The organism is Rahnella sp. EDr1-12 (assembly GCF_049206505.1).
GTDB classification, from domain to species: Bacteria; Pseudomonadota; Gammaproteobacteria; order Enterobacterales; family Enterobacteriaceae; genus Rahnella; species Rahnella rivi.
Window position 1 is genome coordinate 172,798 of the sequence record NZ_JBLZNY010000004.1, and the last position, 57,671, is coordinate 230,468.

At 54.5% G+C, this 57,671-nt stretch carries 44 protein-coding genes and 1 pseudogene (2 of these 45 only partly in view); 24 read left to right on the plus strand and 21 right to left on the minus strand.

Going from position 1 to position 57,671, the window contains the following annotated elements; genetic code table 11:
- Positions 1-1,197, plus strand: the 3' portion of a protein-coding gene (locus ACO0U8_RS17495; RefSeq protein WP_421671334.1) for an MFS transporter. It extends 18 nt beyond the left edge of the window; the window shows 1,197 of its 1,215 coding nt (coding positions 19-1,215); the start codon falls outside the window, past its left edge; it ends in the stop codon at positions 1,195-1,197.
- On the opposite strand, the gene ACO0U8_RS17500 is transcribed toward ACO0U8_RS17495, so the two are convergent.
- The 3 genes from ACO0U8_RS17500 to dcp form a co-directional block, all read right to left on the minus strand.
- Complete coding sequence (locus ACO0U8_RS17500; RefSeq protein ID WP_421671335.1) at positions 1,169-1,921, minus strand: isocitrate lyase/PEP mutase family protein; 753 nt, start codon at positions 1,919-1,921, stop codon at positions 1,169-1,171. The genes ACO0U8_RS17495 and ACO0U8_RS17500 overlap by 29 nt on opposite strands.
- 14 nt (positions 1,922-1,935) lie before the next feature.
- A complete protein-coding gene (locus tag ACO0U8_RS17505) occupies positions 1,936-2,994 on the minus strand; it encodes a bifunctional transcriptional activator/DNA repair enzyme AdaA (protein ID WP_421671336.1) in 1,059 nt (352 codons plus the stop codon).
- 135 nt (positions 2,995-3,129) lie between these two features.
- Entirely contained in the window at positions 3,130-5,283 is a 2,154-nt protein-coding gene (gene dcp, locus ACO0U8_RS17510) for a peptidyl-dipeptidase Dcp (RefSeq protein WP_183849808.1), read from the minus strand.
- A gap of 186 nt (positions 5,284-5,469) precedes the next feature.
- On the opposite strand from dcp, the gene ACO0U8_RS17515 reads away from it, so the two are divergent.
- Complete coding sequence (locus ACO0U8_RS17515) at positions 5,470-6,126, plus strand: Qnr family pentapeptide repeat protein (RefSeq protein ID WP_056777150.1); 657 nt, start codon at positions 5,470-5,472, stop codon at positions 6,124-6,126.
- A gap of 18 nt (positions 6,127-6,144) precedes the next feature.
- On the opposite strand, the pseudogene rhuM reads toward ACO0U8_RS17515, so the two are convergent.
- Positions 6,145-6,928, minus strand: a pseudogene (rhuM, locus tag ACO0U8_RS17520) (RhuM family protein).
- A 200-nt stretch (positions 6,929-7,128) separates the two neighbouring features.
- On the opposite strand from rhuM, the gene cytX reads away from it, so the two are divergent.
- Positions 7,129-8,382, plus strand: coding sequence for a putative hydroxymethylpyrimidine transporter CytX (cytX, locus tag ACO0U8_RS17525; RefSeq protein WP_421671337.1), 1,254 nt, complete (start codon positions 7,129-7,131; stop codon positions 8,380-8,382).
- Between the two features lie 524 nt (positions 8,383-8,906).
- On the opposite strand, the gene ygjK is transcribed toward cytX, so the two are convergent.
- Positions 8,907-11,288, minus strand: coding sequence for an alpha-glucosidase (ygjK, locus tag ACO0U8_RS17530; RefSeq protein WP_421671338.1), 2,382 nt, complete (start codon positions 11,286-11,288; stop codon positions 8,907-8,909).
- Positions 11,288-12,316 carry a protein YgjJ gene (ygjJ, locus tag ACO0U8_RS17535; RefSeq protein WP_421671339.1) on the minus strand — a complete coding sequence of 343 codons (1,029 nt, stop codon included), beginning with the start codon at positions 12,314-12,316 and terminating at the stop codon, positions 11,288-11,290. The genes ygjK and ygjJ overlap by 1 nt, the downstream gene beginning before the upstream one ends.
- A gap of 272 nt (positions 12,317-12,588) precedes the next feature.
- Between ygjJ and ebgR the strand changes: the two genes are divergently transcribed.
- The 4 genes from ebgR (at position 12,589) to ACO0U8_RS17555 (ending at position 18,845) form a co-directional block, all read left to right on the plus strand.
- On the plus strand, positions 12,589-13,569 hold the full coding sequence (gene ebgR, locus ACO0U8_RS17540) for a transcriptional regulator EbgR (RefSeq protein WP_421671340.1): 981 nt from the start codon (positions 12,589-12,591) through the stop codon (positions 13,567-13,569).
- Between the two features lie 216 nt (positions 13,570-13,785).
- A complete protein-coding gene (ebgA, locus tag ACO0U8_RS17545) occupies positions 13,786-16,842 on the plus strand; it encodes a beta-galactosidase subunit alpha (RefSeq protein WP_421671341.1) in 3,057 nt (1,018 codons plus the stop codon).
- A complete protein-coding gene (locus ACO0U8_RS17550; protein ID WP_217204241.1) occupies positions 16,842-17,294 on the plus strand; it encodes a beta-galactosidase subunit beta in 453 nt (150 codons plus the stop codon). The genes ebgA and ACO0U8_RS17550 overlap by 1 nt, the downstream gene beginning before the upstream one ends.
- A gap of 51 nt (positions 17,295-17,345) precedes the next feature.
- Positions 17,346-18,845 carry an amino acid permease gene (locus ACO0U8_RS17555; RefSeq protein ID WP_421671342.1) on the plus strand — a complete coding sequence of 500 codons (1,500 nt, stop codon included), beginning with the start codon at positions 17,346-17,348 and terminating at the stop codon, positions 18,843-18,845.
- A 65-nt stretch (positions 18,846-18,910) separates the two neighbouring features.
- Here the strand turns inward: ACO0U8_RS17555 and mqo (ACO0U8_RS17560) are convergent, their stop codons facing one another.
- The gene (gene mqo, locus ACO0U8_RS17560) at positions 18,911-20,563 is read right to left on the minus strand and encodes a malate dehydrogenase (quinone) (protein ID WP_136375761.1); all 1,653 of its coding nucleotides are present in this window, start codon (positions 20,561-20,563) and stop codon (positions 18,911-18,913) included.
- A gap of 59 nt (positions 20,564-20,622) precedes the next feature.
- On the opposite strand from mqo (ACO0U8_RS17560), the gene ACO0U8_RS17565 reads away from it, so the two are divergent.
- Positions 20,623-20,841: a hypothetical protein gene (locus ACO0U8_RS17565; protein ID WP_421671343.1), complete on the plus strand. Its 219-nt coding sequence runs from the start codon at positions 20,623-20,625 to the stop codon at positions 20,839-20,841.
- Positions 20,842-20,959: 118 nt separating this feature from the next.
- Here ACO0U8_RS17565 and mqo (ACO0U8_RS17570) read toward each other — a convergent pair whose 3' ends face one another.
- The 5 genes from mqo (ACO0U8_RS17570) to ACO0U8_RS17590 form a co-directional block, all read right to left on the minus strand.
- On the minus strand, positions 20,960-22,609 hold the full coding sequence (gene mqo, locus ACO0U8_RS17570) for a malate dehydrogenase (quinone) (protein ID WP_421671344.1): 1,650 nt from the start codon (positions 22,607-22,609) through the stop codon (positions 20,960-20,962).
- Positions 22,610-22,923: 314 nt separating this feature from the next.
- Positions 22,924-23,700, minus strand: a complete 777-nt coding sequence (locus ACO0U8_RS17575) for an anti-sigma factor family protein (RefSeq protein ID WP_421671345.1) — start codon at positions 23,698-23,700, stop codon at positions 22,924-22,926.
- Entirely contained in the window at positions 23,697-24,146 is a 450-nt protein-coding gene (locus tag ACO0U8_RS17580; RefSeq protein WP_421671346.1) for an RNA polymerase sigma factor, read from the minus strand. The genes ACO0U8_RS17575 and ACO0U8_RS17580 overlap by 4 nt, the downstream gene beginning before the upstream one ends.
- Before the next feature lie 80 nt (positions 24,147-24,226).
- A complete protein-coding gene (locus tag ACO0U8_RS17585; RefSeq protein WP_056775682.1) occupies positions 24,227-24,769 on the minus strand; it encodes a tetratricopeptide repeat protein in 543 nt (180 codons plus the stop codon).
- 31 nt (positions 24,770-24,800) lie between these two features.
- Positions 24,801-25,379, minus strand: coding sequence for a cytochrome b (locus ACO0U8_RS17590; RefSeq protein WP_122097223.1), 579 nt, complete (start codon positions 25,377-25,379; stop codon positions 24,801-24,803).
- Between the two features lie 364 nt (positions 25,380-25,743).
- On the opposite strand from ACO0U8_RS17590, the gene ACO0U8_RS17595 reads away from it, so the two are divergent.
- A complete protein-coding gene (locus ACO0U8_RS17595) occupies positions 25,744-26,490 on the plus strand; it encodes a flagellar brake protein (protein WP_056777153.1) in 747 nt (248 codons plus the stop codon).
- Between the two features lie 21 nt (positions 26,491-26,511).
- Here the strand turns inward: ACO0U8_RS17595 and ACO0U8_RS17600 are convergent, their stop codons facing one another.
- On the minus strand, positions 26,512-27,270 hold the full coding sequence (locus ACO0U8_RS17600) for an SDR family NAD(P)-dependent oxidoreductase (RefSeq protein ID WP_122097222.1): 759 nt from the start codon (positions 27,268-27,270) through the stop codon (positions 26,512-26,514).
- Between the two features lie 126 nt (positions 27,271-27,396).
- Here ACO0U8_RS17600 and ACO0U8_RS17605 point away from each other — a divergent pair, with 126 nt between their 5' ends.
- From ACO0U8_RS17605 to ACO0U8_RS17620, 4 genes are all read left to right on the plus strand, one after another.
- Positions 27,397-28,296, plus strand: a complete 900-nt coding sequence (locus ACO0U8_RS17605) for a LysR family transcriptional regulator (RefSeq protein ID WP_390973613.1) — start codon at positions 27,397-27,399, stop codon at positions 28,294-28,296.
- An 84-nt stretch (positions 28,297-28,380) separates the two neighbouring features.
- On the plus strand, positions 28,381-29,520 hold the full coding sequence (gene yhjD / locus ACO0U8_RS17610; protein ID WP_421671347.1) for an inner membrane protein YhjD: 1,140 nt from the start codon (positions 28,381-28,383) through the stop codon (positions 29,518-29,520).
- 287 nt (positions 29,521-29,807) lie between these two features.
- Positions 29,808-31,130 (plus strand): MFS transporter, encoded by a 1,323-nt coding sequence (locus tag ACO0U8_RS17615; protein WP_056775693.1) that lies wholly within the window; start codon positions 29,808-29,810, stop codon positions 31,128-31,130.
- Positions 31,131-31,189: 59 nt separating this feature from the next.
- A complete protein-coding gene (locus tag ACO0U8_RS17620) occupies positions 31,190-31,957 on the plus strand; it encodes a CDP-diacylglycerol diphosphatase (RefSeq protein ID WP_056775696.1) in 768 nt (255 codons plus the stop codon).
- A 120-nt stretch (positions 31,958-32,077) separates the two neighbouring features.
- Here the strand turns inward: ACO0U8_RS17620 and ACO0U8_RS17625 are convergent, their stop codons facing one another.
- The gene (locus tag ACO0U8_RS17625; RefSeq protein WP_421671348.1) at positions 32,078-34,132 is read right to left on the minus strand and encodes an AsmA family protein; all 2,055 of its coding nucleotides are present in this window, start codon (positions 34,130-34,132) and stop codon (positions 32,078-32,080) included.
- Positions 34,133-34,344: 212 nt separating this feature from the next.
- Positions 34,345-35,121 carry a cyclic-guanylate-specific phosphodiesterase gene (gene pdeH / locus ACO0U8_RS17630; RefSeq protein WP_056775700.1) on the minus strand — a complete coding sequence of 259 codons (777 nt, stop codon included), beginning with the start codon at positions 35,119-35,121 and terminating at the stop codon, positions 34,345-34,347.
- 252 nt (positions 35,122-35,373) lie between these two features.
- On the opposite strand from pdeH, the gene ACO0U8_RS17635 reads away from it, so the two are divergent.
- Complete coding sequence (locus ACO0U8_RS17635; RefSeq protein WP_305775608.1) at positions 35,374-35,610, plus strand: 4-oxalocrotonate tautomerase family protein; 237 nt, start codon at positions 35,374-35,376, stop codon at positions 35,608-35,610.
- Between the two features lie 204 nt (positions 35,611-35,814).
- Positions 35,815-36,753 (plus strand): sugar kinase, encoded by a 939-nt coding sequence (locus ACO0U8_RS17640; RefSeq protein ID WP_136375766.1) that lies wholly within the window; start codon positions 35,815-35,817, stop codon positions 36,751-36,753.
- Positions 36,754-36,986: 233 nt separating this feature from the next.
- Here ACO0U8_RS17640 and ACO0U8_RS17645 read toward each other — a convergent pair whose 3' ends face one another.
- The 3 genes from ACO0U8_RS17645 to hmsP form a co-directional block, all read right to left on the minus strand.
- Entirely contained in the window at positions 36,987-38,492 is a 1,506-nt protein-coding gene (locus ACO0U8_RS17645; RefSeq protein WP_122097216.1) for a M16 family metallopeptidase, read from the minus strand.
- Positions 38,493-38,819: 327 nt separating this feature from the next.
- Entirely contained in the window at positions 38,820-40,112 is a 1,293-nt protein-coding gene (locus ACO0U8_RS17650) for a dicarboxylate/amino acid:cation symporter (protein WP_136375768.1), read from the minus strand.
- Between the two features lie 224 nt (positions 40,113-40,336).
- Positions 40,337-42,319, minus strand: a complete 1,983-nt coding sequence (gene hmsP, locus ACO0U8_RS17655; RefSeq protein WP_056775711.1) for a biofilm formation regulator HmsP — start codon at positions 42,317-42,319, stop codon at positions 40,337-40,339.
- A gap of 581 nt (positions 42,320-42,900) precedes the next feature.
- On the opposite strand from hmsP, the gene ACO0U8_RS17660 reads away from it, so the two are divergent.
- From ACO0U8_RS17660 to ACO0U8_RS17700, 9 genes are all read left to right on the plus strand, one after another.
- On the plus strand, positions 42,901-43,683 hold the full coding sequence (locus ACO0U8_RS17660; RefSeq protein ID WP_421671349.1) for a hypothetical protein: 783 nt from the start codon (positions 42,901-42,903) through the stop codon (positions 43,681-43,683).
- Complete coding sequence (bcsQ, locus tag ACO0U8_RS17665) at positions 43,674-44,477, plus strand: cellulose biosynthesis protein BcsQ (protein WP_056775717.1); 804 nt, start codon at positions 43,674-43,676, stop codon at positions 44,475-44,477. The genes ACO0U8_RS17660 and bcsQ overlap by 10 nt, the downstream gene beginning before the upstream one ends.
- Positions 44,478-44,506: 29 nt before the next feature.
- Entirely contained in the window at positions 44,507-46,606 is a 2,100-nt protein-coding gene (gene bcsA, locus ACO0U8_RS17670) for a UDP-forming cellulose synthase catalytic subunit (RefSeq protein WP_421671350.1), read from the plus strand.
- A complete protein-coding gene (gene bcsB / locus ACO0U8_RS17675; protein WP_056775722.1) occupies positions 46,603-49,113 on the plus strand; it encodes a cellulose biosynthesis cyclic di-GMP-binding regulatory protein BcsB in 2,511 nt (836 codons plus the stop codon). The genes bcsA and bcsB overlap by 4 nt, the downstream gene beginning before the upstream one ends.
- 79 nt (positions 49,114-49,192) lie before the next feature.
- Positions 49,193-53,143: a cellulose synthase subunit BcsC-related outer membrane protein gene (locus tag ACO0U8_RS17680; protein ID WP_421671351.1), complete on the plus strand. Its 3,951-nt coding sequence runs from the start codon at positions 49,193-49,195 to the stop codon at positions 53,141-53,143.
- A gap of 17 nt (positions 53,144-53,160) precedes the next feature.
- Positions 53,161-53,640, plus strand: a complete 480-nt coding sequence (gene bcsD / locus ACO0U8_RS17685) for a cellulose biosynthesis protein BcsD (protein ID WP_056775726.1) — start codon at positions 53,161-53,163, stop codon at positions 53,638-53,640.
- A 9-nt stretch (positions 53,641-53,649) separates the two neighbouring features.
- Positions 53,650-54,663, plus strand: coding sequence for a glycosyl hydrolase family 8 (locus ACO0U8_RS17690; protein WP_183849851.1), 1,014 nt, complete (start codon positions 53,650-53,652; stop codon positions 54,661-54,663).
- 190 nt (positions 54,664-54,853) lie between these two features.
- The gene (locus tag ACO0U8_RS17695; protein WP_421671352.1) at positions 54,854-55,318 is read left to right on the plus strand and encodes a mobile mystery protein A; all 465 of its coding nucleotides are present in this window, start codon (positions 54,854-54,856) and stop codon (positions 55,316-55,318) included.
- The gene (locus ACO0U8_RS17700; RefSeq protein WP_056775734.1) at positions 55,318-55,926 is read left to right on the plus strand and encodes a mobile mystery protein B; all 609 of its coding nucleotides are present in this window, start codon (positions 55,318-55,320) and stop codon (positions 55,924-55,926) included. The genes ACO0U8_RS17695 and ACO0U8_RS17700 overlap by 1 nt, the downstream gene beginning before the upstream one ends.
- 58 nt (positions 55,927-55,984) lie before the next feature.
- Here ACO0U8_RS17700 and ACO0U8_RS17705 read toward each other — a convergent pair whose 3' ends face one another.
- The 3 genes from ACO0U8_RS17705 to dppF form a co-directional block, all read right to left on the minus strand.
- Positions 55,985-56,419 (minus strand): hypothetical protein, encoded by a 435-nt coding sequence (locus ACO0U8_RS17705; protein ID WP_217204230.1) that lies wholly within the window; start codon positions 56,417-56,419, stop codon positions 55,985-55,987.
- Complete coding sequence (locus ACO0U8_RS17710) at positions 56,397-56,789, minus strand: polymorphic toxin type 44 domain-containing protein (RefSeq protein WP_238485180.1); 393 nt, start codon at positions 56,787-56,789, stop codon at positions 56,397-56,399. Before ACO0U8_RS17710 ends, ACO0U8_RS17705 begins: the two co-directional genes overlap by 23 nt.
- Before the next feature lie 129 nt (positions 56,790-56,918).
- A protein-coding gene (gene dppF, locus ACO0U8_RS17715; RefSeq protein ID WP_122097202.1) for a dipeptide ABC transporter ATP-binding subunit DppF crosses the window boundary here: on the minus strand, positions 56,919-57,671 show its 3' portion. 261 nt of this gene lie beyond the right edge of the window; 753 of the gene's 1,014 nt are visible here — the last part of the coding sequence; the start codon falls outside the window, past its right edge; it ends in the stop codon at positions 56,919-56,921.

Genomic DNA, 57,671 nt, shown 5'->3' on the forward strand with positions numbered 1-57,671 from the left:
CTGATCCTCGCGCTGCTCGCCAGTTCGTTAGTGCTCACTATCGGACGAGGTGTGACGCTGCCGTTCATCACGATTTATCTGACTGAGCACTACCATCTGCTGCCGAAAAGTGTCGGGATTATTCTCGGGGCCAGCCTGGCGATCGGCATTCTCAGTGGTCTGTACGCCGGTTATCTGGTGGATAAATTCAATCACCGGACGTTGATTATTGTCTCGATCAGCGCTTTTGGATTGAGCTTTTTACTGCTGCCGGTACTGCCCGGCGTCACCGGTGTTCTGGTGGTGCTGGCGTTGCTCAATGCCTCCTACGCGCTGCTGAGTATTACGCTCAAAGCCTGTATCGCCAGCTGGTTGCCGGTGGCGAAACGGGTTAAAGCCTTCTCCATGAACTACACGCTGGTGAACGTCGGCTGGGCGGTCGGATCATCACTTGGCGTCTGGTTAGCCGGGTTCAGCCCGAAGCTGCCGTTCGTGATTTCCGGTGTGCTGGCGCTCGGCACGGTGATTTCCCTCGGCTGGGGATTACGTCATATCCCGCACAGGCCGCCGCAGGCAGAAGAGGAACACAAACCCCTGCCGAAACCGAATCTGCGCCAGACGCTGGGCATTCTCGCGCGCGACCGCCGTCTGATTTATTTCACCCTGGGCAGCACGCTCGGCTCGGTGGTTTTCGGACAGTTTGCCGGTTATCTGTCGCAATATCTGATACTGGTGTCGAATGCCGCCTTTGCCTACAAAATTATCGGCGCGGTAATGATCACGAATGCGGTGATTGTCATCGCTTTCCAGTATGTCTTAAGCAGCCGCATGAAACAGGACACCCTGCTGAGGTGGCTGCTGCTCGGCACGGTATTTTTCATCGTCGGGTTGATCGGTTTTATGGTTGCGGGAGAATCGGTACTGCTGTGGGTCATCGCCATGGCCATCTTCAGCTTTGGTGAACTTATCGTTATTCCGGTGGAGTACATGTTTATCGACTTTATCGCACCGGAAAACATGAAAGGCAGCTATTACGGCATGCAGAATCTGAGCAATCTGGGTGGCGCGATAAACCCGGTGATGTGCGGTTTTCTGCTCAGTTACGCCGCCCCGTCAGTGATGTTTATCGCGCTGATCGCCGCCTCTGCGGGCGGGCTGGTATTCTTCTGGATGGGGCATAGGCTGGCGGCTAATACAGCGCGCGCGCCTGCTGCGTAAGGCTTTCCATCAGCCCGATATAAGGGTGCGGGCCGTAGCTTAACCGGCTGATCCCCGCCGCGATGAGATCGGCCAGCGGCGGCGTCAGGCTGCTGGCCATAATATTCACCGGCAGCGCGGAAACCTCACAGAGTTCAGCAATCAGGCCCGGATCGCTCAGACCGGGGGCAAAAAAACCACTGGCACCGGCGTCCTGATAAGCGGCCAGCCGTTTTTTAGCTTCCGCCATCAGCGCCGGGTGCTGCGAGGCATCCGGTTGCTGCAAAAAGACATCGGTACGGGCATTGATAAATAAAGCGATTCCCTGCGTTTCAGCCACCTGACGAAGCGAAGTCAGAATCTCGCATTGCTCACGGACCCCGTTCAGCGCGGATGATCCCATTTGCTGATCTTCAACATTAATTCCCACCACGCCTGCCTGCAAAAGGGCGCTCAGATTATTGCAACGGTCAGCGCCATAACCGGTTTCGAAATCCACCGTCAGCGGCAAACTTATCACCGAAGCAATGCGCTGCACCGTCTGCAACAGGCTGGCAAAAGGCATGGCCTCGCCATCCTGATAACCCTGCGCCGCCGCGCATGACCAACTGCCGGTCGCGATGGCCTTTGCCCCCGTCTGTTCCACGGCCAGCGCGCTACCCGCATCCCAGATGTTGTATAAAATGACCGGATTGTGTTTCTGATGAAGCGCTGAAAATGCCAGTGCCTGACGTTGCTGACTCATATTTTGCTCCTCGTTTAGCGGCTCAGCGCCATTCTTCGTTCGTGTTCAATCAGCCAGCGCTTGCGCCACAAACCGCCGCCGTAACCGGTCAGCGAACCGTCGGCGCCGATGACGCGATGGCAAGGGATCAGAATGGAAATCTGGTTAGCGCCATTCGCCCTGGCGACGGCGCGGGAAGCGGTTGCCTGCCCGATATCGGCCGCCAGCGCAGAGTAGCTGCGCACTTCACCCGCCGGAATAGCTCTGAGCGCATCCCAGACTTTTCGGGTGAACAACGAACCGAATTCTGCCAGCGGCGTGAGGAATAAACGCTTCCCGCCCGCGAAATACGCCGCCAGTTCCTGTTCGAGCTGATCTATGACCGGGTTGCGGCCAAAAATAATTTCAGATGACGTCAGCTGTTTCAGCCGCTCAATTTCGTTGGGCAACGCCGGACGGTCAATAAACTCCAGCAGATACAGCGCGTCGCGGCTGGCGATTGCCAGCATGGAACCGATCGGCGTATCCAGCCAGTCAGCTTTCAGAAACTGATGCTTTCTGGCCTGACTGGGGTTCAGCCCGATTTGCCGGGTGATTGCCGCGCGAAATCCGCTGCCGGATCCAAAGCTGGCATCCAGTTGCGCTTCAATCACCGGCTCTCCGCCAGTCAGGGCATCGACGCCTTTACCGACTCTGCGCAGGCGCGCCATTTCCAGAAACGTGATCCCGAACTGCCGTTTAAAAGCCCGGCGGACAGTGGAAGGGTCAACATTCATTGCCTGCACATCGTCTTCACTCCATCTTTTGTCCGGCTCATTTTCCAGCGCTGCCAGTAACTTCAGCACCAGCGGGTCTTTCTCTCCGCCCTGCATGAGCGGGCGGCAGCGTTTACACGGGCGGTATCCTGCTTCCATCGCACTGACCATCGACGGATAAAACACCGAGTTCTCACGTTTAGGCTTGCGCGCCGGGCAGGTCAGCCGGCAAAAAATCCCGGTACTTTTCACACCGACAAAGGCAAAGCCGTCGTAAGCCGGGTCGCGGGCAATCAGCGCAGCATAAAGAACATCATCGTCAGGCAAATCGAAAAGCATGATTTCACTCGCAGACCGGGAACATGGGAAAAGCATAGGGGAATTCGAACGGGGGAAGCGACGTTTTTCGGGCGTTGATTTAACTCTTTCCGGCGAGGTTATCCGTGCCCGGCGCAATACCGGGCACGGCCATTTTTACTCCTCCAGCCCGCGATTTTTCAGCATCGGCTCAATCGACGGCGCCTTACCGCGCCAGGTTTCGTAGAGCTTTTCGAGATCTTCGCTGTTACCGCGTGAGAGGATCTGGTCACGGAATTTCTGACCATTCTCCCGCGTCAGCCCGCCCTGTTCGGTGATACCCGCAAAGGCATCATCGGCCAGCATTTCTGTCCACAAGTAGGCGTAATATCCGGCCGCATAACCGTTGCCCCAGATGTGCTGGAAATAGCTGGAACGGTAGCGCGGCGGCACATAGGCCAGGTTCACTTTGTCCTTCGCCAGCGAATCCGCCTCGAACTTATCGACATCCTGCTGGGGTGCGTCGGCGCTCAGGCTGTGCCAGTGCATATCCAGCAGCGCGGCGGCCAGAAGCTCGGTCATGTCATAACCTTTGTTGAACTTACTGGCCTTCTCGATTTTGTCCTGCAATGCCTGCGGCATCACTTCGCCGGTCTGATAATGTTTCGCGAAGTGAGTAAACACTTTCGGGTCACTCGCCCAGTGCTCGTTAAACTGAGAAGGGAATTCGACAAAATCACGCGGCGTCGCGGTACCGGAAAGGCTCGGGTATTCCTGACTGGCAAACAGACCGTGCAGCGTATGACCAAACTCGTGGAACATAGTGATCACGTCGTCCCAGGACAGCAGCGCCGGTTGCCCCGCTGCGGGTTTCTGGAAGTTGGCGACGTTGTAAATCACCGGCTTAGTGCCCAGAAGTTTCGACTGATCGACGTAGTTGCTCATCCACGCGCCGCCGCCTTTATTATCGCGCTGATAATAATCGGCATAGAACAGCGCCATCGATTTACCGTCTTTATCGAACACCTCAAAAACCCGCACGTCCGGGTTATACACCGGCAGGTCTTTGCGTTCTTTAAACGTGATGCCGTACAACAGGTTAGCGGCATAAAACACGCCGTTTTCCAGCACATTGTTCAGCTCGAAATAGGGTTTAATCTGCGCGTCGTCCAGATCATATTTCTCTTTGCGCACCTGCTGCGCGTAATGCTGCCAGTCCCAGGCAGCCACCTGGAAGCCACCCTTCTGTTTATCGATTTCCGTCTGAATATCCTGCGCCTCACGCTGTGCGCGGGCGGTGGCTGCCGGCACAATTTTGTGCATGAAATCCAGCGCAGCCTGTGGCGTTTTCGCCATCTGATCTTCCAGCTTCCACGCCGCATAGCTTGGGAAGCCCAGCACCTGAGCCTGCTCAGCGCGAACTTTTGCAAGCCTGGCAATCAGCTCGCGGGTGTCGTTAGCATCGCCTTTTTCAGCACGATTGATGGATGCTTCATACAGCGCCTTGCGGGTATCCCGGTCATCGAGCGACTGCAACAACGGCTGCTGCGTCGTATTTTGCAGCACCAGCAGCCAGGCGTTATCCAGCTTACGGTCTTTGGCGGCCTGCGCGGCAGCGGATAATTCGGCATCACTCAGCCCGGAAAGCTGCGCTTTGTCTTTCACCGTCAGCCCGCCCGCTTTGGTCGCGGCCAGCAACTTGTTGGTGAACTGGGTGCTGAGCGTCGCCGCCTGCTGATTCAGCGCCTTGAGTTTGTCTTTATCCGCATCAGAAAGATTGGCACCGGCCAGCTCAAAATCTTTAAATGTCACCTCGATCAGACGCTGCGACTCCGGCGACACCTTCAGGCTGCTGCGCTGGTCATACACCGCTTTCAGGCGCGCAAACAGTTTGCTGTTGAGATGAATGCTGTCATCCATCGCGGCCAGTTTTGGCGAAGTGTCTTCGTCAATTTTTTGCAGCGTATCGTTGGTGTTCGCGCCGGTCATCGCGCCAAAAACGTTTTGCACGCGCTGGAGCATGACGCCGGATTTTTCCAGCGCTACATAGGTATTTTCAAAAGTAGGCGGTGCGCTGTCGCTGGCAATTTTATCGACTTCAGCGAGTTTCTGGCGGATGCCTTCAAGAATGGCCGGTTCGTAATCACTGTCTTTATAGAGATTGAATTGCGGTGCCTGATATTCCAGCGGGCTGGGGGTTAAAAACGGATTATCGGCTTTGATAGCATGATTCATGACGTGCTCCTGCGTGGCGGGCTGCGCAGTTTGCGCAGCGCCTGCAAACTGGCTGAGAGCCAGACCGGTTGCCATAAAGAGGATGGACAGACGCATTTTCAGTCTTCCTTAGCTGAGGGAAAGATGGACTCCGTTAAGTGTTTGAGAATAGACGCCTGCTGCCCGATCGGCAAAAGAGAATCCTAAGTAAATCGTGTTATTACGAGGCAGGTTCCATATTTTTGGCCGCCGCATTCTGTCAGGATAGCGTTCTTCGCAGCACGTAAAATGACCGGAAAAGAGATGATCAAAAACCAGACTTTCAGCGACCAGCGCTTTAGCCAGCAGCAACTGTCGGGCGAAGAATTTCACGATTGCAGGTTCCTGCGCTGCCGTTTTGACAGCACAAATCTTTCTGACATCGCTTTCGTCAACTGCATTTTCTACGACGATGAAACACAGTCAGGTTGTTCTTTTCAGCATGCGCAGCTGAAAGATGCCAGCTTCAAACATTGCGATCTGACGATGGCGGATTTCAAAAATGCGCAGGCGCTGGGTCTGGAGATCCGCGAATGCAAAGCCACCGGCGCAGATTTCAGCGGCGCCAGCTTTATGAATATGATCACCTCCCGCACCTGGTTTTGCAGCGCATTCATGACCAAAAACAACTTCAGCTACGCCAACTTCAGCAAAGTCATTCTGGAAAAATGCGAGCTGTGGGAAAACCGCTGGACCGGCGCGAACGTGCAGGGGGCAAACTTCAGCGGCTCCGACCTTTCCGGCGGCGAATTCACCGAGTTCGACTGGAATAACGTCAACATCACCCATTGCGACCTGACGAATTCAGATCTGGGCGAACTGAACATCCGCAAAGTGGATCTCGATGGCGTGAAAATCGACGACTGGCAGCAAAGCCATCTGCTGGAGAAGCTGGGGATGATTGTGATTCATTCGAAGTGAGCGTATTCGAAATCGCGGTTAACGCTTTTTCTGCGCGAGGCTGTAAAGCGCCTCAATATTACTTTTTTCGCCTTCGGCCTCTTTCAGCCTGCGACGCTGTTCAGCGAACTGCTCATATCGCTGGCAGACTATTTCATCCGCTTCTTTTTTGCTGATTTTGCCGCTGTCCTGCAAAACGTCAAATTCATTAAATTGAAGGAATTGCTCCAGTTTCTCCTCCCAGTTTTTTAAGAAAATCTGCTGACGGCGTTTAGTTTGATCCTCAGCGTAATCCAGCCACATTGAAATAATGCGATTGAGTTGATCGATTTCTGATTCACGTAAGTAATTTTTAGCAATCGTCGTATCTGTCTTACGCACATGATCATATTTGAAACTGGTCAGCCCCATATCCGGCTGGCTGGCGTCGGCACGCTGGGCGATGATTTCTGCTGCCGTCATGCCCGTGCAGGCATAATGCAGCTTATTCTGAATCGCCTGGAAAAAGCGCGCGGTATCCGACAGCAAGAATGGCATCAAGATTGTAATAATCAATCTGCCGGGAAACCTCCCGGGTCCCTTCCTGACGAACTATCCGGAATTTCCGGATAGTTGCGTTTCGCTCAAGTTCGCCTTCCTGATAAATATTCATCAGATGTTCGTTAATTGTCCGAACATCTTTTTGGTAAATTTCAGAAATCAGAGCCTGCGATAACCACAAAGTCTCCGACGCGAAGCGACATTCTATGCGTACACGTCCGTCCTTAGCCTCAAAAAGAACAAACTCTCCCTCCGGCGCCAGAGGCGTAATGTGTTCATCCATCCTGACATACTCCTTCAGACGCCATGAGGCGTTTAACCTGCAGACAATAGCCTCATTCTACCTGTTTCCCCTGAATGCAAAAATAGCGGTTAATCTAACCCGATATGTAAACCGGAAAGTGCGCTTCTCCCCCACCCTTCATCAGAATCTCATCACACTATGCTATAACTGGCATTCGCTTTAGCCACGAAATTAACCTCATGAAAGATAATAGTATTTACTCTCCTCAGGCGTCTGTGCCGGAAAAATCACGGGTGCTGGGCTGGTCTAATTTATTCTCGCTGTGGTTCTCACTCGGCATGGGCCTGATGGTTTTACAGGCCGGGGCGATTCTGGCACCGGGGCTGGGGCTTGCAGGATCGCTGGCGGCGATTGTGCTGGGTTCTGCCGTCGGCGTTGCGCTGCTGGCGCTGGTCGGGGTGATCGGCGGGCAAACCGGCATGTCTTCGATGGCGTCGCTAAAACTGAGCCTCGGCAAACGTGGTGTGGCGCTGCCGGTGCTGTTCAATCTGATCCAGCTGATCGGCTGGGGCGCGTTCGAAATTGTGGTGATGCGTGATGCGGCCAGCCTGCTGGCAAAACGGGCCTGGGGCGACGGCAGCTTTTGGGCGAATCCAACCCTGTGGACGTTTATTTTCGGCATCGTCGCCACCTTGCTGGCGGCCAGCGGTCCGCTGGCGTTTATCCGCGTGGTGCTGCGCCGCTGGGGGATCTGGTTACTGTTGGCGAGCTGCGCGTGGCTGACCGGTTATCTGTTCCTGCACGCGGATTTATCAATGCTGTGGCATAACGCCGGGAACGGTTCGATGCCGTTCGCGCTGGCCTGCGACATCGTGGTGTCGATGGCATTTTCATGGCTGCCGCTGGTGTCGGATTACACCCGTTTTGGCAAGTCTGCGCGGCAAAATTTCTGGGGTACCGCCTGCGGATATTTCCTCGGCAGCGTCTGGATGATGTCACTTGGCGTCGCGTATACGCTGGCGTTTGTCAGCACCTCAGCCGATGCAAATGCGCTGCTGCTGGCGCTCTCAGGCGTGGCGCTGGGTATTCCGCTGCTGCTGATTCTGGTGGATGAACACGAAAACGCTTTTGCAGATATTCACTCGGCTGCGGTATCGGCGGGCACATCGGTGCCGGTCAGCGTCGGGAAACTGACGCTGGGCATCGGCCTGATGTGTACGCTGATCGCCTGGTCGGTGCCGCTGACGCAATACGAAAACTTCCTGCTGCTGATTGGTTCGGTCTTTGCACCGCTGTTCGGCGTGGTGTTGACGCATCATTTTGTGCTGCATCGCCAGACCAACGAAAACCTCAATCTGCGCTCGGTCGCAGCCTGGTTTACGGGGATCGCGGTCTATCATCTGATGGCGAATCTGCTGCCCGATGTCGGCGCAACTATTCCGTCGCTGCTGGTGGCGGGGCTGATGTGCTGGGGATTGGGGCGCAAAGTCTGAACTAAGAAAACCGCCCCTCAGGGCGGTTCCTTAATTACTACAAACCAGATCCCATGTTGACGTTAATCTTGATATCAGAAACGTTAACGTTCCATCCACCATTCTCAGTCGTCATCAAAGAACCCAGCACAACGATCAGTGCATAAATACACTTTTTCATTGTTGCGGCCTTTTACAACCGCGTTTCACCAATAAGCACCGGGACTTACAGGAGAAGGACAGGCAAAGTTGAGGTTGCTCGTCCCCGCGGTACTGAAAGTGCTATTTCCTAAGCCCGGTGACCTGCCGCTAAACAGGCGAAACTAGCCCCGCGCGCAGACTAGCACTAAGACCATAAAAAAAGTAAGACAATTTTATAGTCTCCCAACTTGTTCAGTTTGGGTGAATCATGTACAGTTCTTTCCGTTGGGGTTGCTTGTTCCCGCTTGTTTTAAAAAGGCTGATTTAGCGCTAACTGAATCACCCAACAAAAAAACCGCTCTTTGAAGCGGTTTTTTTGTGCCTGAAATTCAGCCCTTACAGCCTCATTTCCCCTGCCCGAAAAAATCGTTGTACAGCATATAAAGGTGCGCCGCGCTCCATGAGAAGTTGGGTGCGCCCTGCTGCTGGCCGGTGAGCGGGTTGTAGTTTTCGCGGATCGGGCCGTCGGTCATCAGGCCGTCGGCGTGGTCGAAGAAGGCCTGCGCCATGGTGATAGCATCGTTGCGGTAGCCGTACTGCTCCATGCCTTTCAGGCCGAAATAGAGCTGATCGACCCACACGCGGCCACGCCAGTAAATGTCCGCGCCGAACGCCGGATTGGTCAGTGCGGCGGTGCCGAGCGGCACATAGGTGTTGAATTCGCGCCCATCTTTCATCACTTTCACCACGGCGTCGGCATGCGCCTGCGTCGCTGCGCCGTTAAACAACGGTGACCAGCCTTCCGGGCCTTTGCCGCGTTCGACTATCGGTTTGCCCGCGCAGCCGTTGGCCAGCGGTTTCTCTTCAATGCGGATGTCATAGAAAAAGCCGCTGCGGCTGTCGAACATGCAGGTATTGATGTATCCGGCCAGCTTGACGGCTTTCGCACTAAAATCTGCGGCTTCGGTTTTCTTGCCCAAAATGCCGGCGATATCGGCCATGTACTTGTTGTCGCTGTACATATAGCTGGCTTCATCGACCGATTCCTGTAGCAGCGAATATCCCAGCAGCGTTCCGTCATCAGAACGGTTTTCGGCGAATTTAACCTGCCAGTCTTGTTTTTTACCGCCATTTTTGATGTATTTCGCCAGCTGATCGGCGTCGATGAAACCAAAGGCCGCCGCATCGTCCCTCCCCGATTCCCATGAAGCCGCCACCTGCGCCGAAATTTCTATGCTGTCGTACTGACCGGATTTCACGACGCGGTCATAGTTTTTCAGCCCGGATTCGGTCTGTTCTTTCTTCCCTTCCCGAACGGTAAACAGCATGCTGCCGTCGGCGGTATTGTGCGCTTTATCGCGCGTTGCGCCGTATTCCGGCATGCCGTTATGGTTGTGATCGCGGTTGCGCAGCCACCAGTCATGATAGGCGACCAGTTTCGGGTACATCTCTTCCAGCCACTGTTTATCACCGGTCGTTTTGTAGACTTCCATCACCGACCACGCCGCCAGGCTCGGCTTGGTGTTGCGCTCATTCCAGTTGGTGCCGTCGCCACCGCGCTCAGGGCTTGCGTTATAGGCGATGAGATCGGGCACAAAACCGGCATCCCACGGGCGAACCGTATCGCCGGGTGGGATCTGAAACGCAAACACGGCGCGGATATTGTTTTTCGCTACGTCAGGATTGAAGTGTGCCATCGCGTAAGCCTGTTTCCAGGTGTCCCACGGCCAGGTCTGATTGCCGGAGAACCAGCGGCCGGTGACAGACGGCGTCACGGAATCAAATCTCATTACGCCCGCCGCGCCGCGCCAGTTACCGTTAAGGGTTTCGATGGCTTTGACCGCCACACGTTCCTGCGCCGCTGTGGCGTGCGGGTTGGTCAGCCCGCGGGTCAGATATCCTTCCCAGCGCTGTTGTGAGGCCGCCAGAAAACGTTGCGGATGCGCCAGAATACCGGCGATCTCAGGCTGCTCTTTCTGTACCTCACCGGCGGTCAGCAGATGCGAATAGGTGGTGTAAATCGTGGTGGAACTGGCGATGTTGGCTTTCGCGGTAAACTGATGCCCTGCCACCGTCGTCTGCATCGGCAGGGATTTGTGGATCTGGTATTCCGACTCGCCCGACGTCATCAGGCTGGAGGCCTCGCGCACTTTCCCGAAGGTCACGCGCAGGCCGTCAGCCGTCGGCAGGATCTTACGGGTATAGCCCGGATATGCCTGTTCGATGGTTTTATCCGACGGCGGTTTCCCCTCCTGAGCGCGCAGATTTTCCAGTAATGCGCCGTCCCAGACCAGTTCCAGCGGGGAATCGGTGGTGATTTTGGTTTCCAGCAACGAGGTGCGGGCGGTGACAAAACGCAGCGTCATGTCGACGCGAATGCCGGGCGCGGTCAGCGTCTGGATCAGCGCGCCGGGAATGCTGTACGCCTCCATGCTGAGCGCCACTTTCTCACCGTTTTTGAAGATCGTCAGCCGGTCAAAGTTATCCGCCATAAAGTTGATGTATTCTTCGGTCAGCAGCGCCGGGCCGGGAAATCCGCCCATGCCTTCCGGCCCGGCCGGTAATAAATGTCCGTGCCACGCGCCGTCATCAAATAAAGGATTGAAACGCTGATGCTCATCGAAATCATAATCGAGCATATAATGCGGCGCGCCGGTGCGGTTAATGACGTTTTTATAAGACTCAGCCTGCAATGGCTTGACCGTTTCAGCGGCCGCATTGCCGGAAATAAATAAGACAGACGAAATAAATAAGGCAAGGATTTTAACGCTGCTGATATTTTTCATTATGATTTACCCCAATAGAAATATTGCATCAGAAATATCGAATTACTGGCGCCGGTATTGTCGTTGCTCATATAAAATTTACTGTCTAATGCGGTCGCGAACCGGCCACCATAATATTCGTACCAGATACCGGCCTGCGTGTAGGAGGTGGTGGTATCCGCCGCGTTATCGAGACGGTGTTCGGCGTAGCTGTAGGCAGTCGAGAAATACAGGCCGGACACCGCTTCGACCATCGCGCTGACCATCATGCCCGATTCACTGCCGGGCTGATTGCCATCGCCTTTGCCGGTGTGATGCCAGACACGTCCGGCGAGGTTTTTGCCCTGTAAACCCGCAATCACCAGTTGCCCGGTGCCGTCGGTGAGTTCGAGGCCGTTGAGCAGCGTCAGCCCGTCGGTCAGATCGTATTGCGTGTAACCGTTAACTATCGCCCGGTACGTGTATTTATCTGAATAACGGTCATATTTTCCAAAATGCAGCAGCGCCTTACTCTCATCAACGCGGCTTTCCGGCGCGGCGGTCACGCTGTAGCGGAACTTGCCGGTGAGGTTCTGGATTTTCGCCGCCTGCGTTAAATCGCGGGTATTGGGAATGACGTAACCGTATTCCGGCGTGAAATCGCCCCACCATTGCAGGTCATCCAGCGAGGAGTCATTGCGCATGCTGAGGATCATCTCGGTGCCGTTATCGGTGCGGTAGCCGCCATAAAAACGGTTCAGGCCGCCCTCAAATCCGCCCCAGCTGTGATCGGGCACCCAGGCATTTCCCTGATGGTCGGCCTGCACTGTCCAGCCTTCACCATAAATAAGCCCGAACCAGTGGCCGTGTTGTATTTCCAGACCGCCTTCGATATAGGTACCGTCGCTGTATTTATGCTGGTCCTGACCCTTTAAATACACGCTGCCTCCACCGCCCATTTCGCCATAAAAACGGTAAGCGGTTGCCTCTGCGTTTTTTGGCGTTAATTCCGGCGGGGTTAAAATATTATGTTCGGCGGGAACCACAGATTCCTGCGCCCATAAATTCATTGGTGAGGCGAATAATAAAAATATGAGTATTTTATTGAGTGATATTTTCTTCATCGGTATGCGCATCGCTCAGGGTGAGGGGCTGAAAGTGAGCCAGAAATTAAAACGCATACTAGTAAATATTTTACTAAAATATACTTAAATATCGGTAAAGCGTTAACCGGGTCACACTGCATTTTTGCAGCCCTGCGCGCATGCGGCGTGTATACATGCGTCTGCGTAGCCATTAAGCTAACCGCCTGATTTACTGATAACCCTGGACTGAGACGCTGATGGCAACATTAAAGGAAATCGCTGAGGCCGCGAACGTATCCGTTGCGACGGTTTCACGCGTGCTGAATGACGATCCGAGCCTGAGCGTAAAAGCGCAGACCCGGCAGAAAATCCTGGAAGCGGCAGAACGCCTGGAATACAAACTGTCGTCGGCCAGGCGCAACGCCACCCACCGCATGACGTTTGCCGCGCTGTTCACTTACCGCCAGGGGCTGGAAATTGATGATCCTTATTATCTTTCCATGCGCTATGGCATTGAAACACAATGCGAAAAACTCGGCATTACGCTGGTTTCCGGCTACGACTTTACCGGCGATAAAGCCCTGCCGTCTGCCGAGGGCTATCTGGTTATCGGTCAGCCGCAGGCCGCGCTTCATCAGCAACTCAGTCAGCAATCCCTCCCGGTCGTGTTTATTGATGGCGTGATGGACGATCCGCAGTCCGACTGTGTGAATGTCGATCTGTTTAAGATCAGCCAGAAGGTGATCGATTTCTTCATCGGGCAAGGCTATTCGAGGATCGGGTTTATCGGCGGGCGCGATGAACCTGAATTTGCCGATCAGCGCGAGCAGGCTTTTGTGGAATATGGCCGGCTGAAAAATGTGGTGCAGGCAGAGGATATTTATTACGGCGATTTCACCAGCCAGTCCGGCTACCAGTGCGCCAAAAAAATGCTGCTGGACAACAGGCCGTACCCTCCGGCGCTGCTGATTGCCACCGATACCATTGCGCTGGGCGTGACCCGTGCGCTGCTGGAGCACGGCGTGAAAATCCCGGAGCAGATCGCGCTGATCAGCGTCAACGACATCCCGACCGCACGCTTTGTTTTCCCTTCTTTATCAACGGTGCGCATTCATTCCGAAACCATGGGCGCGCAGGCGGTTAACCTGCTGACCGAGCGCCTGCGTGATGACCGTAACGTGCCGCTTTCGGTATTTGTCCCCAGCTCATTGCAGTTGCGCGATACCACCCGCCGCTGATCCCGCCCTGCCGGTTCACACCTTCTGACGCCCTGCTTTTTCCGATCGGGCAGGCGTCAAAGGGATCGCCGACGATCGTTAAAAATTAACTGCCTGATCCCTCACCGCTTTTTTTAATTAGTGTGATCCCTCTGACAATCGGTAAATGTTTTTAGTTATTTTTACTAAATATTTACTATCTTGTTTCCCATAGATACACGTCTCAGGAGAGATCACGTGAATAATTGGGAAAACATCGACAAGCAGTCAGAACACCGTTTACCACCGAGGGCCAGTTTTTTCAGCTATGACACTGCGCAACAGGCACTGCGCTTTGACCGCGCGGCCAGCCACTGTTTTCAGCTGCTCAGCGGTCGCTGGCAGTTTGCCTATTTTGATCACCCGGCGTTAGTGCCGGACGCATTTTACAACCAGCCGGTGACGGGCTGGAGCGATATCGCCGTGCCCGGAATGTGGCAGATGGAAGGCCACGGCCAGCTGCAATACACTGACGAAGGTTTCCCGTTCCCGATCGACATTCCTTTCGTGCCCGCCAGTAACCCGACCGGCGCGTATCAGCGGACGTTTAGCCTCGATGCCGCGTGGGCAGGCAAACAGATCATCATCAAATTCGACGGCGTCGAAACCTACTTCGAAATCTACGTGAACGGCCATTACGCCGGGTTCAGCAAAGGCAGCCGCCTGTGCGCGGAATTTGATATCAGCGCGTTTGCGGTCCAGGGCGAAAACCTGCTGTCGGTGCGCGTCCTGCAGTGGGCGGACTCCACATATATCGAAGATCAGGATATGTGGTGGATGGCCGGGATTTTCCGCGATGTGTATCTCACCGGCCAAAATCCGGTTCATCTCAATGATTACACCGTGGTTACCGCGTTCGATGAAAACTACTGCGACGCCGTGCTGAGCATTGATGCCGTTCTGTGTAATTTGCGCGAGCCGGTCAGCGGTTATCGCCTGCATGCGCAGTTATTCGACGATGGCGTCTGTGTGGCGCAATTGTCAGCAGATAACCTGCATATCGGCGATGAAGCCCGTTGTCATCTGGACATACCGGTCAGCCAGCCACGTCAGTGGAACGCCGAACATCCTGAGCTCTATCAGTTGCTGCTGACACTGTATGACGATGCGGGCAAGGTGGTTTCCGTGGTGCCGCAGCGCGTCGGTTTTCGTGATATCGGCGTGCGCGACGGGCTGTTTCACGTCAACGGGCGCTACCTCAAGCTGCACGGCGTTAACCGCCACGACCATGATCACCGCAAAGGGCGCGCGGTCGATATGGCGCGGGTGGAGCGCGATATCATCCTGATGAAACAGCACAACATTAACTCGGTGCGCACTGCCCATTACCCGAACGACCCGCGCTTTTACGAGTTGTGCGACATCTACGGGTTATTCGTCATGGCCGAAACCGATCTGGAAAGCCACGGTTTCGCCAACGTCGGCGATCTGAGCCGCATCACCGACGATCCGCGCTGGGAACACGCCTATGTGGAGCGCATTGAGCGTCATGTGAGGGCGCAAAAAAATCATCCGTCGATCATCATGTGGTCGCTCGGCAACGAATCCGGTTATGGCTGCAATATCCGCGCGATGGCCGCACGCTGCAAAGCACTCGATCCGACGCGTTTAGTTCACTACGAAGAAGACCGCGACGCCGAAGTGACCGACGTCATCAGCACCATGTATTCCCGTGTTTCCATGATGAATGCGTTTGGTGAATACCCGCACGCCAAACCGCGCATCATCTGCGAATACGCCCATGCGATGGGCAACGGCCCCGGCGGATTAGCCGAATATCAGGCAGTGCTCAACCGCCACGCCAGCCTGCAGGGGCATTACATCTGGGAATGGTGCGATCACGGCCTGCTGGAAACCGGCGAAAATGGCCGGATGCGCTACACCTACGGCGGCGATCACGGCGATTATCCGAACAACTACAACTTCTGCATGGACGGGCTGATTTATCCGGATCAAACCCCCGGCCCCGGCCTGCGTGAATATAAACAGGTGCTGTGCCCGGTCGGCGTCAGCCTGAGCGGCGGCGCGCTGCGTGTTAAAAACCGTTACTGGTTCAGCTCACTGGAAGACATCACGCTGTCGCTGACCGTGCAGATCGCCGGTCGCTGTGAAGAAGCCCGCGAAATCACCCTGCCGCATCTGCAACCCGGCGAATCGGAAGAGATTTCCCTGCCGCCATTCACCGCCAGCGGGCAGGAAACTTTCCTCAACGTCAGCATCTGCAAAAACAGCCCGACCGCCTACAGTGACGCAAAGCATCCGCTCGGCCAGTATCAGATGCTGTTGCAGGCGGCGCAGCCTTTGCCTGCTTCGCCGGTTGCCACACGCGTCACCCCGCTGCTTTGCGACGCGCAAAAACATCAGCTGATCGTCAGCGGCGAAAACTTCCGGCTCGAATTCTCCCGCCTCGACGGTGAACTGAAAAGCTGGCAGGTGGACGGCGAAGAAATCCTGGGCCGTGCGCCGAAAATCAACTTCTTCAAGCCGGTCATCGACAACCACAAACCGGAATTCGAAGGCCTGTGGCAACCCCATCATCTGCACATCATGCAGCAGCATTTACGGTCGCTGCGCTGGGAGCGTATGCAGGACGACGTGGTGATCGAAGTGCAAAGCATCATTGCGCCGCCTGTTTTCGATTTCGGTATGCGCTGTACTTATCGCTGGCGGATATCGCCTCAGGGCGCGGTGAGCCTCGATTTATCCGGCACGCCTTATGGCAATTTCAGCCACGTCATCCCGAAAATCGGCCTTGATGTTGGCATCAGCCGCCGCTTCACGCAGGTGGAATATTACGGCCGCGGGCCGGGCGAAAATTATCAGGACAGCCGTCAGGCCAACCTGATCGGCCATTATCAGCAACCGGTGAGCCGTTTATTTGAAAACTACCCGATGCCGCAGGACAACGGCAACCGGCAGGACGTCCGCTGGCTCAGCCTGCGGGATAACGCCGGTCGCGGGATTTTCATTCAGCCGCGCCAGCCGATCAATTTCAGCCTGTGGCCGTACAGTTCGCAGCAACTGCAACAGGCGCAACACATCGACGAACTGACGCCGGACAGCTGCCTGACGCTCAATCTCGATCACAAAATCATGGGGCTGGGTTCTAACTCATGGGGGTCGGAAGTGCTCGATTCTTACCGCGTCTATTTCTCTGCATTCCGCTACGGCTTCACGCTGGTGCCGTTCCGCCAGCAGGACACCGACAGCCAGCACCTTGCGGAATTCACCTTTCATACCGGGGAGGAAAACTGATGATTATTCTCGACTCTTTACATGAATTTGAGCGGCTGTATCGCAGCGGAAAGAAATGGCAGCGCTGCAGGGAAGCCATCAATAACCTGGAAAATATTCGTCCCGGCGTTTTCCATTCTGTCGGCGATTCGCTGGTTTACCGGCTAACCAGCGGCAGCGAAAAACAACGGACGGAATTCGAAGGTCACCGCCGTTATTTCGATGTGCATTATTACCTCGAAGGGGCAGAAGAAATCGAGTTTGCCGCGAAATCTGCCCTGCACGGCGTGGCGCCTTATGACGATGAGACTGACCGTGAATTTTTTAGCGGCCAGGGTGAAACAGTCAAAGTGAATAAAGGCAGCGTGATCATTTTTGAAAATCATGAAGCCTGCCGGTTCAGGCCGGAAAAAGACGTCAGAAAAATCATCTTACAGGTGACTATCGAAGAGAGTTATTTCGTTAATAAATAATAAAAAACAATAAAACCCTTACCCTATAAACATCGCAGTTGGAGAGTTTCTATGGCCGGATCGAGCAGAAACACAATCGGCAAATTTGGATTGTTATCCATGACATTTGCCGCCGTTTTTAGCTTCAACAATGTCATTAATAACAATATTCAGTTGGGCATCGCGTCTGCGCCCGTTTTTCTGGTGGCGACAATCCTCTATTTCATCCCGTTTTGTCTGATCATCGCCGAGTTTGTTTCGCTGAATAAAAACTCGGAAGCCGGAGTTTACGCCTGGGTAAAAAGCGCGCTCGGCGGACGCTGGGCATTTATGACCGCCTATACCTACTGGTTCGTGAATTTATTTTTCTTCACCGCGCTGCTGCCGCGCGTGATTGCCTACGCCTCGTACGCCTTTTTAGGCCATGACTATATTTTCACGCCAGTCACCACGGCTATTATCAGCATCTGCCTGTTTGCCTTTTCCACGCTGATTTCCAACAGCGGCGCGAAATTACTCGGGCCGATGACGTCGGTGACCTCGACATTAATGTTGCTGCTGACGTTCTCTTATATTGTGCTGGCAGGCGCAGCACTGATCGGCGGCGCTGAACCGGCCAATCCGATTAACGTCGAGGCCATGACGCCGCATGTTAACTGGGCATTTTTAGGCATTATTGCGTGGATATTTCAGGCCGCGGGTGGCGCGGAATCGGTCGCGGTGTACGTGAATGACGTCAAAGGCGGCAGCCGCGCGTTCGTGAAAGTCATCATTATTTCCGGGCTGGTGATCGGCGTGCTGTATTCCATCGCCTCCCTGTTAATTAACGTGTTTGTGGCACAGTCCGCGCTGCATTTCACCGGCGGCACCGTGCAGGTATTTGAAGGGTTATCGGCGCACTTTGGTTTACCGGCGGTGATGATGAACCGCTTCGTCGGCGTGGTTTCTTTCACCGCGATGTTTGGCTCATTGCTGATGTGGACGGCCGCGCCGGTCAAAATATTCTTTACTGAAATTCCTAAGGGGATTTTTGGCGAGAAAACCATTCGTCTGAATAAACACGGTGTCCCGACGCGCGCGGCGTGGATCCAGTTTCTTATCGTCATTCCGCTGATGCTCATTCCGACGCTCGGCTCCAACAGCGTACAGGAATTAATGAATACGCTGATCAACATGACCGCCGCGGCATCGATGCTGCCACCGCTGTTTATTATGCTGGCCTATCTGAATCTGCGGCTGAAATACGACAGCGTTAAACGCGATTTTAAAATGGGTTCCAGAATGCAGGGGATCGCCATCGTCAGTACGCTGATTGTGATTTTCACCGTCGGCTTTATCGCCTCGACCTTCCCGACCGGTGCCAGCATTATTACCATTATGTTTTATAACGTCGGCGGACTGGTGTTATTCCTCGGCTATGCCTGGTGGAAATACAATAAATATTCCAAAGGTCTGGATGAGAACACCCGTTACCACGAGGACACCCCGCTGGCGAGAATTGTGCTGGAATCGCAAAATGAAACCGCCCGCCTGAAAGAAGCGACGGTCACCAAATCGCTGTCAGGGGCGTAACGGGAAAAACATAGACATAAAAAAACCGCCTGAGAAGGCGGTTTTGTTTTTTTCCGAACCCGACCTTACAGCGCGATATCTGCGGGCAGATTGGTTTCTTCCTGCGCATGGGCGTCGAGCGGGCGCAGTTGCACCACATCGGCGACCGGCGTCGTTTTCATCGACGGGATATCGAGTTGCAAAATACGGCTGGTATCGAGCAGCTCTTTCTCGGTGGCTTCTACGTTTCCGTTCAGTTTGGTGCCATAAGACGGAATGATTTCGCGGAATTTAGCCTGCCACGCCGGGCTGGCCGCTTTCTCTTTGAAGACCGTTTCCAGCAACTTCATCATGATCGGAGCCGCCGTTGATGCTCCCGGCGATGCGCCCAGCAACGCGGCAATGCTGCCATCTTGTGCGCTGACCACTTCGGTACCCAGACGCAGAACCCCGCCATGCTTGCCATCTTTTTTGATGACCTGCACGCGCTGCCCGGCAACCCAGCGTTTCCAGTCTTTCTGCTCGGCCTGCGGGAAGAACTCCTTCAATGCCGCATGACGATCGTTATCGCTGAGCATCACCTGCCCGACCAGATATTTCACCAGATCGAAGTTACCCATACCGACGTGAGTCATCGGCAGCAGGTTGGAGCTGTTCACGCTGCCAAACAGATCCCACAGGGAGCCGTTTTTCAGGAATTTACTGGAGAAAGTGGCGAACGGCCCGAACAACAGAACTTGTTTGCCATCGATGATGCGGGTATCCAGATGCGGCACGGACATCGGCGGTGCGCCGACGGCGGCTTTGCCGTAAACCTTCGCCAGATGACGTTTCACCACGTCCTGATTTTCTGTTACCAGGAACTCGCCGCCCACCGGGAAACCGCCGTAGTCACGCGCTTCCGGAATACCGGATTTTTGCAGCAACGTCAGCGACGCCCCGCCCGCACCGATGAACACAAATTTCGCGTTCACGACGTGGTGTTTGTGGCTGTGGCGGAGATCGGTGATGGTGACGCGCCAGCTTCTGTCCGGATTGCGCTGGATATCGCGCACTTCCTGACCGTTCGCCAGCGTGAAATTGGATTTTTTCTGCAACGCCTCGACCAGCTGGCGGGTTACCTCGCCGAAGTTGACGTCGGTGCCTGCGGTGGTGCGGGTGGCTGCCACTTTTTGCGCCGGATCACGGCCTTCCATGACTGCCGGGATCCACTGTTTGATTTGTTCCGGGTCTTCTGAATATTCCATCCCACGGAACAACGTACTTTCCTGCAACGCGGTAAAACGTTTGCGCAGAAAATCGATGTTTTCATCGCCCCAGACAAAGCTCATGTGCGGCACGCTGTTGATGAAGGAGCGCGGATTATTCAGCACGCCTTTCTGCACCTGATATGCCATGAACTGGCGGGAAACCTGAAACGCTTCGTTGATCGCCACCGCTTTGGTGATATCGACAGATCCGTCCTGCTTCACCGGGGTGTAATTCATTTCTGCCAGCGCGGAATGGCCGGTACCGGCGTTGTTCCAGCCGTTTGAGCTTTCCTGCGCCACGCCGTCCATACGTTCGATCATATGGATCGACCAGTCTGGCTCCAGCTCCTGAAGGTAGGTCCCCAGGGTGGCACTCATAATTCCGCCGCCGACCAGCAATACATCAACGGATTTTTCGTCTTCTGCGGCCGCAGGCTCGCTGGCACCCAGTGAGTCACGGTTGAGAAGCATACCAAGTATCTTTCTCATGACGTCTGTTTCTCTAAATGTTCAGTTCTGTTTTTGGCGATTCGTTTAAGAATATTGTTATGGCTGTCGAACAAGAAATTAGCAAAAAAACACGCGGGATCGTTACTGAAACTTCATTTTTTCAAATGACAGCAACGAATATAACATTATCACTACATAATTTAAAAAAGGATTTAACCTTTCAAAAAAAGAGGAGATGCGCCAAGAAGATCATCATGCAGGCCGCAGCCTGTCTGGTTTTTCGGAGATTTCAGCCCCTGTTCAGCGCGGATTTTTAGCGTACAAAGAACGCGCAATTCGTGCTAAATCGGGTTGGGGAGGGACAGCGTGCGGAGCGCAAATGTTAAAAAGGCGCGGTTGCCCGCGCCTTTACGATGGTTTTGTTAACAAATCAGATCAGAGCGCGACGTCAGCCACCTGCTTCTGCTCTTCACCCTTTTTCGGAGCCGAAGAGTTGTCAGCCGCCGGAGCCGGTTCTGCCGCTTTCGGCTGCGGGTTGTCGAGCATCAGAACGCGGCTGGTGTCGCCCAGTTCTTTCTCGGTTGCCGCCACGTTGCCGTTCAGTTCGGTGCCGTAAGAAGGGATGATTTCCTTCAGTTTGGCCTGCCATTCTGGCGTCGCGACTTTGTCTTTGAACACTTTTTCCATCAGATGCAGCATGATCGGTGCGGCGGTGGATGCGCCCGGAGAAGCGCCCAGCAGCGCGGTAATGCTGCCATCTTTCGAGCTGACCACTTCGGTGCCAAGGCGCAGAACGCCGCCTTCTTTCTCATCTTTTTTGATGATCTGCACACGCTGACCGGCTTCCCACAAACGCCAGTCTTCTTTCTTCGCATCCGGGAAGTATTCACGCAATGCATCGAAACGGTCGTCGTCGGACAGCATTACCTGGCTGACCAGATATTTCACCAGATCGAAGTTGTCGATGCCTACGTGGGTCATCGGCATGATGTTGGAGAAATTCACGCTGCCGAACAGATCCCACAGGGAACCGTTTTTCAGGAATTTGCTGGAGAAGGTAGCGAACGGCCCGAACAGCAGAACTTGTTTGCCATCCAGAATACGGGTGTCGAGGTGCGGAACGGACATCGGCGGCGAGCCGACAGACGCTTTACCGTACACTTTTGCCAGATGACGTTTCACCACGTCCGGGTTTTCAGTCACCAGGAATTCGCCGCCGACCGGGAAGCCGCCGTAGTTATCCGCTTCAGGAATACCGGATTTTTGCAGTAACGTCAGGGACGCGCCGCCTGCGCCGATAAACACGAATTTGGCTTTGATGACGCTTTCTTTGCCGTCGTTTTTCAGGTCAGCCACGGTGACGTCCCAGGTGTTATCCGGGTTACGTTTGATGTCACGCACTTCATGGCCGAGGCTCAGCGAGAAGTTAGGTTTCTTCTGCAACGAGGCCACCAGCTGGCGGGTGATTTCGCCGAAATTCACGTCGGTACCAATCGGAATGCGGGTCGCAGCGACTTTCTGTGCCGGGTCACGCCCTTCCATCACCAGCGGGATCCACTGTTTGATTTGCGCCGAGTCTTCTGAATATTCCATGCCACGGAACAGCGTGCTTTGTTGCAGCGCCGCAAAACGTTTACGCAGGAAATTGATGTTGTCATCACCCCACACAAAACTCATGTGCGGCGTGCTGTTGATGAAGGAGCGCGGGTTGTGCAGTACGCCGTTCTCAACCTGATAGGTCCAGAACTGGCGGGAAATCTGGAAGGATTCGTTGATTTCGACCGCTTTGGAGATATCGATACTGCCGTCGGTTTTTTCCGGCGTGTAGTTCATTTCTGCCAGCGCAGAGTGACCGGTACCGGCGTTGTTCCAGCCGTTGGAGCTTTCCAGTGCCACGCCGTCCAGGCGCTCGACCATGTCGATGGACCAGTCTGGCTCTAATTCCTGAAGGTATGTCCCCAGCGTCGCGCTCATAATGCCGCCGCCGATCAGTAACACATCCACGGGCTTTTCATCTTCTGCGAACGCTGACTGACTGAAGGCAACCACGTTAAGGCAGAGGATCATGGCAAGTAACTTTCTCATGACGTCTGTTTCTCTGAATGTTTAGTTTTAGTTTTGCAGGTGAAAGCTATCCAGATTTCCCCTGGATAAACGAAATCAACAACCCGATGCGGTGGGAAACAAGCGATTATTTCCACAGAGTATGAAAGGACAATAATGGGGAGTAACGAAAACTGCGGTGCAGAACGACAATTCAACCACACAAATGTTACCGATTACTCATATTATCGAGATTTCGTAAACATTTTAACATTGCCGTTACGTGCATTAAAAATAGTTTAATACTTTAAATAATTACATAAGTTAGTTCCGTGACGAAACTATCAGCACGTCACTCATGCGATGCGTGCCTGCAACGTGGCGGCGTGCTGCGCCAGAATGGCTGCCGGACTGTGGCCGATCAGCATGAAGTTATAGCCAGAATCACGCCAGTAAATGACGTTCATCTTTTGCCGCACTTCGCTCTGCGGCGCCGTATTGCCGGGGTGTTCGCTGCGCGTGATACACAACGCCATCGGGCCGGAACGCGCATCCAGATAGGTGATTTGCGCGATATCATATTCGTCGTAATGCAACAGGCGGGCATTTTTAAGCTCCGCGCCCTGCACTAACAGCCCCGCCGGGCTTAACGCAATGCCCAGCGTTTTCTGCACCCGCGAGAGCTGGATTTGCTGCTGCTCCACGGAATCACTGACGTCCGCCAGCGTCTGCGCGGAATACAACGACATGTAATCGGCCACGCGATCGCGCCAGGTGCTTTCGGCGGGCAAGGTGGCGGAATAGCGCCCGGCAAGCAGGCCGACCGCCAGAAAACTCACTGACGCGGCGATCAGGGCACGACGACTGACGCCGCCGGGGCGGGAAACCGGCGCATCGGGGATGGCATCCAGCGCGGCCTGAAGCCTGCCGACCGGCGCGTCCTGCAGCATCAGGCCAAAGGCATCGTGGAAGGGCAAATTACTGCGCGCCATCTGCGCCAGACGCTCGCCGAGCACGTCATCACGCGCCAGTTGCTGATCAAACTGCGCGCGCTGTTTTTCACTCAGACGGTTATCGAGATACGCGACTAACACTTCATCAGAAAATGGCGAAGATAAGGTTTCACCGTTCATTTTTTCTCTCCCTGTCGTGACGACTTACCGGCATGTTGTGCCAGCGTCAGCCGGGCGGATGCCAGACGGCTCATAATGGTGCCGACAGGTACGGACAGCGTCATCGCCGCCTCCTGATAGGTAAAACCTTCGACATACACCAGAAAAACCGCGTTCCGCTGGGCTTCCGGCAGGCGTTTCACCCGCTGCATCACCTGCGTGTGCCAGTGCTTATCTTCGAATGAAAACGCATCGGCCGGCGTATCCAGCTCACTGGTATCGACAAATCCCTGCCCCTGACGCACGTGCTGCGCCCTGAGTTCATTGACCCATATGGAATGCAGAATCGAAAACAGCCAGCGATCGACTCCGGCGCTGTCCACCACGTGCGCGCTGCGTTCCAGCGCACGCACGCAGGTGGACTGCACCAGATCGTCGGCCACATCGCGCTTATGCGATAACACCATCGCATAGCGCCAGAGGCGGGCCAGACACTGGCTCAGTTCGTGACGTAAGTCTGTGGGTGAGATTTATCGTTTCCCCGTTTTCAGGATTCAGGATGCCCGTCAATGGCGGCGCTGAGATCACGATACTCTTCGCAACCGGTGCCGCATAAGCCTTTGATGGTGGCGAGCTGAGCTTTGGCGAGATCGGGACGCCCTTTAATCATATAAGCCTCGCCGAGATACTCCCGGACTTTGGCGTAATTGGCATCAATGGCGATCGACTTCTGATAATAGCTGATGCCTTCATCGGTGCGCCCGAGTTTACGGGTGGCGTAGCCGCGATAGTTCCACGCCTCTTTGGTGTTCTGATCTTTGAGCGTATTCAGCACGGTCAGCGCTTCCTGATAACGGCCGGTTTTCGCCAGATGATAGGCGTACTGGGTTTTATCCTGATCGGAAATCATGCTGCCTTTATCCACCATACAGCTTTTGGTTTTGCTGTCGTAGATTTGCCCCTTCGGGCAGTCCGGCGTTTTTTTCGCGTCGGAATCGTCGCCCATCGCGTGGGCAACGCCCGCGAACAGCAGCAAATTAGCCGCCAGGCAAGCCACTGACAGCGCGTTAACCGTTTTTTTCGTCTTCATGATGATGTCCTGTAGGGTACATATTGATGATTTACGGGCGGCTTTCACTGCCCGGTAACATGCGGCGCAGAATGCCGTCGCGCAGAACGTAATGATGGAAAAGTGCCGCCAGGGCATGCACGCCAGCCAGAATAATCAGCGCCCACGCCACGTTGTTATGCAATGAGCCAAAAGTTTTGGTCATCACGCTGTCGAAATTGAAAACATCCGGGATCGGAAATAAACCAAAGAAATAGAAAGGCTCGGCCTGCGACCAGCGGAATAAAAAGCCCAGGGTGATCTGCGCCACCAGCAGTAAATAGAGCGCCAGATGGGTCAGGTGCGAAGCGGCTTTCAGCAGCGTGGGCATGGCAATCGGTTTCTGTTTGCTGCGCCCCGTGCTGACGGTGAACAGCCGCCACAGCAGACGCCCGACAATGATCGCCGCCAGCAGAATGCCCACCGAGATATGCACGGATTGCAGCCCTTTACGCAGTGGCGTACCGCGCTCCAGCACTTCCCAGATGTGCGCGCTGGCAAACAGAAAGACCACGGCCAGCGCCGTCAGCCAGTGCAGAAGAATGGTCAGCCCGTCGTAACGGCTGCGAAGAACAGAAGAAGAATTTTGCATAAGAACGGTACCCGTCAGTGTTCGATATGAAGGTAAACACCTGAGCATGGTTTTTTATTCGATGAAAAGAGAAAAATTTTCAAATGAGTGGAAACTGAGCGACCGGTGTGACAGCCCACAGTCAGCGTAATAAAATTCCGATGAGGAAAAAAATGATACTCACGTGGGTGAAAAATCGCCTATATATAGATTCAGGGCGGCAGGTATTCCCTGACCTGACGCCGAAATTTCACATTGAGCCGCGCAAAATATCAGGGTCAGTACAATAAAGATTTATTCCGGGTAGCCGATAACCGTAACGGGCGCTTTATACGTCAAAGGCTGCGCCAGCAATTTATGATTAATGAATTATGAGGTGTGGCAGGTGAGCGAAGTACCCAAAGAGTCGTTTGCTAAGCGTAACACGCTGGCAATATTGTCCGTTTTACGGGATCTGAAAAAAAACCAGACGCTGGTGATGGTCACCCATTCCCGTGGGCAATTTATCAGTAAAATTCTGGACGTGAATGCCGACGGTCATCAGTTCTTATTCGATCTGGGCAGTTCTGATTATGAAAACGGTCTGGCGATGGCCGCAGACACGCTGAGTTTTGTCGCAGAACCTGCGGGTGCCAAAGTGGAATTCGCCTGCGGAAAAGTGCGTCAGGTCACCTACGACGGCCTGCCTACGTTTATCTGTGATATTCCGCCGGTTCTCTATTTCATTCAACGCCGTGAATATTTCCGCGTGAGCGTACCCTGGCTGCCGGATTACCGTTGCAGCGGTAAATTAGCCGATGCCAGTGACTTTGCTTACCGGGTCAGGGATATTTCCCTCGGCGGTCTGGGGCTGGAGATTGATGGCACCACCCTGCCGGAAATTGCCTCGGGCGAAGTGCTGAAAGATTCGCTGATCCAGCTGGCGGAACTCGGCACGTTCAAACTGGATTTGCAGTATATCGGTTCGATGCCGCGTAAATCGGTGAGCAATAAAGGCGAGACGGTCAGCACCCAGCGGCTGAGCTTTAAGTTTCCGCGTTTGTCACCCGCGCAGGAACGCGACCTGCAACGGGCTATTTTCGAGCTGGAAAAACAACAGCATATAAAAGCGAAGCGTTTCCAGCACGATTAAATACCGGCCAGAAACGTCGGATCAGATAAACATACCGCCTGAAGCTTCGACCCGCTGGGCGGTCATCCAGCCCGCCTCATCACTGAGCATGAGCGCCACCATATCCCCGATATCATCCGGCAATCCGGCGCGGCCCAGCGCAGTGTTACCGGCCACCATTTTATTGACCTCAGGATTGTCGCGAACCATTCCGCCGCTGAAATCCGTTTCAATCGCGCCGGGTGCCAGCACGTTGACGGTAATACCGCGCGCGCCAAGTTCTTTTGCCTGATAACGGGTCAGCACTTCCACCGCGCCTTTCATGATGGCGTAAGCGGAAGAGCCCGGCAGCGCAAAACGCGCCAGCCCGCTGGATACGTTCAGAATACGGCCCCCGTCAGCCATCAGAGGCAACAGTTTTTGTGTCAGGAAGAACGGCCCTTTCAGGTGGATGTTCATCATCAAATCGAACTGCGCTTCGGTGGTTTTGGCGAAAGACTCGTGCAGCCCGACGCCCGCATTGTTCACCAGAAAATCAAAGGTATCGCGCTGCCAGATCTGCTGAAGCTGGTGGCTGACGCCGGTAACAAACGCATCAAAGCTGCTGCTGTCTCCCGCATCGAGCTTAAGCGCCACAGCCTTGCCGCCCAGCGCCTCGACCGATTTCACCACCGCCTGCGCGGCGTCCTGCTGGCTGTGGTAAGTCAAAATGATATCCACGCCCTTTTTTGCGAGCTTTTCAACGGCATTCTTGCCTAAACCACGGCTTGCACCGGTCACTATCGCGATTTTACGGTTCATTCCAGACCTCATCATGTTTATGTCACTGCTGCATTGGATGAAATCCAGCCTATTGGATTACGCGCGCGTGATAAATGCCCCATAATGAGTTTCACTGTCTCATTACAAACAACAATTGGGTAAAATGTGGATAAAATACAATCGATGCAGGTTTTCGTGCGTGTCGCCGAACTGAGCAATTTTACCCGCGCCGCCGAAAGTCTGGGGTTGCCGAAGGGCAGTGTCTCGCGTCTGGTGCAGCAACTGGAAACCCGGATGTCTGCCCGCTTGCTGCACCGTTCGACGCGCCGTGTACAACTGACACAGGACGGCCAGGTGTTTTATCAGCGCTGCAAAGAGCTGCTGGCCAATATGGAAGAGCTGGAATCGATGTTTCAGTCGAATCCGGCCAGCGTCAGCGGACGGCTGCGGGTGGATATGTCGGTCGGCATGGCTACGCATCTGGTGTTGCCACGGCTGGCGGAGTTTCTCAACCGCTACCCGGCGCTGGAAATCGAACTGAGCAGCACCGATCACCGCGTGGATGTGGTGCGCGAGGGGTTTGACTGTGTGATCCGCTCCGGCACGCTGAAAGATTCCGGGCTGATTGCCCGCCCGCTCGGCGCTCTCAGCATGATCAACTGCGCCAGCCCCGGCTATCTGCAACGCTACGGCACACCTGAGCACCCCGAACAGCTGGCCCATCACGCGATGGTGCATTACCAGCAAACGCTCGGCAGCCACAGTGATGTCTTTGAATATCTGGACGGCAAACAGCTGAAAACCATCAGGAGCGGTGGCGCGGTGACAGTCAACAGCACGGAAACCTACGTAGCCGCTTGTCTTGCGGGTCTGGGCATCATTCAGGTGCCGCTGATGGGCGTACGTGACGCGCTTGCAAACGGCCAGCTGGTCAGTGTCCTGCCGCAATACTGCGCGCCGCCGATGCCGGTCACGCTGGTCTATCCGCACCGCCTTAACCTGTCGCGGCGGGTGAAAGTGTTCATGGACTGGCTGACAGAAATATCCCAAACGTTCATTGCCTGAGCGGTTAAACCGCTGCCCCGTCGCCTGAGCCGCTCAGGTGTCTATACTTAGGGCTGGATGCACTTTTAAGGACAACATGGATCAATGCCCCTCATTTCAAAAGAAGACCTTTCAAAAAACGCCGCGGCTGAGCAGGAAGAAGCGACGCCGCTGATTAACATCAAAACCGGCAATCACACGGTGGATAAAAACATCGGCAGATTTTCGCACCTGGTGGAACACGTCAAATCCTGGGGATGGGTGGCGCATCTGCTGCGCACCACCGAGCGGTTTAATGATCGCCTTGGCAGCCAGTTTGGTGCGGCGATCACTTATTTTTCGTTCCTGTCGCTGATCCCGATTTTGATGGTGTCGTTCGCCGCCGTCGGTTTTGTTTTGGCCTCGAACCCGGATTTGCTGGCGGAGCTTATCAATAAGATCGTCAACAGCATCAGCGACCCTAATCTGGCGGCCACGCTGAAAAGTACGGTGAACACGGCGATTCAGCAACGTACCGCGGTGGGTTTATCCGGGCTGCTGATTGCGTTGTATTCCGGCATCAGCTGGATGGGGAATTTGCGTGAAGCGATCCGCGCACAGTCGCGTGATGTCTGGGAGCGTAACCCGCAGGATCAGGAGAAAATCTACCGCCGCTATTTACGTGACTTCGTCTCGCTGACCGGTCTGGTGCTGGCGTTGATCATCACCCTGTCGCTGACCTCCATTGCCGGTTCGGCGCAAAAATCCATTGTGGATGCGCTGGGGCTGGGCGGAATCGAGTGGCTCAGGCCGGTGATGACCAGCATCGCGCTGGTGATTTCCATTGCGGCCAACTATTTGTTGTTCCTGTGGATATTCTGGATGCTGCCGCGTCATAAACCGCGTAAAAAAGCCCTGCTACGCGGAACGCTGCTGGCGGCGATCGGTTTTGAGGTGATCAAATTTGTGATGACCATGACGTTGCCGCGCCTGGCGACCTCGCCGTCCGGTGCCGCCTTTGGTTCGGTGATCGGCCTGATGGCATTCTTCTATTTCTTCGCCCGCCTGACGCTGTTTGTCGCCGCATGGATTGCCACCGCGCAGTACAAAGACGATCCGCGCATGCCAGACCGCAAAGATAAAGCCGCGCAGAAAGCAAAAGGGACAACGGTAAACGACAGTGAATACTCGCCTGACCATGTCATCGTGCCAGACGAAATACATATCGCAGACGTTAATACTGATACCAAAGCACAAAAGCAGTGATTAGCACTGAAATAGTCTCTGCGTCACCCTGAAAACCAGAATAACTGACTGAGGCGTGCACTTTTATTTTGCCGTTTTCCAGTCAGTTACTCTGCATTTCATCTGTTCCCCAAACTTATGAAGGGTGAAACAGGATGTTAATAAAACAATCGCCCGATCCCGCCTGAAATGCCCTTTTCCCTGCGCCCTGCCGCGTTGAAATGCCGTCGCGCTCTGCTTAAGATGCCTTTTCGCTATACATTTATTTACATTAGTTCCCTCTCACTCATTACAAATAAGAAACACTTATGCAAGCCACTATCACTCCAGAATTAGAAGCTGACGCGCACCTGGTGAGTCAGAACTCCCGCGGCAAAGTCATCGTGGCATCGCTAATCGGTACGGCCATCGAATTTTTCGACTTTTATATCTACGCGACCGCCGCCGTCATTGTGTTCCCGCATATCTTCTTCCCGCAGGGCGACCCGACGGCCGCCACGCTACAGTCACTCGCTACTTTTGCCATCGCCTTTATTGCACGTCCGATCGGCTCTGCGCTGTTTGGTCACTTCGGCGACCGCGTTGGCCGTAAGGTCACGCTGGTGGCCTCATTGCTGACCATGGGCGTGTCCACGGTGGTCATCGGCCTGTTGCCGACTTACGCCACCATTGGCGTGTTCGCACCGATGCTGCTGGCACTGGCGCGTTTTGGTCAGGGTCTGGGACTGGGCGGTGAATGGGGCGGTGCGGCATTACTCGCCACCGAGAATGCGCCACCGAAAAAACGCGCGCTCTACGGCTCTTTCCCGCAACTCGGCGCGCCGATCGGCTTCTTCTTTGCCAACGGCATGTTCCTGCTGCTGTCGTGGCTGCTGACTGACGAACAGTTCATTTCCTGGGGCTGGCGCGTGCCGTTCCTTCTCTCCGCCGTGCTGGTCCTGGTCGGTCTGTACGTTCGCGTTTCGCTGCATGAAACGCCGGTGTTCGCGAAAATCGCCAAAGCCGGTAAACAGGTGAAAGTGCCTATCGGCACGCTGTTCACTCAATACAAAAAAGCGACGATCCTCGGCACTTTCATCATGGTGGCAACTTACACGCTGTTCTACATCATGACCGTGTATTCACTCGGTTACGGCACTGCCGCAAAACCTGTCGGGTTGGGCATTCCGCGTAATGAGTTCCTGCTGATGCTGATGCTTGGCGTGATCGGATTCGGCGTGATGGTGCCGATTGCCGGCCAGCTGGCTGACAAATTTGGCCGTCGCAAAACCATGATTTGCATTACGCTGTTGATGATTGTTTTCGCGCTGAGCTTCCCGACGATTCTGGGTTCCGGCTCGCAGGCACTGGTGATGGTGTTCCTCCTGTGCGGATTCATGGTGATGGGCCTGACTTTCGGCCCGATGGGGGCTTTGCTGCCGGAACTGTTCCCGACGGAAGTTCGCTATACCGGCGCATCCTTCTCCTATAATGTGTCTTCGATACTGGGTGCGTCCGTTGCGCCGTACATCGCCACCTGGCTGGCAACCCATTACGGGTTGTTCTATGTGGGCGTTTATCTGGCCTTTATGGCAACGCTGACGTTAATTGCGCTGCTGCTGTCCAAAGAAACCGCCCATCAGTCACTGTAACTGACCTGGACACCGTGCCCGGTATGCGCCCGGCACGGTGCCTTCTGCGAAGGTTTCTTATGCGCTTACGACGATTGATCCTGCCTGCCCTGCTTCTGCTTATCGTGATTGCCGCCGCTTTCTGGTTCTTCTGGCCTCACACCTCAAATCCTAATGCCCTGTGGAATATCATCAGTCAGAAATGCGTGCCTAATCAGCGCAGCAGCGGAAAACCCGCGCCTTGTGCGCAGGTCGATGAACAGCAGGGATTTGTGGTACTGAAAGATTTGAACGGCCCGTTGCAGTATTTACTGATGCCCAGTGCGCGGATCACCGGCATGGAAAGCCCGGCACTGCTGGAACCGGCCACGCCGAATTTCTTCAGTCAGGCCTGGAGTGCGCGGCATTTTATGGCGGAGAAATACGGAAAACCGATCGACGACAGTAATGTTTCACTGGCGATCAACTCACAATACGGACGGTCGCAGAACCAGCTGCACATCCATATTTCCTGTCTGCTACCACAGGTCAAAGCCACGCTGATTAAAGACAGCGCGCAGCTCGGATACGACTGGCAGACACTGCCTGATCAACTGCTCGGCCACACCTATCTGGCACGCAAAGTCACCCCCTCTGAGCTGAATCAGCGAGGGGCTTTCCGCATTCTGGCCGCTGGCGTGCCGGGCGCCGACAAAAAGATGGGGCATTTCGGTATGGCGATGGTCAGCCTGCAAGGCGGCGATTACCTGCTGCTGGCAAGCGAGCGTGACTTACTGAAACTCAATAACGCCTCGACCGAGGAGATCCAGGACCATGACTGCAAGGTGCTGGATCCTGTGCCTCAGTGATTCAGATAAACAGCGCGGGAGACATGCCGAAACGCGATAATTTCCGGCAACCTGCGTTGGCAACCTGGCAGCAGCGGAACAGGCTGCGCCAGGGTTGCTGATATCGCCCCTTTATTAACATCACTTCTCTTTCATTTGCTGCAATATCGGGCCGCACTGGTTTTCTGCGCTGTCGCTTGGGGAAATCAGCGCCAGCAGGGCAGCCGCCGGGGCAACGACGGCCCCGAGAGCGACGGCCGCGGCGCCACGGGCAATCAGCGGCCCCGGTTTGACACCCGCATCCGGATTTTTATAGGTCCCGCGCACGTACAGCGGTGAACGCAAGGTCAGCACGCGCAGGCCCTTACTTTCCGGGTCGATGGTCAGATCCAGACGCTCGGTGGCCATATTGGTGCTGCCGGTGATGGTGATCACCGCATTCTCGGTGTCGAACACGAACAGACGTGGCGTCACCAGCCCGTTTTTGATGTTGACGTTGGCCGCAGCGCAGTTAATAGCCACTTCGTCATCGCCGAACAGTTTTCCGACCAGATAATTCCCCACGTTCAGCCCCGCCAGTTCCATCAGGCTGCGGCTGACTACGCCGTCGTTTATCAGGATTTTCATATCACCGTTGCTGGTGCCCAGCAGCGCGGCGACGGAATTACCGGTACCGGTGAGCGTCGCATCACCGTTCAGATCCCCCAGACTGCGCTCCATGGATTCCATTTTTGGCAGCAGCTGTTTCAGTTTCAGATGGCGGGCATGCAGATCTGCACGCGCCCGCATCGGCGATTTATCCCCTTCCAGCCTGATGGTGGAATTGAGATTACCGCCCGCCACACCGAAGCGCAGCGGGTCGAGCAGGATAACGCTGTTGTTAAGTTTCAGATGGGTACTCAAATCGCTGAGCGGCAGAGATTCGCCATGTTCAATGCGTTTTGCGCTGAACTTCACGTCAGCATCCATCGCGCCCCAGGATTTGGTATCGAACTTCTCGACCGGCAGCACTTTGTCAGAAGGCTGACGCGTCGTCTCACCGCGTTTCGCTTTCTCTTTATTGGAATCGGCCCCGATGAGCGGTGCCAGATCGGCAAAGCGCAGCTGTTTAGACACCACTTCGCCGGTCAGTTTCGGACGCGGCTTACTCGCCTGATAAGTCAGGGAACCGTGGATGTCGCTGTCGCCAATTTCACCGTTAAAGTTTTGATAACGATAAATTGCGCCATTTTTATCGTACAACGTCGCCGATAAATGACCATCAGTGGAATACGGCGGCGTTTGCGGTAAGAGCACGCCGGTGAGGCCATACAAATCAGACAGCGTCTGGCCGGAGAACTTCAGGCGTAAATCCAGACCGCCGAGGTTCATCGGATCCTGCAGTGTCCCGGCGACGGCCACGCGGGTATTCCCGGAGCGGACGTCTGCCTGTAACGGGAACAACGCATCTGCGTCTTTCAGCGCCAGCATCCCGCCGATTTTCCCGCTGCCGGAGAGCGATTCACCGTTGTATTTGCCGTCCACTTTCCAGCCGAACACGAACGGCGGCGTTTTGCTTTTCGGTGCGTCTTTTTTATCGCCGGTAACTTCGGTGAACGGCAATGGTTTGCCCAGCGGATCAATCACTGCGCGGAAATCGGCTTTCATCACGGCATCTTTGTAATCAATCTGCCCGCGATCAAAGACGATGTCGTTGAGGGTAAACGACCAGGCTGACGGTGGCTGTGCCGGGTCTTTCTGATCACTGTTGGCAAGATTGAACGTCCAGTTATTTTTGCCGTTGGCTAAACGCAGCAGCGAGGCATCCGGCTGTTTCAGCCAAATCCTCGGGATCAGCACTTCTTTATGCAGTAACGCCAGCGGCGCGATGCTGGCATCTACGCGGGCAAGTTTCACCATCTGCGCATCTTTCTCACAGCCCTGCACATCTGCCGGATTCCCCAGCACAATGTCTTCGGCATGGATGTGCGGCCACGGAACCCACGCACGCCAGCCCGCCTCGTCTTTCTGGCGTGACCAGTCCACACCCAAATCGCCACGGATCGCGAACGTACGGTTCAGCTCAGCGCTGACTTTTTGATTGATCGTAGGTTTGAGGCGATTCCAGTCAAACATCGCGATGAAAATAACGATGGCGATCAGCAGAATAATAATCACACCGGCAATCCACGAGATCACCTTACCTGTGCGCGTCATAAACGGGTTCCTTTCAGACAGTTAACGAATTCCAGAGTTTAAACATAGTTGAATTCGCCTCAGCTTGCCTGAAACGGTGCAGAAGAAACGGAGAAGTGCGGAAGGAAGAGAAAGGCATAAATCAAATAAAATCAAGGCAATAACAATGTATCACACCACTGCAACCCGTCCGGCATTTTGAGACTTGCCTGTACAAATTTTGGTGTGATTCATTATTCTTCGAAATGTATTGGCAGATTATCCAGCCCGTCGAAAGTGGCCGGACGCGCCAGGTAGTACCCCTGCGCCGCCAGCGCATCAGACTGGCGCACCATCGCCCACTCAGCGGCAGTTTCCACGCCTTCAATAATCACGCCCTTGCTGTAGCGGTTCATCAGCGTCACCAGCGTGTAGAAGAGTCGCGAGCCCTCTTCGCTCTGGCACAGCAGAATAAACAGGTCGCGGGCGATTTTAATGTACTCGTAATGCCAGGTCGTGAAAGACGAGAAGTTTGCGATGCCCTGACCGAAATCATCCAGCCACAGACGATCGGACTGTTCGATTTGCGACAGCGGAATACTCAGCGCATTTTCAGCACTTTCGACCAGCTCAAACCGGACGTACGGCATCGCACTGATTTGCGCGCGCAGAGAGGACTCCGATTGCAGCATCTCCAGCACCTGACCATCGACGTTAATGGACGCCAGCAGGCCGTTATCAATGAACAAGCGCTGCCAGCGCTGCAAAAGATCGAGCTGCTCCTGCACGATTTGCAGGCGTTTGCCTACGGCGATCGCGACGAAGTAATGCTCAGGCGAAATAAATTTCTGCGGCTCGGCCGGGTGGAAAATGCCGGTCAGCAATTCAATACCCAGTAATTTTCCAGTTGTACGGTAAATGGGCTGAAAACGGTACACTCTCTGACATTGACGCCAGTATGACTGTGCTTTTACGCGCTCAAGCGCGGTAAAAGAAGGCGTAATCAGCCCTAACATCATCTTAGTTATCATATTTTTCTGCCGTCATGAATAAGAGTCAGATAATCAGGGACATGCGGCAACATGTCTTCCGCGACTACGATGTATGACGTGCCGACAAGGTAGTTCGATTTCCTGGCTTTCTTTTGTAGAGATATCTATCGGCGCAGCGCGCAGAAACTTTAATCACTCCGCATTTCCCTCCTTCTTCTTGCCTGTAAATCCCTCAATGCGCGCTGGAAGTTCTTTTGTACAGGCTCTACATTGGAGGTCGTTTAACACGTCATTAACCCCACCTTCCCGAGACGGAGAGAAAAAATGCCTTACGTAAACATCAAAATCACCCGCGATGGCGCGACCGCCGAACAGAAAAAAGCGCTGATCGCAGGCGTGACGCAGTTGCTGGTCGATACGCTGGGGAAAAATCCGGCGACAACGACGGTGATCATCGATGAAATCGATACGGATAACTGGGGGCTGGGAGGGCGTCCGGTGACCGAACTGCGTAACGAAGCTAAATAACACGTCTTTACCCTGACATCAGATGGAAGCCCCGCGGCTTCCACTTTCATATCGCTTGCATCCCTTTTTTCGATCTTCCTCGTAAAAAATAAAACCTCGTTTTAATTTAATTGACTGACCGCATTCTTATGAAGAGACTAGAGCGCAATAATGACGGACTTTTCTTCTCTTTCGTTTTAATGCTTCAGACATAGGCCAGGTAAAATGACTCGTAAAAACATTGCCGTTATCGGCGAATGCATGATCGAATTGTCACAAAAAGGCGATGCCCTTCATCGTGGTTTTGGTGGCGATACGCTGAATACGTCTGTGTATATCGCCCGCCAGGTGTCTCCTGATGCGCTGAACGTGCATTACGTGACGGCGCTGGGCAATGACAGTTTCAGTAATGAGATGCTGCAGGCGTGGCAGCAGGAAGGGGTTCATACCGATCTGACCCAGCGTCTGGAAAACAAACTGCCTGGCCTGTACGTGATTGAGACGGATGACACCGGCGAGCGCACTTTCTACTACTGGCGCAACGACGCCGCAGCGCGTTACTGGCTGGACAGCCCGCAGTCTGAAGAGATTTGTCAGGCACTGGCGAAATTCGATTATCTCTACCTGAGCGGCATCAGCCTGGCGATCCTCAATGACCCAAGCCGCGACCGCCTGATGACCCTGCTGAAAGCCTGCCGTGCACGCGGCGGTAAGGTCATTTTCGACAACAACTACCGTCCGCGTCTGTGGGCCAGCAAAGAACAGACGCAGTCCGCCTACAACGCCATGCTTTCCTGCACCGATATCGCCTTCCTGACGCTCGATGATGAAGACATGTTGTGGGGTGAAAAACCTTATGAAGACGTTATTGCCCGCACGCACGCACTGGGCGTCAGCGAAGTGGTGGTGAAACGCGGCGCAGACAGCTGCATCGTGTCCAGCGCGGAAGGCGAGTTGCACGATGTGCCCGCCGTGAAATTACCGAAAGAGAAAGTGGTGGATACTACGGCAGCCGGTGACTCCTTCAGCGCAGGCTACCTGGCCGTGCGCCTGACCGGCGGAAGCGCAGTGGAAGCCGCTGTACGCGGGCATGAAACAGCCAGCACCGTGATTCAGCATCGCGGGGCGATCATTCCGATGGAGTTTATGCCTGAGCGGGCATAAGGGCAGTTTTTCACCTGCAATGAGGACCGGGCAGCAAGACTGTGAAAGTGTCGGTTTTTAAGTGCTGTGCTCACTTAACATGTCGCGGCAAAACCGATACAGCGAGGAGGGATCCAAAGGAGGGAAAGCGTTCCCCTCCTTTGGTGGGTTTCGGCGCGGGGCGTTAAACCATCACCGCACGCGAAACCGAAATATTCTCGATCATGTTTAAAAAGATTAATAAGGGTCAACCCTTATTGCGCCGCTGCTACCGGTGTCTCAGTGACGGCAGCCTCTCCCGCCGGGCTGGCTTCTGCTGGCGCCATAATCTTGTCATAAATCGCCCTCAGCTCCCCGGCATTGACCTCCGGCTCACCTTTCGGCTGTGCCAGGACTAATGCCGGCTCACGTGACAGTTGCTGTTTAAGCTCCTGATTCATTACCGGTAAGGTCAGCGTTGAGAGGAATTCCTGACGCAATTGCTGATATTGCTCCGGCGCGATGTCTACGACCCCGTTTTGCTGTGAACGCAGGCGCTGACTCATCAGTACGTCGGTGTCCGTGCGGGCATAGGTGGCGAACAGCTTGCTCAGCTGATCTTTTTTCTGGGCAATCAGCGCATCGAATTCAGATTGTGAGATGCCTTTATCACGCACCACCAGCAACTCATCGGAAAGACGTTTAAACAACTCCGCAAGTTTGGCCTGCGGTGCTTCAATACGAATGGCACACTGCGCACGCTGGAACTGCACGTTACAGTCAAAGCCTAAGCCCGGCCCCGGTGTGGCTGCGTCTTTCTTATTCTCGAAAGAGGATTTCAGCGCTTCCTGTAAATGCCAGAACAAGGCTTCACGCGCCAAATCACTGCGCCAGTAAGACGCCAGTGCCTGAGAATCCTGAATCGGCTGCCACGCGCTGTCCCACATTAATGACAAACGATCTTGCGTCAGATTGTCGTCCATCAATGTCATGGATTTCATGGTCACTTCAGACAGCGTCGGCAACGTTTGCGGCGTCTGGCGGCTGCCTTTGAGCGGTGAGAAGGTCCGGTTAATTTGTTCGCTGAGCCCGCGGCCATCCACGTTACCGACAACGAATAATGTCATCACATCTGGCGTATACCACTGATGATAAAACTTGATGAGGGAGTCTATGTTGATGGGTTTGGTCGGCAGCTGATCCGGATTATGCCCGACCAGAGTGGAGCCGGTGATGCGGGCGCGCCAGAAGGCGTCCTGGGTATTTTGCGGCAGCGACCCCACCGGATCCCGTGACTCCTGACGCGCGGCGCTCACCAGTTCGGGTGTCACCGAGACTTTCCCCGCAGTGTTCGCCAGCCAGTTCAATGCGTCTTTCAGCAGGTCCGGGCGGTTATTGGGAAGACTCAGGTTGTACATGGTGAAATCGTACGAGCTGACCGCCGGCGGCAATGGCCGTTGCGGGTTAATGCTCTGCTGCCAGAGAGACTGGAGTTGGGCCGTGCTGAATCCTTCGCTATGCATTAGTGCCAGACGAGGAAGGAAATGCGTGTAGCCAGACTGTTGTGCTGACTCTGCCAGTGACCCGGTGCGGACCACCAGGCGTAATTCAATACGATCGCTCGGACGTTGTGGTGTAGTCAGAAGCTGCCAGGTGAACCCGTTGTCTAACTTGCCCTGCTGCCAGGCCGGGTCGGGTTGTAATGTTTCTGCCTGCACATGACTTGCGGCTGCTGCCAGCAGCAATCCACCAATGAGTAAACGGATTTTGGTGCCCTGCATGTGAACCCCTACGTAATGACAATCCAATTTTCAGAGTGCTGTCCTGCCGGTGTCTGATGACGGGCCCACAGGAACTGAATGCGTAAAATAAAGCCCGAAAAAATAAAGCTCTTCGTTAGACCGCGGGTTTTTCTCAAAGTCGCGCATCCGTCAAAAATATTCTCGGAAATAGCGCCGGTGACGGCAAAAGAAGGGCATATTATGAAGATAATCCACCGGTTACATCAAGCAACCGGTGGATATTAGGGGAGATGACGCCGAATAAATGCTTTTTTTGGAAGCTTACGCGGGTTTTATGCCCACATATCCACCATTATTCAGAAACAATCAGGCACCGGAAACTGACTTTTCCGCTTCCGTCAGGCCCTTCTGACCGTTCAATGTGGCTTTCAGCTGGCCTTCATCGAGCTGTCCGCACCACTTCGCAACCACAATCGTCGCCACGCCGTTACCCACCAGGTTGGTGAGCGCACGCGCCTCCGACATGAAGCGGTCTATGCCTAAAATCAGCGCCAGACCTGCAACCGGTAAATGTCCGACTGCCGACAGGGTTGCCGCCAGAACGATGAACCCACTGCCGGTCACGCCCGCCGCCCCTTTGGAGGACAACAGCAGCACCACAATCAGGGTAATCTGATGCCAGATATCCATATGTGTATTGGTGGCCTGCGCGATGAAAACCGCCGCCATGGTCAGGTAAATCGAGGTGCCGTCAAGGTTGAAGGAATAGCCCGTTGGGATCACCAGCCCGACCACCGATTTCTTGCATCCCAGACGCTCCATCTTATCCAGCATACGCGGCAGCGCAGACTCGGAAGATGAGGTACCCAGAACGATCAGCAACTCTTCTTTAATGTAGTTAACAAACTTGAAGATGCTAAAGCCGGTGAAGCGTGCGATAAGCCCGAGCACCACCACCACGAACAAGACGCAGGTCAGGTAGAAACAGATGATCAACTGGCCGAGTTGCACCAGAGAACCCACGCCGTATTTACCGATGGTGAACGCCATCGCACCGAAAGCCCCCAGCGGAGCCAGGCGCATGATCATGTTGATGATGCCGAAGATGACCTGCGAGAAGCTGTCGATCACGTTGAAAATCAGCTGTCCTTTATGGCCCAGACGGTGCAGCGCAAAACCAAACAGTACGGCAAACAACAGCACCTGCAGGATATTCCCGCTGGCAAACGCACCAATCACGCTGGAAGGGATCACATCAAGCAGGAAAGGAATGATGCCCTGACTTTGTGCCTGTTCGGCATAGACTGCCACCGCTTTGGCATCCAGAGCCGCAGGATCGACGTTCATCCCCGCGCCCGGCTGGACGATATTCACGATGACCAGCCCGATAATCAGCGCCAGAGTGCTGACAATTTCGAAATACAGCAGTGCAATCGCACCGGTACGGCCAACCGCTTTCATGCTCTCCATGCCTGCGATGCCGGTCACTACCGTACAGAAAATCACCGGAGCGATGATCATCTTGATTAACTTAACAAAACCATCACCTAATGGTTTCATTTGAGCGCCGAGGTCAGGGTAGAAATGACCCAGCATGACACCCAGGGTTATTGCCATAAGCACCTGGAAATACAGGCTTTTGAAGATAGATTTTTTCATGACTCGCCATCCTGATGTGAGAGTGTCGCCCTTTGTTTTGTAGGGGTACAGATAATGAGCGACTGCCGAAAAATAACACCATCACAACATCATGGAAATATATTGTTTCCTCCGGAAAAGACGGGTCATGAAAAACCAGAGCTGAAAGCATTCAGCCGACGGAGAGTAAGTAAAAAAAGCAGATAAAATGACAGACAGGAACGGGTTTCCTGCCTTCAGAAGGGTCAGTCAGGCTGGCAGAATTTCAGTTCGAAGGCGTCTTTCGACAGTGGCGCGGAGAATAAATACCCCTGACCTAACAGAATGTTTTGCTCAAGTAACCACTGGCGTTGCGCTTCATTCTCGACACCTTCAGCCACCAGCTGGATGTTCATTGCGCGGGCGATCGAGGCCACAATATTGACCATCACATCGTCCTGCGGCAGAGCGCCGACAAAGCTGCGGTCGATTTTAATGACATCAATAGGCAGCGAACGCAGGCGGTTAAGATATTCGAGGCCAGAATAGCCAAGGCCGAAATCATCCAGTTCAATCGACACCCCTACGGCGCGCAGTTCGCCCAGTAGCAGCAGTGCGCGATCAAGGTCGTCGATACGCGCAGTTTCGGTGATTTCCAGCACCAGCTGTCCCGGATTGATTTTGTAGCGGCTCAGTAAACTGCGCAGTTCCGGCAGGAAATTGCGTTGCTGCACCTGAACGCCGGAGAGATTCACTGACAGGGGCAAATTAATCCCCCGCCGCTGCCAGTCAGCGAGGATGCCGCAGCCCAGTTCAAGAATTTTGTAGCCCAGCATGCTCATCACGCCGATTTCTTCGGCAAGCACAATGAAATCGCTTTCCAGCCCGTAACTGCCGTCGGCCATTTTCCGGCGCAGCAGCGCTTCAGCACCGACCACCGCGCGGGTGCGCATATTCACCTGCGGCTGGATAAACAGCGTGAAATCGTTCTGCTCCATGGCGTGCAGAATGTCGTTTTCCTGCAACAAACGTTTCTGAATCTTTGCCGTTAACTCCGGCTCAAAGAACAGAATTTGATTCTTACCCTGCTGATAAGCCGACACCCGTGCCGCCCGCGCATTGACCATCAACTGCTGCGCTGTGGCCGGGAACTCGCCGGTATATTGAACGATGCCGATACTGCCCGTCGGATGCAGAGACATATTGCCTGCATCGCTTTCCTGCGGTGCATTGATGCGTTCCATAATATGACGGGCGAGACGCATCGCCATAAATGGCCGGACAATGTCGCCGGCCAGCAAAGCAAATTCGTTATAGCTCAGGCGCGCCAGTAAGCAGTGCTCGGGCAGCGCATCAATGATGGATCTCACCAGCGGGCAATCGACGTGGCCGTCATCACGCAGGCTTTCGATACCTATCATTAACAGATGAAACCCTTTTTCCGGCTCGGTGGAGTGCAACCGGTGTTGCAGCCGCGACATAAACTGCTCTTCATTACTGATGCAGTCTTGTGCGGGTGGCTGCGCATCGCTGATCTCTTGCTGCAATTTTTGCATGTGCTGCTGATTACGGTTGTAACTGCGCACCAGCATGCCGATTTCATCATCTTCATGAAGCGCAGGCATGGTCAGCTGATGGTACGGCACATCGCTTTCCGGCAGGGATTCCAGCTCGCGGGCGATAGTGCGTACCGGTTTGACAATCAGCCGGTTAATGATCCAGCTGAGGGAAATGGTCAGGATCAGCGCCAGCAGCAGATACGTCGTCAGCATGGTGGACAGCGCGCTGACGATAAACTGGTACATCCGGTAGGAGTCAGCCTGCACGACCAGGTACGCCAGGGGTTTCGGGTCTTTCGGGCTGGCCGCGGCGGAATAAAGAGGAACGGAAATCGTGACGGGCAGATTGAATCCACGTGACACCCACTGCGGCACCGGGCGGCCTGGCGGAAAATGGGTGTGCAGCGCTGCGATTTCATTGGGCATCACCACATCCGCACGGCTGAGAATACCGACGGGTTGCAGTGTGTTCAGGATCTCCTGAGTTTCATCCAGATCGACGTCCAGCACCGCCTGGGACAGCGGTTCGCGGACAGAATGGGCGATATTTTCAAGCTGCTGGGCGTAATCATCCCTCCGTTGTTGCACAAAGTGGAACAACTGGATAATGATGAAAATACAAATAGTTATCGCAGCCACACTCGACACGGCTGCCATCTGCTTGATTGTTAATGAACGCCTGACCCGCAACTTAGTTCTCCATCAACCGCCGACCTGTTTTGCTCCGTTCTACTTATCAGGAACACTATTAGAGCGCAGTATACCTTATATCGTGTTATTTCGAGGCAAAACAGGGCCGTTAGGCTATAAAAAACAATGTGTTTGCACCTCTGAAATTATCACTGAAATACTTTATGTTATTTTACTGACGAAAAACCGACACTCTGCATTAACCCGATGATTAGTGGTGTTATTAAAATTCTGAGTTTAATGTCCCTGATGCAATCTCTGTGCTGCACATCACACAAAATGCAACCGTTTACTCTCACATAAGATAAAAAATCAGATAAAAAAAACAAAAAACCTTTTGTGACAGCCAGTTATAAGGGTATTGTTTTTTATGGTGCTATTCCTAATTTTTGTAAAAAGTGCTCCATGCTGTACAAGAACTGATATATTAAGATTAATCTTATCCTCAAAAAAAACTTCAAAAAAATTAAACCTTTTACACTCTTTATTAGCAGTTCTCGCTTGGTTGACAGCGTTTCTTGCTTGGCCGCTTTGACGTCCAGATAATTCCCACAAAAATATAATCCTACCGGGCGGGATATATGAACAAATATGACGACATTAAGCGTTTTATGGATAAGACCAACCTTAAACAGCTTGATTACAAAGAGCTAAATGATAAATCGACCGGAGAATCAATTACCGGTTCGATGAATCAATGGACCTTGATCAAGCAGGTTTCTGCCAGCCAGACGCCGGGTGGCCCCTTAGATAACGGGCGCTCGACGCAGCCCACGCCACAGTCCATTTCTGCTGATGAATTCTCGCCACAGTCGGCGCAGGAAGCGATACATGCCCAGCATTTGCAGCCGCAGACTGAGTCCGCTGCGCCCGAACACGCCGGCCCCATGTCTTCAGAAGTCCATCCTCCGGCGGCGGGCTTTGGTTTGCTCGATGCCCTGCGTGAAACTCTGCCGCCCGTGCCTGAACATCCGGCACCCGCGCCAGCACAGGCTCCGCATTCTCCCCCGGTTCATTCGACGCCGGCACTGCACGCGCAGTCTGTGATACCGGACAACGGTTCAGGTTTGCTCGACTCCCTGCGCAAAGCCATGCCGCAAGCGCCGCGTCAGCCACCCGTGCCCCCGGCCAGCGCAGCGCCCGCGCCTGCAGCGCCGGTGTATCAGCCTGCACCGGTGATCCGTTCAACCCCATTACAGAGTCCGGCACCCGCGCACGTGGCGCCCGCATCTGCGGCGTCTGCCGATACCGATCAGCGTTTTAAACAGATGTTTAAACAGCGGGCGCCTCAGCCTGCCGGCGCTTATCTGCATCGCGACACACCGCTTCAACCTTTGTTAGAGATGATTGCCTCATGCCGTTAGTTTGCGTTTGTTCACCGAAAGGTGGGGTTGGAAAAACCACGGTGGCCTCCAACCTGGCCTATTCGCTTGCCCGCAGCGGCAGCAAAGTACTGGTCATCGATTTTGATGTGCAGAATGCCCTGCGCCTCCATTTTGGTGTGCCTATTTCCGATACCCGCGGTTTTGTCGCCGGGTCAGGCAATGAATCCGACTGGAGCCAGTTTATTCTCAAAGCCGGGTCGAACACGTTTGTGCTGCCCTATGGCGAAGTGAGCGAAGATCAGCGGCTGGAGTTTGAACATCAGTTAGCCAGCGATCCGCATTTTTTACCGCGCGGATTAAATACCGTCCTGAATTATCCGGGGTTAATTATTATTGCGGATTTCCCTCCCGGCCCGAGCCCGGCATTAAAAGCCGTGCAGAGCATTGCTGATTTACATGTTGTGGTCATGCTGGCAGATACGGCGTCATTGTCTTTACTGCCGTTAATGGAAAAGAACAAATTAATAGGCACCCCGCTGAATAATAAGAAAGGGGAATATTACGTTGTGAACCAAAGTGACACCCGCCGGACATTAAGCCGCGATGTCACGCAATTTTTCGAACAGCGTTTAAATGAAAGATTATTAGGCACAATACACAGGGATGAATGTGTGCCGGAGGCGAATGCCTCTCAGCGATCTATTATTGATTTCAGTCCGGTATCAGCGTCCGCGTTTGATATTGAACTGATCAGCAAAAAAGTCGCCGCCATTTTAGGGATTAAAGTCGGTGATGGTGAATTACACGCCGCGCCTAAAACCGGCAGTTATTAACTGTCACTGATAACAGCGATCCCAAAGCGATGAATAAATTCCTGTTTTCCCTGCTTGTGCTTCTGCTGCTGCCGGTGGCAGCAGTTATCGTCATCACGCCAATGGACAGCCAGAAGCAGTACATCTTCGGGCTGATCAGTATTGGTCTTTTATTTTTACTGGGCATCAGTAAAAGCCGCCGGATAAGTGTGGTCATGGTCATCATGTCAGTCATGATGTCCACGCGATATATTTACTGGCGCGCCACAGAAACTCTGCATTTCAATTCCACCATTGAAGCTATTTTAGGCATCGGCTTATTCCTCGCCGAGCTGTATGTCTGGCTTATTTTGTTACTGGGTTATCTGCAAACCACCTGGCCGCTGAAACGCACCATCGAACCTTTGCCGGATGACACCACATTGTGGCCAACGGTGGATGTGTATATTCCCTCGTATAACGAAAGTCTGGACGTGGTGCGTGATACCGTTCTGGCGGCGCAGTGCATCGATTATCCAAAAGACAAAATCAAAATATACGTACTCGATGACGGCAAGCGCGACGAATTTGCGGTGTTCTCCGCCGATGCAGGCGTGGGATATATCACCCGCGACAATAACGCCCATGCAAAAGCCGGTAACCTGAATCACGCAATGAAACTCACCAAGGGCGAGCTGATTTGCGTATTCGATTGCGACCACGTTGCGACCCGCGCCTTTTTACAGGCCACCGTCGGCAGCTTCCTGAAAGACCCACGTCTGGCCCTGATCCAGACGCCGCACTACTTCTATTCACCGGATCCGTTCGAACGTAACCTGTCCGCTGGCCGCACCATGCCAAACGAAGGTGCGCTGTTCTACGGCCCGGTTCAGCAAGGTAACGATAACTGGAACGCGACGTTCTTCTGCGGTTCCTGTGCCGTGATCCGCCGCGTGGCGCTGGAAGAAGTCGGCGGCTTTGCGGTGGAAACCGTCACCGAAGATGCGCACTCGGCGTTGAAAATGCAGCGTCGTGGCTGGAACACCGCGTTTCTGGATATCCCGCTGGCGGCGGGTCTGGCAACAGAACGCCTCGGCCTGCACGTTATTCAGCGTACCCGCTGGGCGCGCGGTATGACGCAGATTTTCCGCGTCGATAACCCGTTGTTTGGCCGTGGTCTGAAATGGCAGCAGCGTCTGTGCTACCTGAACGCCATGCTGCACTTCCAGTTTGGTCTGCCGCGCGTGGTGTTCCTGACCGCGCCGCTGGCGTTCCTGCTGTTCAACCTGAACATCATCTCCTCGTCCGCCAGCCTGATTTTTGCTTATGCGCTGCCGCATCTGGTGATGTCGCTGTACATCAACTCCCGCATGAATGGCCGTTTCCGCTATACCTTCTGGGGTGAAATTTACGAAACCGTGATGGCGTTCCACCTGATCCTGCCAACGCTGGTGACCATGTTCGCGCCAAAACGCGGCAAGTTTAACGTCACCGACAAAGGCGGGTTACTGGACGTCGGCTTCTTTGACTTCAACATCGTCAAACCTCACCTGATCGTCGCCATTCTGATGATTATCGGCATCGGTTACGGGCTGGTACGCGCGGTGTTCCACAACTACTTTGCCATCGATCCGAACGTTATCGCCCTGAACGTGGCGTGGGGCAGCTTCAGCGTCCTGATCCTGCTGGCGGCGATTGCCGTCGCGAAAGAAACCCGTCAGGTGCGTAAAACCATCCGTATTGATGTGGCGATCCCGGCCATCATTCATTACGCCAATGGCATTTCTCTGCGTACCACCACCATTGATATGTCGATGGGTGGCGTGCAGCTGGTGACGCCGGATGTGCGTTATCTGGAAGAAGAAATTGAAGAAGTGGAAATTCAGCTTTCATCTGGCGCGGAGAGTTTCCCGGTCACGCAGATCAGCGGCAACAAAGAGCGCATTCGTCTGCAATTTGAAAACCTGCCGCTGTCTAAACGCCGCGAACTGGTGCGTGTGGTTCTGTGCCGTGCGGATGCCTGGATTGGTGAAGAATACCCGCCAGACAACCCGTTCAAATCGCTGATCAGCATCATCCGCTGCGTATTTGAATTGTTCTACAACACCTGGAAAGAACGCCGCGGCAAAAATACACCCGCTGAAACCACCAGCAAGAGTGAAGCAGCATGAACCGACCTCGTAAACCGATGAGTAAACGCCGTTTGTCTGCGGTGCCTGGCACGTCCCTTTTCAGAAAAATCACCACCGGCCTGCTGCTGACCTTCAGCAGCCTGCCGTTTACCCATGCTGAAGACGCTCCCGCTGCGGCGGTTGATCCGGCAACCAGTTTGCCCGCCGCCCCTTCGTGGCTGCCCCCGGCGCCGGTAATGCCAGAACAAACGGCACCCGCAGACACCGCCGCGCCACCAGTGGCTCAGCCGGTGCCCTCAGAATATGCGCCCCAGACCGATACCACGCCGGTCAACAACAGCGAGTCGGCAAATGCTGCGGCTGTGGCTGCCGATCCTGCCGCCGCGCCTGCCCCGGTGATCCCGCTGGTTCAGCCGGTCACCAGCAACGTGACCGTCGCCGAAATGGGCCAGCCAAACGGCCTGACCCTCAGCGGCGGCCAGTTACAGTCGGGTATTCTCTTCACCCTGCCAGCCGATGAAGTGGTGACCAACGCCCATCTTTCGCTGGCACTGAAAATTTCTCCCGCGCTTATCGCCCGCGATACCACGCTGGAGCTGATGCTCAACGGCCAGCCGCTGGGCAATCTGCCGCTCAACCAGAGCAGTAACGGCGGCGATGTCTACGAACTGGATATCCCGTCAGCGATGGTGGTATCGAGCAACAACCTGAGCTTTCGCGTGCATGACAGCAACACCATGACCTGCGAGAAAGATCAGTCGGACAAATATTGGGTCACGATTTTGCCTACCACCAGCATTGGTCTGGAAGGTCAGCAGCTGAACATTGGCCGCAATCTGGGCAATTTCCCGCGCCCGTTCTTCGACAGCCTGCAAATGCAGGAATCTAAAATCACCATGGGCTTCTCCTCGGCGATGAAACCGGGAGATGTCAGCGCAGCGGCGATGGTGTCTTCGTATCTCGGCATGTTATCCGATTATCGCGACGTGGATTTCCCGGTGATCCTGAACGATTTGCCCGATCAGAACGGCATTCTGTTTGGCAAACCGGGGGACAAAATCGGTTCGCTCACCCTGCCGTCCAGCAGTGGTGCATCGATTCAAATCATCGATAACCCGATCAATCCGGTCTACAAACTGCTGCTGGTGCTGGGCAATGATGATAATCAGCTGCGCCAGGCGGCTTACCGTCTGATAAGCGGCGGTATGCCGAACAACACCGATCATCTGGACGTCGCGCAGCAAACTATTCCGTCGAGCAAACCTTACGATGCGCCACGCTGGATAGACACGTCGCGCCCGGTCACGCTGGGCGAACTGGCGGGTAAAGATCCGGATTCACTGATTTCTAACGGCATTTATCACGATGGTATTCAGGTTGCGTTTCGCGCTGCGCCGGATCTGTTCATGTGGGACGGACACAATATTCCGGTGCGCATTGATTACCGCTTCCCGACCGAAAACTGGATCGATGAAGACACCTCACGGCTCAATGTGTCCATCAACAGCAACTTCCTGCGCAGCCTGACGGTCAACAAAGTCGGTCTGGTGGAAAACCTCTGGCGTCGCCTCGGCGGTGACAGTCGTCAGGAACGCTACACCATGCAGCTCGCGCCGTACCTGATTTACGGCGACAACCAGTTGCAGTTCTATTTCGACATCAAACCGAAAAAAGACGCGCCGTGCAGCATTCTGACCAGCGACAACATCAAGAGCCGCATCGATCCGAAATCCTTCATCGACCTGAGCGGAAGTTACCATTTCGCCCAGTTGCCGAACCTGTCGTATTTCGTGGGGGCTTCTTATCCGTATTCCAAACTGGCTGATTTCTCAGACACGCTGATGTTGCTGCCACCGCAACCGAGCGCGGATGAAATTCACACCTTGCTGAACCTCGCCGCGCGCGCAGGGAAAGCCACCGGCGTGCCGGTGAGCCATGTGCAGGTTGCCTTTGGCCTGTCGGGTGATGAACAGGGAAACCCGCTGTTTGACCGCGATATTCTGGCCGTCACGACGCTGGGCGACGCCGCCTTCACGCAGCAGCTGCTGGCCGATTCCCCCTTTGGCGTAAACGCGAACTCGATGGGCGTAAAAACACCGACGCAGGTGCAGCGCATGGTGGCCTGGCTGACCGGCGACTGGTACCGCCAGCCGGTGGATGCCGACCGTTATCTGTCGTCAACCGGCGCCTGGCGCGGCTTTGTCAGCTTCCGCTCCCGCTGGTCAAACGATCACGTCGTGGTGGTCGCCACGGGGACTGACGATCAGCAACTGCTGAAAATTCACAACGATCTCAAATCGCCACAAATCAACGCCAACGTGCGTGGCGATCTGGCGATCATCACCGATGAAAACGGCATTCGCAGCTTCTCGGTCGGCCAGCAATTCCCGACCGGACAAATGCCGTGGTACATGATGGTGCTCTGGTACGCCAGCACGCACATCGTGATCCTGTCGCTGATTGCCACGCTGGTTTCGCTGGTGGTGGGCCTGAGCCTGTTCGTCGTTCTGCGCGGGCACGCGGCCAAACGTCTGGGTCAAAAATGAAAAGTCTCGAACGAAGAAAAAGAACAATAAAGGTGGCCGTTACTCCCGGCTATAACCTGGCGATTACCGGAGCTGGAAAATGAAAAAACATAAACTGTCCCTGGCGGTGATCAGGGCTATTTATCTGGTAGGGATCGCCGGAGCCGTAAGTTTCAGTGCCGCCACATTGGCGGCGGACACCACCAATCCGGCCATGAAAGCGCTGTTTGATCAGGCCGCTTACTGGCACGAACGCGCCCATGACGATCTGGCAAAAGACGCCTTGCAGAAAGTGCTGCTGGTCGAGCCGAACAACGCACAGGCGCTGTACCTGATGTCGCTGTACTCCATGCAGAGCGGTGACAAAACGGCGGCGAACCAATGGCGCGAAAAACTCTCGGCTGCCTCACCGGACGATCCGCGTCTGGCCTCGCTCAACAGCGCCAAAGCCATGCAGTCGATTCCTCCGGCGCAGCTCGCCTCTGCCCGCCAGATGGCCGCGCAGGGCAACGTCAGCGGTTCGCTCTCGGCCTACCGCACCATCTTCAACGGCAATCAGCCGCTCGACAGTCTGGCGACCGAATATTACCTGACCATGGCGGGCGATAAGTCGCTCCAGCCGCAGGCGATTCAGGGATTACAGCAGCGCGTGGCCTCACGCCCGGACGATACTCAGGCGCGTCTGGCGCTGGGTAAAGTACTGACTTATCAGGAATCGTCGCGCCGCGATGGCATCAAACTGCTGAGCACGCTGGCGGGCAGTAACAGCGATGCCGACCGGTCACTGCGTCAGGCATTGTTGTGGATGGCGCCGCAGGAAAGCGATCGTGACCTGTATCAGGGCTATCAGGCGCGCCACCCCAATGACACCGGCGTGATGGCCTACTTCCAGAAAAATATCGGCGGCGCAGCCAAAGGTCAGGGCTTTACTGCGCTCAACAGCGGTAACGTTACCGACGCCAAAGCCAAGTTTGAAAGCGTGCTGGCGGGCGATCCGAACGACGCCGACGCGCTGGCCGGTCTGGGGTATATCGCGCAGCGCAGCGGTGATTTCGAAGCCGCCTCGCAATACCTTAGCAAAGCCGCCGCACAGGGCGGGCCGAACAGCGCACAGCTGAGCAATCAGGCGCAGGACTCGGCATTTTATGCCCAGCTGGCGAAAGCCAAAGACGCAGCCGGTTCCGGCAGTTACGACGCCGCACTGGCGGCTGTCACGCCGCTGACCCAGGTCGGAGGCGAGAAAGGTCAGTCAGCCGGTTTGCTGCGCGCCGACATTCTGCGCCGTAAAGGCGATCTGGCCGGTGCCGAGCAGCAATACAGCGCGCTTGGCGACAATGCCGATGCCCGCGCCGGACTGTTCTACGTGCTGCGTCAGCAGAACAAATCTGCCGAAGCCAGCGAAGTATTGAAAACGCTGCCTGCGGATATTCAGAACAAAATGAATCCGCCGAAAGTGGCGGATGTCATCGAGCCGTTACGCCGTCAGGCGGCGCAGGCCGTGGCGAATAACGATCCGCAACGGGCGCTGAATTTACTTCAGCAGGCGCAGGAACGTCAGCCGTCAAACGTCTGGGTGAAACTGGATATGGCGCGCATTCTGCAATCGCAGGGGCAAACCGCGCAGGCGCAATCCATCATGGCCCCGTCTTCGCGTCCCGGCGCGTCTTCAGCCGATCTCTACGCGGCCGCCTTATTTGCCTCCGAAACCAAAAACTGGTCCACCGCCAGCGCCCTGCTCTCGCGCATTCCGCGTGGCAGTCAGAATCAGGGTATGCGTGAGCTGGCGCAGCGCGCCAACTTCAATGCGCAAATGGCCGATGCGGAGAACTATCTGCAACAGGGCAACAGCGCGGCCGCCGCCAACACCTTACGCGCACTGGCGCAGAATCCGCCTTCCGCGCCGGCTGACGTCGGTGCGCTGGCGAAAAATCTGGCCGCCACCGGGCAGCTTCCGCTGGCGGTACAACTGGTGCGCCAGAACATGCGCAACGGTGTGAAAGGCAACGCCGGGGATTACGCCGATCAGGTGACGGTGCTGAATCAGGCCGGGCTGAGTAACGAAGCCCAGGCCTTCCTGCAAAATCCGGAGATTCAGTCCGGCACCTCACCGACCGCGCTGGCGAATCTGCGCAACGGTTTCGTCATCACTCAGGCCGATCAGCTGCGTGAACAGGGCCAGTATGCCGCGGCTTACGACAAGCTTATCGTCGCCCTGCAGGCCGACCCGCAAAACCGCGACTTGATGCTGGCAATGGCACGCCTGTATCAGTCCGGCAAGCTCAACAAACAGGCAGGTCAGGTCTACAACTACCTGATGACCAACGACACACCGAATCAGGATGCCCGCGTGGGGGCGATCAATATCGCGCTGGGCGAAGGCGATACGGCGCGCGCACAGCAACTGATGAATGGGCTGACCGGCCCTCGCACGCCGGACCGCCTGTTACTGGCTGCCCGCGTTGCCGAAGCGCAGGGCGACCATCAGCAGGCGATGGCGCTGTTGCGTTCCGCGAAGGGCAAGATGATCGGTCTGGAAGGCGCAGACGGTTCGGCGCAGGTCGCCGGATTGCAGCTTTCCGACAATCCGTTCATCAACCGTTCAACGCGCACCACGCGTTCCACCACCCAGTCCACTTATGGCACGGTACTGCCGTGGCAACAAACCGATCAGACCTCGGTTAACAGCACGGTGCCGGTACCGGGTGCTGCGCCAACCGCCGTGGTGCAGCGTAATGCAACGGAAAAACAGATCGACGACATGCTCGACGATTTGCAGGGCAAAACCGCGACCTGGGCGCAGGGCGAGATGTCGATCCGTGGACGTGACGGCGAAAGCGGCCTCAGTCAGCTGACCGAAGCCAAAGCGCCAATGACTTTCGCCTTCGTGCCGTTCGATACGTCGCGTCTGAGCATCGGCGTTACGCCGGTTTCCCTCAGCGCAGGCAGCCCGGCCGGTACGGCCAATGCCCGATTTGGTCAGGGGGCGCTGGCACAAGCGCAGTCTGCACAGAAAGATGTGGCAGCGGCGGCAACAGCAGCGGGGCTGGATCCCACATTAAGTCTTTCTGATTTGAGAAAAAGTATCTCTGCCACTGACCTCAGTACGGCGTGTGCGGCGGGGGGCGATGCGGCAACCTGTGCCGCCTACGGCACCATCAACAGCATAGATCCAACGACGTATAGCGCGACGGATGCTGGCAATCAAAGTGCCACCGGCGTGGAAGTGAACGCCGCACTGACCGGTGACAGCTACAAAGCCGATGTGGGCAGTACGCCGCTCGGGCAGGATCTGAACTCGCTGGTCGGTGGCGTGCAATGGGCACCAAAACTGACCGACTTCACCACGCTGACGGTCACCGCAGAACGCCGCGCAATCACCGACAGTATTCTGTCTTACGTCGGTACCAAAGATAACTACAGCGGAAAAGAGTGGGGCCAGGTCACCAAAAACGGCGGCAGCGTCAATCTTTCCTATGATGACGGCGACGCCGGGTTCTATGCCGGTGCCGGTTATTACAGCTATCTGGGTAATAACGTGAAGAGCAACCAGTCGGTTAACGCCAACGCCGGGTTGTACGTTCGTCCGTATCGTTACGATGATCGCGAGCTGAAAACCGGCATCAACGTCGGTTACATGGATTTCGACAAAAACCTCAGCTACTACAGCTACGGCCAGGGCGGTTACTTCAGCCCGCAGAACTACGTCAGCGTCTCCTTCCCGGTGGAATACACTCAGAAGTATGACGACTGGGATTTGAAATTGTCCGGCTCTGTGGGTTATCAGTCCTATTCTCAGGATAAGAGCGCCTACTTCCCGAACAACCCGGACTTGCAGAAACAGCTGGAAGACCTGGTGGCCGCGGGCTACGGCACCGAAGCGTACTATTCCGGTAAAACCGAAAATGGTATCGGCTGGAATGCGGGCGTGGGCGGCAACTATCATCTGAACAAGAACATGCAGATTGGCGGACAGGTTGGCTACGATACTTTCGGTGATTACAACGAGAGCAAAGCGCAGGTCTACTTCCGCTATCTGATGGGCCAAAATTAAACCGGTGGAATAAAACCATGCAGGAACAGAACTATACTCAGGTCGCGCAGGATTATTACCGCCAGCGTCACACCACGCCGGGCTGGCAAAGTCTGGTGCAGGTGCTATTTTCAGGTATTCTGGCCTCCGCCGACGACGAGGATGGCCGCCGGTTTCTCACGCTGATGGGCGGCAATCTGGCGCGTCAGCATGCGTTACCGGTTTCCGCCACGCTCGGCGAACTGGAAGAAAACATTAATCACCTTCTCAGCCGCTTTGACTGGGGCGTGGTGAAAATTGAAGCCACCCGGCAGCAGCTCACGCTGGTGCACATCGCCTGGCCGGTTTCGCCTCAGGGCGAGAACGACGAACTGTGGCGCATCGCGCTGATTTCGCTGTTTGAAGGGCTGTATGCACAATGGTTGCAGGCGCAAGGCGGGCAGCCTTACGTTCCGCTGCGCTGGCAGGAAAGTACACCCGAAGGCGCATTCGTCTTCCGTTATCAAAATGGTTTGTAAGGAATTTTTATGTTGGCATTTCGACGCTACGGCCTGGTGCTGTGGTTCGGTCTGGTTTTCTCTTTATTCACCACGGCAGTAATGGCGCAGGATCAGGGCTGGTCAGCCTTCAAAAGTCGTTTCCTGATGCCTGATGGCCGGATCATTGATACCGCCAATAAAAACGTCAGTCACACCGAAGGCCAGGGGTTCAGCATGCTGCTGGCCGTCTTTAACGACGATCAGGCGACCTTCGACAAACTGTGGCAATGGGCGAACAACACGCTGTACCGCAAAGACATCGGCCTTTACTCCTGGCGCTATGACCCGAATAACAGCGTCCACGTGGCCGACAAAAATAACGCCTCCGACGGTGACCAGCTTATCGCCTGGGCGCTGCTGCTGGCGGGCGATAAATGGAGTGATTCGCGCTATACCAAAGCTTCAGAGAAATTGCAGTCGGCGCTGATCAAATACAACGTGATTGATTACGCCGGTTACAAAGTGATGTTGCCGGGCGTGACCGGGTTTAATCAAACCAGCAACGTCACCGTCAACGCGTCCTACTTCATCTTCCCGGCGTGGAAAGCGTTTTACGCTCACAGCCACCTGAAGGTATGGAAAGATCTGGATGAAAGCGGCACCGCGATGCTCAGCAAAATGGCCTTCGGTGAATTCCGTCTGCCGACTGACTGGGTTGATATGCAAGCCGATGGCAGCATGAAACCCGCCAGCCGCTGGCCGACCCGCTTCAGTTACGACGCAATACGTATCCCGCTGTACCTCGCCTGGGCACATCCGGGCAGCCCGCAGCTGGCACCGTTCATTCTGTGGTGGCAAAAATCGCCACGCACCGCGACCCCGGCCTGGATTGACGTCATGACCGGCACCAAAGCGGGCTACAACATGTCACCGGGATTACTGGCTATCCGCGACTTCACCATGGCCAATGCCGGCGCGATCAGCCCGAATCTGGCCCCGAAAGACGATTACTACTCCTCAACGCTGCAACTGCTGAGCTGGTGGGCGAGTCAGAAAGGGTAAGTGCGGTTTGCATCAAAAAGGCCAGTCAGGGAATGCTGACTGGCCTTTTTTGTTGAAATTTATTGTATATAGGCAATAGAAAAAACGTAAATCAATTGCATATATACAATTGATTTTATCTTTTTTGATTGTATATTTAATATTTAAATACAATGATTTCATTGTAAATATACAATCAGAAGGTTTCTTCATGTGGGATAAAGAGTTAAAAATCAAACAGGTAGATAATATTTTAAAAAGTATGAAGCCAGAGCGAAATGTAAAACGCCCTAAAAAAGGCTGGTTGCAGTTGCTGAGATCCACACTGGGAATGAGCACACGCGCTTTGGGTGAGAGATGCGGGCTAAGTCAGTCGCGTATTTCGTTGATCGAAAAAGGAGAGATCGACGGTACTTTGACCCTTAATACCCTGGAGAAAGTCGCGGAAGGTCTGAATTGTGAACTGGTATACTTTTTACAGCCAAAACAAGGACAAACACTCGAAGATCTGCGGGAACACCAGGCAGAAAAAAAAGCGAAATACCTGACTCAGTACACTGAAATTCATATGTCGCTGGAACAGCAACCCACATCATCAGCTTTTCAAAAATCGACACAAGACAAGCTTAAAAGCGAGCTCTTACAAAAATGGCCTCGGGATTTCTGGGATGAATAATGAGCGAAACCATCAATGATGGCCTACCCGAAGGGGCGACGGAACTTAGCCCTGATGATCTGGCCGGTTTACTTCCCGATTATATCGTTACCCGGGAAGACCTGAATCAATTTGAAAAAACAAACATTCAGAATGCATTAGCGCGCCTCAGCCGTCAGAAGCTGAGTTGCCAGCAGATCTTAACGGTGGATTTCTGTCTTCAGCTACACCGAAACATGTTTGATAAAACATGGGAATGGGCAGGGCAACTTAGACGCAGAGAGGTCAACATCGGGAATACACCGCCTTATATGATCTCAATGCGTGTCAGGGATACCCTGGATAATGCAGCGTACTGGGTTGAAAACGACACCTATCCGCGCGATGAAATCTGTCTGAGACTTCACAGAGACATTGTATGGATCCACCCTTTTCCCAATGGAAATGGAAGGCATTCCCGAATTTATTGCGACATACTGCGTCGTGCCCTCGGGAGTGGGTATTTTTCATGGGGAAGCTCAGGCGGCGAACTCGTCTCCCCTGACGAACATCGTGCTGAATACATTGTGGCTCTGAGAGAAGCTGACCGCGGCGATTATACCCGGCTCATCAGGTTTGCTGCTGGCTAGGTTTACATCAAACAGGCCAGTCAGGGAATGCTGACTGGCCTGTTTGATGAATCGCAGTTTAATTAATTTGATAGCTAAAATTAGCCGTATAGCTGTGGCTGTTATAGATATAGCTCGCAGCATTGCTTAACGACAAAACGTTTCCGCTATAGGTAACATTCACCCGGTTATTCGCACCGGTGCTGATATCAACAATGGTTCCACTTCCTGAGATAAACGGAAAACCTTCCGCCAGCGACTTAACAACGTCACTATTGTTACCCTTCAGTTCCCCCGCCAGATAATATCTGTAATGGAATGGAACCGTTGCGCCACCACTTTGGCTTTCAGTCATGTACAACCACATATGGTCATTGATTTTTTGGGTGCGGAGCAATTTATCTCCGGCGGGATCATCTTCGCTATGACTAAGCCACCAGAAACCAATGACCAGAAGTAACAGGGTAAGGGTTACAACACGATGCAGCCATTTAATAGCCATTCTGAATGGCATAATCGATCCCTTCTTGTATGTTGCGCTGATCTGTCGGGTCATCGCCATATGGCGGCTTTTGAGTCCATTTTCCCCACTCAGGTTTCGATGTTCCTGCGCGTCCTTGCGCAAACCCTGCGCCCATAAGGAGTGTATTTGCCGGTATACCTGCTGCTGTTCCTGCAGCACCGAAGTTAAAATTCCCGAAGGCCGCCCAGTAAGGATCATACGCTTTATAATCCCAGGGGCCGTGGTTCCTCACTTTCTGATAAAACCAATAATATGTACTTGCTGTCGCCATGTTTCTCGATGTTCCATGCTGCCTTGATTCTCTCATATTATTTTGAATAACCAGAGAACCGGGTCCGGATAGGGGAACGGATGCCATCATAAACGTCCTGTTATTGTAGGGTGAAAGCATCATATCAATAGCCCATCAGCCAACGTGTCTGAAAATCGCCCACAAAAAAGCCCGCTTTCGCGGGCTTATTCATTTTGGATTTCAGCGCTTCAGCCAGATTTACGCGACCGTCTGCGCAGTGCCATTTTCATCCTGATCCACTGCAAAACAGGCGACAAGCTGGTCGCCGTACTGTTTCAGCTGTGGCTGGAACTGTTTGCAGGTGCCGAAGGCGCGGCGGCAGCGGGCGTTGAACGCGCAACCGGCTGGCGGATTCAGCGGGCTTGGCAGCTCGCCGGTCAGTTTGATGCGTTCGCGGCGTTCGTCCGGGTTCAGACGTGGCGTCGCGGAAAGCAGTGCCTGGGTGTACGGATGGCGCGGATTGCTGAAGATGGCGTCTTTCGGCCCCTTCTCCACGCAGCGGCCAAGGTACATCACCATCACTTCGTCAGCGATATGTTCTACCACCGACAAATCGTGTGAGATGAACACGTACGACAGCCCCAAATCCTGCTGCAAATCCATCATCAGGTTCAGCACCTGCGCACGCACGGAAACGTCGAGCGCAGAAACCGGTTCGTCGGCGATCACCACGTCCGGATCCAGCATCAGACCACGGGCGATAGCGATACGCTGACGCTGACCGCCGGAGAACATATGCGGATAGCGGTCGTAATGCTCATTCTTCAAACCGACTTTCGCCATCATCGCCAGTGCTTTTTCACGGCGTTCGGCGCTGCTCAGCCTGGTGTTGATCAGCAGAGGTTCTTCGAGGATCTGGCCAACTTTCTTACGCGGGTTCAGCGATCCGTAAGGATTCTGGAACACGATTTGGATCTTCTGACGGCGCAGCTTTTCCGCCGTGGCATCAGG

Excerpts from the sequence above, each read along its gene's own strand:
- ACO0U8_RS17710 (WP_238485180.1), bottom strand. The coding sequence starts at position 56,789 with ATGATGGCATCCGTTCCCCTATCCGGACCCGGTTCTCTGGTTATTCAA.
- ACO0U8_RS17695 (WP_421671352.1), top strand. The coding sequence starts at position 54,854 with ATGTGGGATAAAGAGTTAAAAATCAAACAGGTAGATAATATTTTAAAA.
- ACO0U8_RS17555 (WP_421671342.1), top strand. The coding sequence starts at position 17,346 with ATGGCCGGATCGAGCAGAAACACAATCGGCAAATTTGGATTGTTATCC.
- pdeH (WP_056775700.1), bottom strand. The coding sequence starts at position 35,121 with ATGATAACTAAGATGATGTTAGGGCTGATTACGCCTTCTTTTACCGCG.
- mqo (WP_136375761.1), bottom strand. The coding sequence starts at position 20,563 with ATGAGAAAGATACTTGGTATGCTTCTCAACCGTGACTCACTGGGTGCC.
- ACO0U8_RS17505 (WP_421671336.1), bottom strand. The coding sequence starts at position 2,994 with ATGCTTTTCGATTTGCCTGACGATGATGTTCTTTATGCTGCGCTGATT.
- ACO0U8_RS17690 (WP_183849851.1), top strand. The coding sequence starts at position 53,650 with ATGTTGGCATTTCGACGCTACGGCCTGGTGCTGTGGTTCGGTCTGGTT.
- cytX (WP_421671337.1), top strand. The coding sequence starts at position 7,129 with ATGAAAGATAATAGTATTTACTCTCCTCAGGCGTCTGTGCCGGAAAAA.
- ACO0U8_RS17565 (WP_421671343.1), top strand. The coding sequence starts at position 20,623 with ATGGCTGTCGAACAAGAAATTAGCAAAAAAACACGCGGGATCGTTACT.
- ACO0U8_RS17585 (WP_056775682.1), bottom strand. The coding sequence starts at position 24,769 with ATGAAGACGAAAAAAACGGTTAACGCGCTGTCAGTGGCTTGCCTGGCG.
- bcsQ (WP_056775717.1), top strand. The coding sequence starts at position 43,674 with ATGCCGTTAGTTTGCGTTTGTTCACCGAAAGGTGGGGTTGGAAAAACC.
- yhjD (WP_421671347.1), top strand. The coding sequence starts at position 28,381 with ATGCCCCTCATTTCAAAAGAAGACCTTTCAAAAAACGCCGCGGCTGAG.
- ACO0U8_RS17680 (WP_421671351.1), top strand. The coding sequence starts at position 49,193 with ATGAAAAAACATAAACTGTCCCTGGCGGTGATCAGGGCTATTTATCTG.
- ygjK (WP_421671338.1), bottom strand. The coding sequence starts at position 11,288 with ATGAAAAATATCAGCAGCGTTAAAATCCTTGCCTTATTTATTTCGTCT.
- bcsA (WP_421671350.1), top strand. The coding sequence starts at position 44,507 with ATGAATAAATTCCTGTTTTCCCTGCTTGTGCTTCTGCTGCTGCCGGTG.
- bcsD (WP_056775726.1), top strand. The coding sequence starts at position 53,161 with ATGCAGGAACAGAACTATACTCAGGTCGCGCAGGATTATTACCGCCAG.
- bcsB (WP_056775722.1), top strand. The coding sequence starts at position 46,603 with ATGAACCGACCTCGTAAACCGATGAGTAAACGCCGTTTGTCTGCGGTG.
- mqo (WP_421671344.1), bottom strand. The coding sequence starts at position 22,609 with ATGAGAAAGTTACTTGCCATGATCCTCTGCCTTAACGTGGTTGCCTTC.
- ACO0U8_RS17580 (WP_421671346.1), bottom strand. The coding sequence starts at position 24,146 with ATGGTGTTATCGCATAAGCGCGATGTGGCCGACGATCTGGTGCAGTCC.
- ACO0U8_RS17590 (WP_122097223.1), bottom strand. The coding sequence starts at position 25,379 with ATGCAAAATTCTTCTTCTGTTCTTCGCAGCCGTTACGACGGGCTGACC.
- ygjJ (WP_421671339.1), bottom strand. The coding sequence starts at position 12,316 with ATGAATTTATGGGCGCAGGAATCTGTGGTTCCCGCCGAACATAATATT.
- ACO0U8_RS17620 (WP_056775696.1), top strand. The coding sequence starts at position 31,190 with ATGCGCTTACGACGATTGATCCTGCCTGCCCTGCTTCTGCTTATCGTG.
- ACO0U8_RS17615 (WP_056775693.1), top strand. The coding sequence starts at position 29,808 with ATGCAAGCCACTATCACTCCAGAATTAGAAGCTGACGCGCACCTGGTG.
- ACO0U8_RS17550 (WP_217204241.1), top strand. The coding sequence starts at position 16,842 with ATGATTATTCTCGACTCTTTACATGAATTTGAGCGGCTGTATCGCAGC.
- ACO0U8_RS17600 (WP_122097222.1), bottom strand. The coding sequence starts at position 27,270 with ATGAACCGTAAAATCGCGATAGTGACCGGTGCAAGCCGTGGTTTAGGC.
- ACO0U8_RS17705 (WP_217204230.1), bottom strand. The coding sequence starts at position 56,419 with ATGCCATTCAGAATGGCTATTAAATGGCTGCATCGTGTTGTAACCCTT.
- ACO0U8_RS17650 (WP_136375768.1), bottom strand. The coding sequence starts at position 40,112 with ATGAAAAAATCTATCTTCAAAAGCCTGTATTTCCAGGTGCTTATGGCA.
- ACO0U8_RS17575 (WP_421671345.1), bottom strand. The coding sequence starts at position 23,700 with ATGAACGGTGAAACCTTATCTTCGCCATTTTCTGATGAAGTGTTAGTC.
- ACO0U8_RS17625 (WP_421671348.1), bottom strand. The coding sequence starts at position 34,132 with ATGACGCGCACAGGTAAGGTGATCTCGTGGATTGCCGGTGTGATTATT.
- ACO0U8_RS17640 (WP_136375766.1), top strand. The coding sequence starts at position 35,815 with ATGACTCGTAAAAACATTGCCGTTATCGGCGAATGCATGATCGAATTG.
- ACO0U8_RS17660 (WP_421671349.1), top strand. The coding sequence starts at position 42,901 with ATGAACAAATATGACGACATTAAGCGTTTTATGGATAAGACCAACCTT.
- ebgR (WP_421671340.1), top strand. The coding sequence starts at position 12,589 with ATGGCAACATTAAAGGAAATCGCTGAGGCCGCGAACGTATCCGTTGCG.
- ACO0U8_RS17515 (WP_056777150.1), top strand. The coding sequence starts at position 5,470 with ATGATCAAAAACCAGACTTTCAGCGACCAGCGCTTTAGCCAGCAGCAA.
- ACO0U8_RS17500 (WP_421671335.1), bottom strand. The coding sequence starts at position 1,921 with ATGAGTCAGCAACGTCAGGCACTGGCATTTTCAGCGCTTCATCAGAAA.
- dcp (WP_183849808.1), bottom strand. The coding sequence starts at position 5,283 with ATGCGTCTGTCCATCCTCTTTATGGCAACCGGTCTGGCTCTCAGCCAG.
- ACO0U8_RS17645 (WP_122097216.1), bottom strand. The coding sequence starts at position 38,492 with ATGCAGGGCACCAAAATCCGTTTACTCATTGGTGGATTGCTGCTGGCA.
- ACO0U8_RS17700 (WP_056775734.1), top strand. The coding sequence starts at position 55,318 with ATGAGCGAAACCATCAATGATGGCCTACCCGAAGGGGCGACGGAACTT.